Here is a 47382-nt window from a genome sequence, read left to right on the forward strand (position 1 = left end):
ATCCTCCAGGACCAGCACCAATAACCACAAGATCAAATTGTGTATCTGACATGACTATTCCTCCTACACCAAAATTAATGCAGGATTTTCGACAAACTGCTTAAATGCCGATAAGAATTGAGCACCCAACGCACCATCAATGACACGATGATCACAAGACAATGTTGCGGTCACCATTTCACGAACAACAATCTCATCATTTTCAACTACAGCACGTTTCTCTGCTGCACCTAAGGCTAGAATTGCACCTTGAGGCGGGTTAATAATGGCATCAAACTGTTGAATACCAAGCATGCCCAAATTGGAAATACTGAAACTGCCCCCTTGAAACTCATCAGGTGCCAATTTTCCAGTTTTGGCACGTGTCGCCAGATCACGCATATCATTGGAAATTTGCGCCAAAGATTTACGGTTCGCTGCTTTAATAATTGGCGTGATCAGTCCATTTTCGATGGCTACAGCAACCGAAATATCAGCCTGTTCAAACTGTAAAATCTGCTGATTCTCTTCATCAAACTGAACATTAACTTGTGGAACTTTAATCAGTGCAGCAGCAGCAGCTTTAATCAGCATATCGTTAATGGATAGTTTGACTTGCGGTACAGTACTGTTAATTTGCTGACGCAAAGCCTGAACCGACTCAACATTTAAGTCTATCGTTAAGCGAAAATGTGGTGCATTGCGTTTTGCCGCTTGTAGCCGTGCAGCGATTGCTTTACGCATACCATTCATAGCTACGGTGGTGAATTTTGCTGACTCTGTTGGATGCGCATACTCAGTATGTTGAGCTTGTACAGGATTTTCCCGTTGATATACAGCTTCAACATCTTCCTTACAGACTCGTCCACGTGAACCCGATGCACGACAATCATGCAAATTAATGCCCCATTGTTTTGCCAAACGGCGGGCAACAGGTGTCGCTAGAACATAACTGTCATCTGCTTTAGATTTCGCGGCTTTCGTACTAGCTTGATGACGTACATCTGGCCAAGAACCACCAGCAGCTTGAACTGCGGCCTGAATATCTTGAACACTGATACGGCCTTCACGTCCAGAACCCGTAATCTGAGCCAAGTTTACATTATACTTTTCAGCCAATTTCAAGGCATGTGGCGTTGCAAAAATATCATCACTTTGTTGGTAGCCTTGTAACTCATCAGGAATAGAATATCCGCCCTGAGTCACCGCTTTTGATCCATTACCAACACTGTTCTGTTTAGGAGCAGCTTGTACTTTAGTTTCAACTTGAGCCACATCGACTTTTTCAGGAACCGCTGCTACCGCTTTATTTCCAGTTACAGCAGGTGTTCCACCTAAAGACTGTGCAAATGCTTCAACTTCTGCATCGGAAACTTGGGCGTCTGCACAAATTGCAATGATTCCACCTACGACCAGTGTGTCACCATCGTTAGCAATAATTTTTCGTAGCAGGCCATCAAAAGGTGCCTCCAATACATTGACGATTTTTGTGGTTTCAATTTCACAAATTTCCTGTCCTTTACTAAATTGGGTACCTTCCTGAATCAGCCATTGGGCAATCGTACCCTCTTCCATGGACAAACCCCATTTTGGGATTTCTAAAGTTTTAATTTCGCTCATCCTAAGCCTCCAACGTCTTGCGTACAGCCTGTTCGATGCGTTCTACACTAGGTAGCCATTCTTTTTCTAGTACTGGTGAAAATGGTACGGGTGAGTGTGGTGGAGTGACTAATTCGATTGGTGCTTTAAGATAATGAAAGCCTTTCTGGGCAATAAGCGCAGCCACATCATGTCCGAAACCACAACGTGCTGCTGATTCATCTACAATCACCACACGACCTGTTGAAGCTACTGACTCTAAAATGCCATCTTCGTCTAATGGTGAAATGGTTCTAGGGTCAACCACTTCAACCGAAATGCCTTCTTTTGCGAGCTTATCAGCGACTTCATTGGCACGATGCACCATCAAACTTAAGGCAATAATGGTGATATCTGTGCCTTCACGGGTATAATTTGCAACACCAAAAGGAATAGTGTAGGACTCATCTGGCACTTCGCCCTTAATGTCGTACAACAACTTGTGTTCACAAAAGACTACTGGGTCGTCATCTCGAATGGCTTGAATCAACAACCCTTTTACATCATAGGCACTTGAAGGCACCACCACTTTTAAACCAGGCACTGAGGCAAACACGTTATATGGCGACTGAGAATGCTGCGCTGCTGCGGAAAAACCTGCACCAATCATGCCACGTACAACGAGTGGCGCTTTGGCTTTGCCGCCAAACATGTAGCGAAATTTAGCTGCTTGGTTATACAGCATGTCATAACACACGCCGTAAAAATCCATAAACATTAAATCTGCCACAGGTCTTAAACCCGTTGCAGCAGCACCTGCCGCCATACCAATAATCGCTGATTCTGTAATTGGAGTATCAATGACTCGTTCAGAACCAAATTCAGTCCATAAGCCTTTGGTTACACCAAGTACACCGCCAAAACCTTCCAGCTTATTATCATCGGTATTTTTACCACCATGTCCACCACGAACATCTTCACCGACCACAATGACACTTGGGTCTCGGCGCATTTCTAATTCAATTGCTTCTTTAATCGCGTTTCGATAACTTTTATTTGGCATTTTTCTACTATTCCTTTAGTAAGAGACGTATACATCGGTAAGTAACTGAGAAACTTCTGGGTACTTAGCTGCACGTGCCTTTGCAACGGCATCGTCTACATTGGCTTTAGACTGAGCGTCAATCGCATCGAGCTTGGCTTCGTCAATTTTGTCTTTGACTTTTTCGCGGAATATTTTCAATGGATCTTTATGTTCTTTGACATAATCCAGTTCTTCTTTAGAACGGATAAGCCCTGGATCACCTTCAAAATGTCCATAAAATCGGTTGGTTACCGTTTCAATCACACTCGGACCTTCACCACGGCGGGCACGTTCAATGGCTTTTTGTGCAACTTCATACACAGCAAAAAAGTCTGTTCCATCTACTTTTTCAGCAGGTAAGCCAAAACCTGCCGCTCGACCTGCAATGTCTTTACTGCCTACGGCATAGTCATGTGCAGTACCTTCACCAAAACCGTTATTTTCAAAAACAAAAATGACAGGGAGCTTTAACACGACAGCCATATTAATGGCTTCAAAAGTTAAGCCCTGATTTGAACCGCCATCACCGGTAAAAGATAGACCAATCCCACCATTTTTGAGTGTTTTAGCACTTAAAGCTGCCCCAATAGCCAAAGGTGGACCACCACCCACAATACCGTTTGCACCGAGCATGCCTTTATCTAAGTCCGCAATGTGCATTGAGCCGCCCTTACCACGACACAAACCATCATCTTTGCCAAAAATTTCTAGCATCATGGCGTGAATGTCACAGCCCTTTGCAATACAATGTCCGTGACCACGATGTGTTGAGGTAATGAAGTCCTTATCTGTTAAATTTTCACAGATCCCTACGGCAACAGCTTCCTCACCGCTATAAAGATGGATGAAACCTGGGATATCACCTGTATTGTTTTCATCGTGAAGTCGATCCTCAAATTCACGAATGTCGCGCATTCTTTTGTATGCTGCTAGCAATTGCTCTTCCGTTAATTGCATATATTTATTCCTTATTAACTACGCTTAAAAGAAAATCCCAAATTGAATAACTGGATTTTTAAATCGTATATTTATATAAGAATATTTTTATTTAATTTCATATTAGACTAAAAAAATATAATGCATAAAAACATAAGATAAACATTAAAAACAATGGTTTATAAAATTAAGAAATTTGTAAATTTTTTAATATTATTCAGCTACATACAAAAACAAACCTTTAACCAACCTTTGTTTTATATGATAAGTTTTTTGCCCTGTTTTAATATTATTAATGCATTTAAAGCAGCTTATTTAATATCAGGCTCAATATTAATTATTTTAAACGACGGAGTGTTTGAAATGGATTTAAATAACCCAGTATTAACTGGAAAGAAGCTACGTGGCGCTAAAAAAATGGCGCGTATTCCAATTAAAGTTGTTCCAACGGAAACGATACCGAAAAAGCCAGAATGGATCCGGACTAAAATTAGTCGACCTGAGGAAGTCCAAATCATTAAGGATTTATTAAGACAACAAAAACTACATACCGTTTGCGAAGAAGCAGCTTGTCCTAACTTGCCGCAATGTTTCGGTAGTGGAACAGCAACATTCATGATTATGGGAGATATCTGTACTCGACGCTGTCCATTCTGTGATGTCTCGCATGGCCGTCCTAATGCCTTAGATATTAACGAGCCACTGCATTTGGCTGAAACAGTGAAGAATTTAAACTTAAAGTATGTTGTGATTACTTCCGTTGACCGAGATGATTTAAAAGATGGCGGTGCACAGCATTTTGCAGATTGCATTCGAGAAATTCGTCAAACTAGTCCAGACACTTTGATTGAAGTTTTGGTTCCTGATTTTCGTGGTCGCGCAGATATTGCACTTAAAATTCTGAGCAAAAATCCACCTGATGTCTTTAATCACAATATTGAAACCGTGCCACGCCTGTATAAAGCCATGCGACCAAGCGCTGACTATCAGCATTCATTGAATTTACTTAAGAAATTTAAACACTACTGCCCTGATATCCCAACGAAATGTGGTTTGATGGTGGGTTTAGGAGAGATTGAAGCTGAGGTTATTGCGTTATTAAATGATTTGAAAGATTATCAAATTGATTATGTCACAATCGGCCAATACCTACAGCCATCCAAATCACATGCGCCAATTCATCGTTTTGTTACATTGCAAGAGTTTAAACATTATCAAACTCATGGAGAGCACTTAGAGTTTAAGAATATTTGGAGTGCACCATTAGTGCGATCGAGTTATTTTGCTGACCGCCAGTATTATGGTGAGGCTGTACCTGTGCCCTACGTGCGTGAATGACATTTTCATCATTTAAAGGATCCTATTTATCAACATAATGGTTACTTTTATTAACACTTCAGATAAAAATAGTCATTTCCAGTCCATAACAACACTTTTAAAGTAGCTAAAAGGCTGGTAAAACCCAAAAAAGGTTATTTAACGAATCCAAGAAAAAATGATTTGGTACACGTAAGAAAAGATTGAATGAGTATAGATCTGGAAATTGATTTCTGAAGTTTAAAGATATTACAGTCTAATCATAAAGGAATATGATATGAACCTGTTCAATACAGCACCAGCAAAAAAGCTGCAAACAACCCATTTAATTAATCAAACTACTGTGCATGCTGCCCCTGTTTTAGCATTGCCTCAAGAAGATCAAACGTCTTTATTCCGCCGCTCTATTCAACATAATTATGCTGACTTACTCAAAATAGCGGATGATTCAGATATGGCGATTGGTCTTACAGATCATCACGGGACTCTCTTATGGACATGGAGTAGTTCAGCCATGCTTTCTTCTGCTGAACAGGTACATTTTATTGAAGGTGGCCATTGGTCAACGCAGGCGGTTGGGACCAATGCGATTGGTATGACATTAAATAGTCAAACATCAAGTTGTGTATATTCTCATGAAAACCAAATGGACAGCGTTCGTGATTGGGTTTGTTATGCAGCACCTATCTGGGATCCGACTTCAGGTCAATTTCATGGCATTATCAATCTTTCCACAAAATATAAAAAACATACCCCTCTAGGCATTCTTGCTGTGGAACGCTGTGCAGACTTAATACAGCGAGCAATAAAATTTGAACAGAAAAATTTTTTATACATTAAAGCGCTAGGTTCGCCTTGGGTTCAATTTAATGGGCATACTTTGAACTTGACTCACCGTCAAATTGAAATACTTTGCATTTTAGCTTTGTATCCGTACGGGATTGGTTTAGAAGAGTTACACTATGCCCTTTATGGTGAGCGTAATGTCAGTCTAAAAACCCTAAAGGCTGAGCTTTCACAACTTCGTAGCCTATTACCTCATTCAATTGAGGCTCGGATTTATAGGCTTAGCTGTGAAGTCCAATGTGATTTTTTACGTGCTGAACAATCATTAAATGCAAATCTTATTTCGAGTACATTCTCGCTATATAAAGGTAGCTTTTTATCTAAATCAGAAAGCCCTTTACTCAGTACTTGGAGACATTGTTTTGATGCCCGTTTAAGCCAGTTGATTTATCAAATAAAGGATACCGATCAATTATTACGGATTATTGGGCAAACACATGATCGAATTGATGCAATACAACGCTTATTAGAACTCTTACCACAAGATAGCGCCCACCGTAATTATTTTTCAAACCTAATTTAAATATTATTTTTGGCTTCAACTCTAAAGTTTTATTGTGTAGAAGATTGAAAAGGAAGTATGACTTTCATACTTCCTTTAATAAAATTTAAAATTGAGAACTAACTACAGTGAAGTCTAGTAATTCACTTACCTAGCTTTGACACCCAGTTTGTCGCTGGATGGTGTACCCATGCCATTACTACAGCTTTAATAGTTAAAGCCACCAAATCTTCTAAGTCTAAGTTATGTAAGTGTGACTTACCATATGCGCACGTCTATGCCGTGATGGTGACGATAAATATTTAAGAATGCTGACAAGCTTCATCCACCGTTGGTGATATAGAGGATCGGCATCCCCTTTCTTAAAGGGGTTTCAATGAGGTGTGAATAGCCCCCACTCTTCTAGACAAATTTAGTCTATTCTTAAGACCTTTTTAGTAGGAAAATATCTATTCATAGCTAGGTTCATGAACCAAATATTTTACAAGTTATAACTTTAGTACTCTAAGTAATTAAATTTGTTGTTTATTAAACATAAATTTAATTGTGAACTATATTATAGGTGAACATAAGTTAAATAGAATATCCAAGACTCTGGCCTACACAACGCATCCGTTGCCACAGCTCGACATCGTGAATCTGTAAAATTATCATTCACGATGCCGAGTACGCTAATGAACATAATATACGTTATGCCGAAATCAGAATCTTATCAATTGGCGAATCTGACGTTCCTGATGTTTAAATTCAAACCCTCTCATTTTTTCAACTCGCTCAGGTTATAATAATGGTCTCCCAAAATATGATTGATCTAATATGAGCACCTCCAATGACCCTTTACACGGCAAAAAACTTGCTGACATCTTGGATGAATTATTGGATTACTACGGTGGTTTTGAAGGCTTAAGCCGTAAAATTGAAATTAGATGTTTTTGCATAGATCCAAGCGTTAAATCCTCACTGCGATTCTTACGTACTACACCTTGGGCACGTGAAAAAGTAGAAAATTTATATTTGTATGTCTTACGCCAAAAAGCCAAACAAAAAGCGTAACGATTAATACCTAAGCTCGAATAATCTTGTATAGCAGTTTATGTTTTAAGATAAAATAAAACTGTGAATCCTTGTAGCTATTCCTTGCACGCAGTATCTTCGCCTCAGATTTAATTTGATCCCTATTTATGAGCAATCCTTTTTCCCAGTATCCTCAAATTGGTGTAGTCACTACATTTTCTGAATTGATTCATCGTCATTTTGAAGGTCAAATGAATGCGTTTTGCTGGCAACGTAGCTTACAAGGCGACTTTAAAGAAATAGTCGAAAAACTCGAACTGATTGAAAATATAACCGAAATTTCCATAGATGATCTGAAGGAATTAAAGCTTTCAGCGCAAGGTCATTTAGCTAGAGAAATCATTTTAAATGACATGCAACAATTAACAGCATTTGGTGCATCACCCTCGCTGAATTTGCTTAAATGTTATGAACGCGATGATGAATTCGATTTCATCTCAACCGATGTTTATTCTTTTCATGTTGATCGATCACCCATCGCTACCGATACCTTTTTATGTACATATTATGGTGCTTCCAGTGATATTGTGCCAAATGATCAAGTGACACAAAGAATCTTAATTCCTAAAATACGAGAACAACTTAAAGATTTGTACGATGGCCCTACCTCAGAATTTGATGATTTTTTAGCGGAATATTTTTTTGATTTACATTATCAGCTCAAAGAAAATGCTGTGCCTGTAAATCTAGGCAATGGTCATCTTTGGCGTTTAGCGGTGGATCATCCTACACAGCAAGTTTTGCCTTGTGTACACCGCGCACCTGTAGAAAATGTAGGTGAATATCGGCTTATACTGATTTGCTGATTTTAGCTGTGTTTAAATATTGATAAATCGTAAGTCCATACGATCCATTCTGTCTAATGAATGAACCGTATGGGTTAATGCAATATCGTTTTAATCAAAATTGCTTAGTCTAGATTATTGAGATCGAGCTGTATTAAGCCAGCGGTAAAGCATAGGCAATAGCACCAAGGTCAGCAAGGTGGAAGAAAGAATACCGCCAATCACCACAGTCGCTAAAGGCCGTTGTACTTCGGCACCTGTACCTGTTGCTAAAGCCATTGGCACAAACCCTAAAGAGGCAACACAGGCGGTCATGAGTACTGGGCGTAATCGAAGTACAGCACCCTGCCATACGGCTTCATGTAATGGATATTTGTCTCTCAGCTCTTTAATAAAGGTCAGCATGACCAGCCCATTCAGCACAGCAACGCCTGAGAGCGCAATAAAGCCAATACCTGCCGACATCGAAAGTGGAATATCCCTAAACCAAAGAAACAGTACACCGCCCGTTAAGGCAAAGGGTACGCCAGTAAAGACCAGCAGGCTTTCTTTCACATTATGAAATACTGCCATTAATAAAATAAAGATGGTTAGTAGTGCTAAAGGGATGACAATTTGCATTCTTGCTTTGGCAGATGCCAGGTTTTCAAATTGACCGCCATATTCAATCCAATAACCGCTTGGTAATGCATATTGTTTCAGCTGAGTCTGCATATCCGCCACAAAAGAACCTAAATCACGGCCTTCAACATTGGCAGTCACTACAATACGGCGTTTACCATTTTCACGGCTGACTTGATTGATCCCATCTACATTAGACACTGTGGCAACATTTGAGAGTACAATACTGCCACCATTTGGCAACTTTAACGGTAGTTGTGAAATCGTGCTTACATTACGGTCTTGATCATTTAAACGAATAACAAAGTCAAAACGGCGATCGCCTTCTAAAATCTCCCCTACACTTTGTCCACCGACACTGGCTGCCACAGTATCCTGTATAGATTTAACGCTTAAACCATATTGCGCAGCCAAAGCCTTATCTATTTCAATATTTAATAAAGGCAAACCTGAGGTTTGTTCAACTTTTACGGCGCTACTCCCCGCAACTTGCTGCATAATTTTGGCAATTTTAGTGGCTTCTGTGTTAAGCACTTGCATATCATCGCCAAATATTTTAACGCCCACATCACTACGCACACCTGAGATCAGCTCATTAAAGCGCAGTTCAATAGGTTGGGAAAACTCACTGTTATTGCCAGGAATCGTAGCCACATAAGCCACCATACGGCCACGCAGTTCATCCACACTTTCTTTAGGGTTCGGCCATTCATTACGTGGTTTGAGCATAATATAACCATCGGAAATGTTCGGAGGCATTACATCGGTTGCCACTTCTGCTGTACCTGTACGAGCAAATACAGCCTGAATCTCTGGAAATTTTTTCAGCAGCAATTTCTCAGCGTTCTCCTGCATTTTTAATGATTCTTCTAGGCCTGTGCTTGGTGAGCGCATCAACTGAACTGCAAAATCACCCTCACTCAGCTGTGGTGCAAACTCACTGCCAATTTTGGTGCTTAAAAGCCCAGTAATGAGCAGTAAACACAGTGCAAAAGTCATCACTACAGCCTTGTAATGAAAGGCTTTATTTAAAATTTGAAGATACTGCTTTTTCAGCCAATTCATCCAACGGCTTTCTGTTTCTTTAATTTCACCTTTCACCCAAAGCGCTACAGCAGCAGGTACAAATGTAATAGACAGAATGATCGCCGCCACAAGTGCCAATACCACAGTTAATGCCATCGGATGGAACATTTTTGCTTCTACACCACTTAAAGCAAAAATTGGCAAATAAACCACTAAAATAATTAACTGACCGAATATCAGCGGACGGCGCGCCTGACGTGCAGCCAAAAAGACTTCTTTAAAACGTTCATTTTGCGTTAATGGACGCTTTAATGTTTGCTGTGCATGCGCCAAGCGGCGGATACAGTTTTCAACAATGACCACAGCACCATCAACAATAATCCCGAAATCCAGCGCACCTAAGCTCATCAAATTCGCGCTGATATTCTTTTGTGCCATGCCGGTTAAGGTAAACAGCATTGACAGCGGAATAACACAGGCCGTAATGAGTGCTGCACGGATATTGCCTAAAAAGATAAATAAAATGATGATGACTAGAATTGCGCCTTCAACCAAGTTCTTTTGAACGGTTTTAATCGCTTTCTCCACCAATGTGGTACGGTCATACACTGTTTCAATTTTTACCCCTTTGGGTAAGCTGGCTTGAATGTCTTTAATTTTGGAATCTACAGCTTTCGAGACAGTTCGGCTATTTTGTCCCATAGCCATCATGGCAATACCTAAAACCGTTTCTTCTCCGTTATAGGTTGCACCACCTGTGCGCAAATCATGCCCAATGGAGACTTGCGCAATATCACCCACCCGAATTGGACTGCCATTTGGGCTGTCAATCATGGTGTTTTCAATATCTGAAATGGTGTTTAAGGTTCCCGGCACTCGAACTGTTAACTGCTGACCATTTTCCTCAATAAATCCTGCACCACGGTTTTCATTATTTTCTGTAAGCGCTTGCTGTAATTGTTCTAATGACAGGTTCAGCTGTTGCATGCGGTTTAAATCAGGTGAAACCACGTAGGTTTTATTAAAACCACCAATACTGTTGACCTCGGCAACACCTTGTACACGCTGTAATTGCGGACGCACAATCCAGTCCTGAATTTCACGCAAATCCATCGCGCTATATGCCGTACCATCTGCTTTTTTTGCATTGGGTTCTGCTTTCAGCACCCATTGATAAATCTCGCCCAAACCTGTCGAAACGGGCGACATCGTCGGAGAAACCTGAGCTGGCAATGACGACTGAACTTCCTGTACCCGCTGATTAATTTGCTGACGTGCCCAGTAAATATCCGTACCGTCTTTAAAGACAATCGTGACTTGTGACAGGCCATAACGGGAAATAGAACGGGTCAACTCCAAATCTGGAATACCTGCCATCGCATTTTCAATCGGATAAGTAATCCGCTGTTCAACTTCTAACGCTGTAAAGCCATTGGCCTGCGTATTAATTTGCACTTGGGTGTTGGTAATATCAGGTACTGCATCAATCGGCAGTTTTTGATAACTGTAAATCCCGACGGCAATCCATGTGCAGACAAACAGCATCACCCAAATTGCATTTTGAATTGAAAACTGAATAATGCGTTCGAATAGACCTGCTGGCTTTGGCAAATTAATGTTCGTGTTCTCTGAATTAGTGTTCATGGCCAGCCTCATCTTTTTCCAGTTCAGATTTCAGTAAAAAACTGCCTTGGGAAATATACTTTTGCCCTGCCTCAAGACCCGAAATCACTTCTAGCCATTGCCCATCACTGGATGCTTGTCCAAGTTTTAGCGCTTGTGCTTTTAAATGCACTTGGCCTTTTAGCTCAGATTCAACAATAAAAATACTGTCTTTACTCTCTATGCTTTGTACGGCGGACTTTTGCACCCGTAATGCTTTTTTAGTATCTGAATCAGCCAATAGCACGTTGACCATCACATTCGGGCGAAGTTCAGCAGATTGTTGTTTTAATTTGGCACGTACCACCAAGCGTCCCGTTTGCACATCTGCCTTTGACGTCAGGCTTTGTACCTCTGCGCTATAGAGCTGATCTGAGCCATTGATTTTGAAAGAGACGTTTTGACCCGTTTGTAATTGTGCGGAATATTGATGAGTTAAGTTAAATTCTAGCCACAAATCTTTTAGCTGTTCAATGGTGAACAATTGATCTGCCAATTGCACATTTTCACCTACAACAATATCTTTTTGACTGATTACACCTGCAATAGGCGCACGAATGATAAATCGTCCATTTTGACCGCTATTCGCGCCCAAAGCTTGCAAGCGCGATTGTGTCGACTGTACGCTAATTTGAGCCTGACGATAGGCATTTTCAGCACGCTGAAAGTCCTGTTTGGCAGAAATCCCTTGAGACCATAGCTTTTGCTCACGCTGATAATCTTGGCGAGACAAATCTAAATTGGCTTCTGCCATACGCAAATTAGCTTGCTGATCAATTAATTCAGGCACAGAAAGCACAGCTAGAGTTTGCCCTTTTTGTACGGTTTGACCGAGTGCCACACTGACTTGCTCGACATGTCCGCTAAAATTTGGGGAAATATGTGCCTGCTGATCTGTATTGACGGCCAATTTACCCGGCAATTGAATAATATTTTCGACCAGACCATTTTCCGCAGTCGCAATTTTAATTCCTTGTTCTATCATTTGCTGAGCACTAAGCTGAAGTTCACCTTCTTCTGCGTGTTCTGCTTCAGCATCACTATCATTAGCCTCGTTATGCTCTCCCTCACTCTCAGTTTTATCTGCATCGGATTTGTTTGTACTTAACCAAATAGCAGTACACAGCATCAGCGTTAAGCCAATCAAAACTGCAATCATCAAAAGCTGTGAAATTTTTCCATCTTGTTTAATTTTCATGTGATTAACTGCCTTATTGTGCTGATGCGCTGTTGATGAGGGTTTGGGATGCTTCAATGGCTTTTTTATTTAGTTGGCTATAAGCATCTGAACGGCTGATTTCTTCATAACTAGTGCCAATACTTAGGGCTTCAGCACTGAGTGCGCTCTGCCAAGCCTGTGCCAAAATTTGTATTTGGCTAAGTCGAAGGTCTTGGAGTTGTTTTGTGGTTTGCTGTACATCTGTAATGGCAAATTTCCCTGCCTGAAAACCTTGCAAAGTTCGGTTTTGAACCTTTTCAGCCAAGCCAATCTGACTGCCTGTGGCATCAAACTGCGTACGTAGACCTTTAAGCTGGTGAATGCTGTTGGCGATGTCCAAAACTTGCTGTTTTAACTCGCGCTGTTGCTGATGATTTAATAAAATTTGCTGTTTTTGCGCCATTGGAATGGCATATTGCTGGCGGTTAAAAATATTTAGCGGAATATCCACACCAAGTACCAAGACCGTATCATTGGTATCTGTTGGAGACTTGGTACGTGACATGCCCATATTTAGGGTTGGGTTTGGACGTGCCTGTACTTTTAAATGTTCAATTTGCTGATTTGCCTGCTGAACATTCAAGGCATACAATTTTTGTAGCCAACCTTCCGATAAATTACGTTCAACTAAACTTTGGCTCTGTTCAGGCCAAGGTGTAACGCTGTTATTCAGTCCGATTTGCGACGTGGTTTCCCCCCATAAATTAGAAAGCTGACGCGCCACAGTTTGCTGTTTTAAAAACGCCTGTTGGTATAGACGTTGTATTTCCAATGCTTCAATTTGAGCGCGCTCCACATCCACCAAAGCGATACTGCCTGCCTGATAACGTTTTTGCGCACTGTCCAAATTAGATTTACTGAGTTTGAGCTGTGTAGCGTAAATCGATTGCTCATTTTGAGCGATGGCTAGCTGTGACCATGCATACTTCACAATCAGCTGACTTTGCGCGTTCCAAATCTGCTGTTGCAACTGAATTTGCTGTGCTGAGGTACTCGCGAGTGCTTGATTGATTTTACGCTGACCGAATACATCCAGTGGCTGGCTGATTGCGATACTGAGCTCTTGATCTTGATTTTTACCAAAACCATTTTGTTCAATCGATAGACTTGGGTTTTGCCATAGCTTGCTTTGACGCAGATTAAAATCAGAGATTTGCTGTTGTTGTTGCCAAATATCAGTTTGGGCTTGGTAGTTTTGTACTTTGGCAAATGCAGATTCAAAACTACTGACATTTTCCGCAAAAGTACTTTGTAAGGCCGTCGAAATACCGGCAGCTAAGCCTAGACGTATAAACGCCATAAAATATAAAGACATGATTTTTCCCACTCATTTATTAAAAAAAGTGGCGGGAATTTTTTAGGCTACCCCGCCATTAGCGGGGCATAAACAGGAGGAGGTGTTTGCAGTAATAAATCAGGGGCTTGATAAAGATTCTTCCAAACAAATTTTGGCGAATATTCAAAGCTCTGATGTGCAATAAAAAGAATCGATTGTTGATTTTGCACAATCAAATGCGTCATAGACGGCAAATGGTCTTGATGATCTTCACCGAGTTGTAGATCGTTAGCGATATTTTTGACTGGTTTGCTACTAGATTCATCAGATGCTTGATGCAACGAATGCTGTGGATAGGTTTCATTGCTAACGCATAAGATATTTTGATGATGACCAAAATGATAGCTTTGAACAACTTGAGTTTGCTCTTCATGCACACAGAAAGCGGCTGCCACGTTCCAAAGGCTTTGGAACATGAACAATCCAACTAAGACTGTTATCCATGTCGCAGAACGCATATTGCATCAATCAAGAAAATTTTAATGATTATAAAGCTTGGAGTTGGTCGAAGGTCAAGTGAATCTTTGAATTTGTTTAAACATGGCGTGCATTAGGGATCTAAAGTAATGCATTCGCTTTTATCCCCCTTGTATAACACGCTCTAAAGACAAACCATTGGTTCATGATTACGATTTTTATCGGTGAAACCTTTTTTAATTTAGTTCTGAATCATTCTTCAACTTGGCTTTTCTTGTCACAACTAAGCCGCAGAGAACCACCAATGTCGTGACACCTAAGGACAATGAAGTCTCATAACTGTAGGCTGGAGATAAAAACATATAGATCAGCACACTTAAGATCACCAAAATGACTGCCCATGTGAGCCATGGAAATAGCCACATTTTAAACGCAACCTCAGTTCCATTTTTTTCGATTTGTGTTCTCAATCTAAGCTGTGAAAATGCAATCACTAAATAAACCAATAAGGCAATTGAACCTGTGGTTGAAAGTAAAAATCCGAATACTTGGCCTGGAAATAAATAATTGACTGCACAGCAAATTAAGCCCACTACAGACGATGCAAATACAGCAATAGCAGGTACACCAGAGGCATTAATAGATGTGACCCATTGAGGTGCTTCTTTGCGTGTCCCCAATGAAAATAGCATCCTTGATGAACTATAAAGTGCGGCATTCATACAACTTGCAACCGCAATAAAGACTACACTATCAATAATCAATTTTGATTGAGGGACATTTAAACTGACCAAGACATATTGGAAGGTGCCTAATTGTTGTAATTGCGGTGAACGCCAATCTACCAGTGCAACCGTTATAAAAATTGAAACCACAAAAAATAAGATGACCCGATACAATACTAAATTGGTTGCACGTTTAATTTTTTGTTCAGGATCTTTTGATTCTGCTGCAGCGATCGATAGTATTTCTACACCAAAGAATGAAAATGCTGAAATCAATATTGCTGAAAGTACACCACCCAGGCCATTTGGCATAAATCCATCATTTTTGAACAGATTTTCTACACCACTCACGTCAGGTGCTAAGGGCCAAAATCCAAATATTGCGGTGAGTCCAATGGCGATAAAAATCACAATAGCCAAGACTTTTATCAGAGAAAACCAAAATTCAAACTCACCAAAACTTCGAGTACTAAAAAAGTTGGCTAAACTGAGAAGCACAATGAAGAATGTTGCAAATACAGCACTGGATATTGATGGGAACCATGCATGCAAAATTTCTGCACCGGCAATTGCTTCAATAGGAATAACTAAAACCCAAAACCACCAATATAACCATCCGATAGTAAAGCCAGCCCATGGCCCTATGGCTTTTCTCGCATAGGTTGAAAATGAGCCTGTGTCAGGTTGAGCTACTGCCATCTCCCCCAACATTCGCATGACTAAAAAAACCAATATACTGGTAATAATATAAGCAAGAACAGCGGCAGGCCCAGCTTTTGCGATAGCAGCAGATGATCCAACAAACAGTCCAGCACCAATTACACCACCGATACTGATCATTGTAATATGCCGATTAGATAGCCCTGCACCCAGTTTTGCAGTTGAATTATGTGTGGCTAAGCTATCATCATGCATCGATTAGATTCCCTGTCTGCACGGTCAGTCGTACAAATCATTATTTCCAAGATCATTAGGAATAAAAAAGGGAAAACGCTGTGTTCTCCCTTGTTTTGTAACAATTTAATCTAGAAAATGAGTTTTTCATAGTTCTAATCAAAACTTTAAGATGCAGCTTAATACCATTTTTTTATCTAATTCACTGTTATTACTTATATAATTTATATTTATTTAAAAACTTATTTGACCATTTTCTAGATACAAAATATGGGCTTTTAAATAATCTAACTCATCGCCATGATGCGTAACATATATCATCGGCAGCGCCAACTGTTCTTTCACCGTGTTTAAAAATGGCAATATTTGATCTTTCAGCCTGCGGTCCAGTCCTGTCAGCGGTTCATCTAACAGCAGTAAGTCAGGCTGTGACAGCAATGCGCGTCCTATGGAAACGCGCTGCGCCTCACCGCCAGAAAGTTCATGCGCCCGCCGTTTGAGCAGTGGCTGTAACTCAAGCAGATTAGTCACTTGCTCAAATTTAAATTTCGCATTTTCCTGAGCGCCTAAGTTCTCCGCATATTGCAGATTTTGCTGCACATTCATATGCGGAAAAATCCATGCTTTTTGAAAAATCAGCGCAATACTGCGTTGATGCATCGGCACGTTAATCTTCTGCGCCGTATCGAACACATCACGCTGATTCAGCGATATATAACCTTGCTGCGGCTGCAGCAAACCAACCAAATTTTTCAGCAGCGTAGACTTGCCGCTGCCTGATGGCCCCATAATGCCAAGCAGCTGTTCTTGCATCTGCAGCCGAGCCTGCAATTGAAAATCTGCATATTGAAACTGAAAATCACACTGAAGCATGGCCGGCTCCGAGTTTTCGCTGATAGCGCTGTAAAATATAATAATTGGCAATCAATGCGCCAAAAGCCGCCAGCAGTGAAAGGATCACTAAACGCATTGCGGATTCTTCGCCATTGGGCTGCTGTATCAGTGAATAGATAGCAATTGGAATGGTTCGGGTTTCATCAGGAATATTACCCACAAAGGTAATGGTTGCGCCAAATTCGCCTAAACTTCGGCTAAATCCTAAAATGCTCCCGATTAAAATGCCCGGCAATGCCAGCGGCAGGCTAATTGATGCAAATACCCGTAACGGATGCGCGCCTAGTGAGCCTGCAACCTGCTCCAGCTGCTGATTAATCATTTGAAAAGACAAACGGATCGGCTGCACAATCAGCGGAAATGACACAATCATGGATGCTAAAACGGCGCCTTTCCAATTAAAAGCCAGTTGAATGCCCCATTCATTGAGCAGCTTGCCGATCCAGCCATTTGAACCAAACAGCACCAATAGCAGATAACCTAAAACCACCGGCGGCAGCACCATCGGCATTTGTAACAGCGCTTCGACTAAAAATTTCAAATGAAACTCATAGCGCGCCAGCACCCAAGCCAGCCCAATAGCAAATGGCAAGCAAAATACAGTGGCGCAAACGGCAACCTTAGCCGACAGAAACAAGGCGCTCCACTCTTCTGGGCTGAGCATGCTTTAGCCTTTCACACCAAAGCCATAATGCTTAAAAAGCATTTTGCTTTGCGCATGGTCTTTAAGATAACGGTAAAACTTCACGGCCTCAGGTTTAGCTGCGCCTTGATGTGTTAAAGCCAATGGATAAATGATCGGTTGATGAGTATGATTTGGAAAAATCCCGGCTATTTTAACTTTAGAACTGATCAGCGCATCGGTACGGTAAACAATCCCCGCTTGGCACTCACCGCGTTCAACAAAAGCCAAAGCCGATCGTACATCATCTGTCCCGACAATCCTTCCATTCAAACTTGATAGCCAGCCCAACTTGGTTAGGCTTTGTTTGGCATATTTTCCAGCAGGTACAGACTCCATTTGCCCTGTACATAAGTGACCTTTGAATGCCTTGGCAAAATTAAACTGCGGCACGGCTTTAAATTGCATATTCACCGCTTTAGGCGTAATCAGCACCAAATCATTGCTTAGCATGTTGAATACTTGCTTTGCAGGTATTTTCTGTTTTTGCACCAAATAATTCATCCAGTCCACATCTGCTGAAAAATACAAATCACTTGGCGTACCGGCTTCAATCTGTTTGGCTAAAGCAGATGACGCGCCAAATACTGGTACAATTTTGATGTCTGGATTCTGTGCCTGATATTGCTTTGCAATATCGCTGATAGCATTGCTTAAACTGGCTGCAGCATAAATTTTGACTGTTTCCGCCTGAGATGCGCCAGCAATGAAGCTCAGTCCTAGTGCTAAAATAAATTTGAATCGCATAGCAAACTCCTAATGCTGAATAAATACGCCTTGAAGAATTTGTCCTGCTTGCACAGACTGCCCTGCAGGAATCCGAACAATGCAATTAGCTTGCATTAAATTGCTCAACATATGCGACTGCTGTTTAGACAGGCTGGTTAGTTGAAGTTTACCTTGCTTATCAAACTGAGCCGACATTCTTAAAAACCGCTCACGTGCATCTGCTTTTAGGTCATGTGTCATGACTGCGCTGAACCAGTCCAGCGCAGGTGTTTGACCTTGCAAAGCTTTCAATAATGTATCTGTATAAATTTGCATGCCGACATAAACAGCAGCGGGATTGCCTGGCAGTCCGAGTAAATAACAGCAGGTGCTGTCTGGACGTGAGTATTGTGCAAACAGCATCGGTTTACCGGGTTTTTGTTTTACTTTCCAGAAAATTTGCTGAAAACCGATGTCCAAGGCCGCCGGCCGAACAAAATCATAATCACCGACAGATATGCCGCCAGTCGTTAAAATTAAATCAAAGCTGTCTTTTAAACGGTTGAATAAATCTAAAACCGCCTGTTTTTCATCTGCAATATGAATCACTTCAACTTGGACGTGCTGCGACTGAAACCATGCTGAAATCAGCGGCGCATTGGCATCAAATATTTTACCTGCACGGTAATCTTCTATATTTTGCGCAACTTCATCACCTGTAATTACGACCGCAATTTTCGGATAGGCAAAAACTTCGCAGTGTGAAATACCAGCCATACTGAGTGCTGCAATTGATCCAACCGTCAGCTTTTGACCACGCGCTGCTAAACATTGTCCAACTGAAATTTCCTCACCTGCATCTCGAATATCTGCATGCGGGCTTAAGGCTGCAGTCAGTTCAATCTGCGGTGTATCCGCCTTTACAATTTCTTGCCGCGCCACAGTTGCTGTGCCTTCAGGAATTGGCGCGCCAGTAAATATACGGACAGCTTGCCCTGCTTTTAGGCTTATTTCAGCCGTTTGCCCTGCACGGATTTCTCCAATGAGCTCAAATTGAGTGCCTGCTTTAATTTCACCCGCTGCACAAATGGCATAGCCATCCACTGCGCTTTGTGCAAATAAAGGCAGCTGAATTGGTGAATGTACATCTGCTGCCAAATAATGGCCTAAAGCGTGCTGAAGCACCAAAGTTTCATGCGCCAAATTTTGCGTATGTGTCTGAATCAGCGCAAGTGCTTCGTCCACCGAAATCAGTCCTGCTTCAGCACCGCAGCCTGTATGCAATACGGCTTGGTTCATTGGTAGCCTCCTGTATGGGGAATATTTTTCTGCACATCAAAGAGATGTACCAAGGCAGGTAAAATGGCAACCAGTGATTCTTTTGCGCCTTGTCTGCTGCCCGGCAGTGTAATCACCAAACTGTCATCAATATAACCAGCAACACCGCGGCTGAGGGCTGCATAAGGCGTGCGTTTCTGCCCAAAACTGCGGGATGCTTCCATTAGCCCCGGAATTTCTCGTTTTAACAGTGGCTGAATGGTTTCTACGGTTAAATCTTTCGGGCCAAGACCTGTACCGCCCACGGTCAATATCAGCGGATATAGCGTCTTATGCTGTTCAATAAGAGCCAAAAGCTGTACAGGACTGTCCGGTATCACTTGATAGCTGATGTTGCTGAAATTCGCTTCTTCTAAAATTTCGAGGATATTTTGCCCAGCGGTATCCGGTTTTTTACCGGCAGCAACCGTATCTGAAAGCACAATAATCGATGCCGATAAGCTTTCTTTCAATACACGGGTAAAATGTGATTTTCCGCCTTTTTTCTTTTGCAGTTTCACTTGATCTAGGCATAAATCTTCAGGCTCACAGTGCGGTTTCAGCATGTCATACAGCGTTAAACCGGCAAGACTGACAGCAGTTAAAGCTTCCATTTCCACACCTGTCGGGCCAATGGTTTCAACCACTGCACTGATTTCGACATGCGCCTCAAATAATTCATACTCCACATCTGCACGGTAGATCGGCAGCGGATGACAGAGCGGAATGAGTTCATCTGTACGCTTTGCGCCTAATATGCCTGCAATACGTGCGGTTTTCAGCGCGTCGCCTTTTTCAGTATTGCCATTACGCAGCAGTTCAATGCAATGTGGCGGCGCATGCAGTATTCCAGTTGCAATGGCTGTACGGTAACTTTCCGCTTTCATGCCCACATTTTTCATTGCTTTGTCCTTATCTTATTCATTTGCATTTGCAGTATTAAATTTGGGGTTTTATAGATGCCATTGGTAAATATTGGCGTTCAAATGCATGGTCTGATGGCTGTTTTGATGTGCATATTCACATGATTCGCCATGAATATGAGCATGCTGCGCTGCATGAGCTGTCGCCTCAGGCGCATGATCCTTACGAATACAGCAACCCTCTACATATTGGCTGCTGCCGTCCATATAAAACTCTTCTTTCCACACCGGCACTTCATGCTTCACCCGCTCTACGGCCTCTTCACAGGCCGCAAAAGCCTCACGTCGGTGCGGCGCATAGGCCATGGCGATAATGGCAGTATCACCGACCTGCAGCGCACCAATACGGTGTACAACCCGTACATATGACACGCCGTATTTGGCTTGAATTTCCTGCTCAATTTGCCGGATCATTTTTTCAGCCACAGGCGCATAAGCGGTATATTTCAAAGCTTTTACCGCTTTGCCTTCATGGTGATTACGCACCGCGCCTATAAATACGCCGATACCGCCACATTCAGGAAACGCCTCAATACTGTCAAAATCGGCTTGGCTGAATACCGTGTCTTGTATGCGTGGAATATGCTTGAGCTCCATATTCAGCCTCCCGCCACAGGTGACAGCAGCACAACGGTACTGTCCTGCATCAATGCGGTTTGTCTTGGCACAATGTCTTCCCCAATGGCACAGGCGCAGCGCTCAAGCATGCTGAATGATTCTGGAAATTGATTTGCAACTTGCTGCAAAACCTCTGCAATTGACTGCTGTGCCAAGCAAGTCAGACTCAAATGCGCTGGCAATAGACGCTCAATAGCGCCAAAAGATTCAATTTTGATGGTGATTTGAGTCATCATTAACCTCCAATCATATGCATGCTGATTTTTCTGGTATTGCTAGTACTAGACGCTGTAATCGTGTGAAAGCCCTGTTCTTTTTGCCAAATATAGCTGCCAAGTTTGTTTTGCATGTTCAACGTATCCAGCGGATTTTCATTTTCAGCCAGTGTGCTTTTAAGTGAGCGTATGTCCTTGCTCAGGTCTAAGCCTTTTTTTGCAAATAAACAGTTAAAAAACTCACCTTGAGCATTCAGTCTTAAACGGTCACAGCTACCGCAAAATGAATTACTGATGGTTGAGATAATCCCAATCGGTAAACCGTTTACTTCATAGCTGCGGGCTGGCGATGCACCTTGCCCACACAAGATGTTCACCTCAAAAACGGTTTTCAATGTCGTTAATATTTCTTGTTCAGTGACAACGGAATCTTTAGTCCAGTTTTGATCACCGTCTAAAGGCATGAACTCAATGAAGCGCAGCTCAAAATGCTGCTGCTGTGCCCAATAAGTTAAAGGAATAATCTGCTGATCATTCAGACCTCTAATCAAAACTGTATTAATCTTAATGTCAAAGCCCGCTTGCTTAGCCGCTTCAATCCCTTCTAATACTGGCTGTAATTGTTTTTGCGTCAGCTGAAAAAATTGCGCTTCATCCAAACTGTCTAAACTGATATTTATGCCATCTAAGCCAGCTTGTTTTAGGGCCTGTGCATATTGTTTCAGATAATGTCCATTGGTGGTCATGGATATACGTTTAAGGCCTAGCTTTCTCAGCTGTTGCAGCTGTTCAATAAAATGCACAACGCCTTGACGTATGAGAGGTTCGCCGCCCGTGATCCGGATCTGATCAATCCCGCGCAGCACCATAAACTCACAAAAATTGTAAAGTGATTCAAAGCTGAGAAGATTATGCTTTTTCATCCATTCAGGGTGTTCAGGCATACAATAGACACATTTAAAATTACAGCGGTCTGTCACTGAAATGCGCAACTTGCGTTTTTCACGGCCAAACTGATCCTTAAAAATGGTCACTGGCTGTAATTGTGTCATGCTGTTCATGTTTATCTTCCATGGCGTTGTCATTTGCCCTGACTTTGCACAGTACAAATTTTGCGCCCTCTTTTCTTGCAGTAAAAATTGCAAGAAGTGTTCCAACTTTGCGCTTTTTTGAATATTTTTACAGGTTCTTTGGTTTTTATGTTTTAATCAACAATATCAATAATTTATGTTCATTTGATCAACATCAAAAACACAAATTGACGTTAAGACACCGATCAGTAGGACAAAAGCAGGTAGCTTTATCGCTAAATAAATTAGCAACGATCTTTTTTATTGACTCAAAACAGTACATCAAATTCATCAATTCAAATGAAAGCTCATCAAAAGGTACAGCTTTTAGAGAAAATTCAGCTGACGGTACTGCTGCAGCTCATCCAAAGAATTAATACTGTGAAAAAAGAGTGCATGGTTCTGAAAACGTGCAATTTGCATGTGCATTTCGGCAAAACAGCCTTTTAAACTGCGCTGTTTTTGATCAAGATGCGCCTGCAATGTTGCGAGACTGCTTCGTTTCAGCAAGCAAAATGGATACAGTGCTTTACCATTAATTTCCACAACAGCCACTTCACACATGGGATGCCGCTGCATGGCCTGATGCAATCTAGAAAGCACTTTCTTCGGGATATAGGTCACATCGCACGGGACAAACAAAACATAATCAGACTGTACATGTGACCACGCGCTTTTAATGCCCATCAACGGACCTAAAAAACCTGCTTCATCATCTTTATACAATTTTATTGAAGGAATCATGCATTCATAGATTGAATGGTCACGATGGCTGTTGATCCAGACATTTTCAACCCGTGATTTCAACTGCTGATGGATCTTAATCAGCTGAATTTCATTATCAAATTTTTGCAGCACTTTATTCATTCCGTTCATTCTGCGGGCCTGACCGCCCGCCAAAATGACTAAGTCTGTTTCTGGATAGCCTACTGATTTGGTGATTTTCTTCATCATTCTGCGTACTCCGTCTGACAGGCTTTAATCAAACCCCGTATTTCTGCTAAGCACGAACCGCAATTACCGCCGGCTTTTAAACATGCTGTGACTTGTTTTTCATGGCTAATATTCTTTTCTTTAATGGTTTCGATAATGGTATTTTTGCCGACTTTAAAGCAGCTGCACACCAGCGGACCTGCACTGTTGGTCATATTCATTGGCTGACCTGCCAGCAGCGCTTTGCGGTGCATTGCGCTCAGCCGTTCACGCTTAAACATGCCTGCAATCCAATCACGATCAGGCAGCAATGCTCTAGGCGCAATATACAAGCTTGCAATCAGATGACCGTCTTGCAGAACCACAGAATGGCTTAAATGTGCCGTTTGATCCTCTAAATTCAGCCATTCAAATGATTCGTCAGTAAATGGCAGCAAGTTTTTCAGCTGCTGCGCTGTAGTGCTGAATTTTTGACGGTTTGCAAGTTCATAGCGAGTAGCTTTTGCTGTGGTGACTTTAGTCCACCACACCGTGTTTTGAATGGTATTTTGCACCATTTGCTCAAAGCCGTCACGTACATACAGTACACCTTGCCACTGTGTATAAAACGGCTGTACAAATACAGGTGTATGTTTAAATTCAGGCTCACCAGATAGTGAATCGACCACAGGATTCACCACTTTGCCTATACGCGCATCCGATGCGACTTGGTCATTCCAATGAATTGGCGCAAAGATTTGACCGCGTCGAATTTTACTGCTGACCTGTGCACGTAAAATACATAAGCCCCAGTTAGATTTCACCTCAACCAGTTCACCATCTTTAACACCAAACTTCAGTGCATCTTGCGGGTGTATTTCACAAAATGGTTCGGCGATATGTGTACTCAAATTTGCAGATAAACCCGTACGGCTCATGGTGTGCCATTGATCACGGATACGGCCAGTATTTAAAACCAGCGGATATTCGCCGCAAATCTTGTTCAAAGGGTCAATAGCGGTTGTTGCGACAAACTTAGCTTTGGTATCGGCATGGCTGAATTGGCCTGCTGCAAACAAACGGCCGACTGCATCAGCGCTCTGATCTAACTGCCAAACTGGCCATTGCACGGGCTTTAATTCAGCATAATCTTGTGCAGATAACTTACTTAAACCCTGCAAGTTAAAGTAGCGAAAAGACTCAGTTGTATCACGTTGATCTAAAGGCGCATTTTGATAAGCAGATAATTTTGCATGTTCAATAAATATGTCATAGCTGCTGCTGTAGTCAAAACCTGAAAACCCCATTTTTTTCGCAATTTGCGCTATCGCCCACCAGTCTGCTCTGGCTTCACCCGGCGCATCTAAAAATGCAGTTTGACGTGAAATACGGCGTTCAGAATTGGTAACGGTTCCGTCTTTTTCACCCCAGCCCAATGCAGGTAAAAGCACATCTGCATATATTGCTGTGTCTGTGTCTTTGCAAATATCCGACACCACTACAAACTCGCATTGCTCTAAGGCGCGTTTGACTTGATCTGCATCTGGCAAGCTCACAACAGGATTGGTGGCCATAATCCAAATGGCTTTGATTTTCCCGCTTTCTACAGCCTGAAACAGATCAACTGCTTTTAATCCCGCTTTATTGGCAATAAATGGACTTTGCCAAAACGCTTGTACTAATGCCTGATGCGCCGAGTTATCGACATCTAAGTGCGCTGCCAGCATATTGGCTAAACCGCCAACTTCACGCCCACCCATTGCATTGGGCTGACCTGTCATTGAAAACGGCGCCGCGCCTAATTTGCCAATTTTGCCAGTCAGCAAATGGCAGTTAATAATACTGTTGGCTTTGTCTACACCGCGCGAAGACTGATTAACCCCCATCGAAAATAGCGACATAACTTTGTCAGTTTGCGCAAATTTTTCAAAAAATAGCTGTAATTTTTCTAAAGAAATACCTGTACGCTCAGCAACTGCTGTCATAGAAGCTTCTGTTTTACTTTGCTCCAGCGTTTGCGCCAAACCTTGAGTATGTTTGGTGATAAAATCTACATCACTATGATTATTTTGTACTAAATACTGCAGCAAACCGTTGAACAGTGCGACATCTTGCCCCGGTAAAATTGGCAAATGCAAATCTGCAGCCTCACAGGTACTGGTAAAGCGCGGATCAATGACCACCACGAACAAATCACGTTCTTCTTTGGCTTTCATAATGCGCTGATACAGCACGGGATGGCACCATGCTGTATTGGATCCGACCAGCACCACCATATCTGTATGCTCAAAGTCTTCATAGCTTGCTGGTACAAGGTCTTCACCAAATGCACGCTTATGTGCCGCCACAGCCGATGACATACAAAGCCGTGAATTGGTGTCAATATTTGCAGTACCTAAATAGCCTTTGACAAATTTGTTAACGGCATAGTAATCCTCCGTCAGCAGTTGGCCCGACACATAAAAAGCGATGCTTTCACGTCCGTAAAGATCTATACATTGCTGAAATTTTTCGGCAATCAGTGCTGTTGCTGTGTTCCAATCTGTAGCCTGACGAGTATGAAATGGTGATGTTTGACGCCCAAGCATCGGCTGTAAAACACGTGTTTCTAATCCAATCGTATCGGCTAAGTTACTGCCTTTAATGCACAGCTTGCCATAGTTTGATGGATGGTTCGTATCGCCAGTCACACTGACTTTTTGCCCTAAAGCAGTCTGTTCAACTGTTGCGCTCACGCCGCAGCCGACACCACAATATGGACAGGTGGTTTGCGTTGTTTTAATTTTATTTTCTGTGGAGCTATGCAGTTCCACGATCGGGATGCTATTCACTTCTGCCGGCTCCTTTTTCCAAACTCAATTAATTGAGTGTTACGACCAATTTCAAAAGATGACTAAATTATTTAAATTTAAGTTAAAACTAACTATCGTGTGGTGGCATGGATGCCACCGTTGGGCGGGGTATAGGATGTACCCTTCGCCCAACAAAGGATTTTTGTCACTTTTGATCCTTCAAAAGTGAGGCAACACCTACGCAAATACAAATTTCTTAAAAATGAAATTGCGCGGTCGTGACTATATTCTTTGATTAATAATGAATCACCCTGCTTTCTTTAATGCAAAATCCTTACCAAACAGCAATTTGTTTCGGATACTTGAAATTGGAGTTTGATCTGAAATCAATTCTGCATACCACGCACCGTCTTCTGTATCACCAAACAGCACAGCGCCAATCACTCTATCTTTTTGAATAATAATGCGTTTATAAATTTGACGCTTTTCATCATTCAAAATGATGTCTTCAAAATCATCCTGCGGTTCAAAGTTTCCTGCTGAAAATACGTCACAGCCGCTGACTTTTAACTGCGTCGGAACCATAGGCGCTTTGAAGGTTAAGCTGCCATGTTCGGCCAAATGCGATGCACAAATGAATGCCTGTCCCCAAAGCGGTTCAACTAAACCGAAAGTTTGGCTTCGGTGTTCAATACATTCACCCACCGCATAAATACTCGGATCAAAAGTTTGCATGGTGTCATTCACCATGACACCGCGGCCGCAGCGCAGTCCTGCACTTTGCGCAAGCTCAATATTCGGACGAATACCCACCGCAAAAACCACAAGATCTGCATCTAAAACAGTACCGTCTTGCAAACGCAGCTGCTTCACATGGCCATCTTCACCCATCAACTCTTGGGTATTTGCTGCGGTCATGATTTTTATACCTTTTTGTTCAATCGCATGATTGAGCATTAAGCTGGCTTTTTCATCTAACTGACGGTCCATAATACGATCCATCAAATGCAGTACTGTGACATTCATGCCACGCTGTTTCAGGCCATACGCAGCCTCTAGGCCAAGTAAACCGCCGCCAATCACCACTGCATTTTGCTTAGATTTACAGTAATCCAGCATGCGGTTTACATCATAAATATCACGGAAGCTGAGAACACCTTTTAAGTCAGTTCCCGGTATAGGCGGAATAAATGGCTTAGAACCTGTCGCTAAAATCAGACGGTCATAATCGATGACCAAGCCTTTTTCTGTGTATACCTGCTTGCGCGGACGGTCTATGCGTACCGCCGCATCACCTGCTACAAAACGGATATTTTTGTCTTTATACCAAGCATGTGAATGCAGCATGATATCTTCAATGGTTTTATCACCTGAAAGCACAGGGGAAAGCATAATTCGGTTGTAATTACCCCAAGGTTCTTCACCAATGACCGTAATTTCATAACGCTCTGGCGCCATATCCAGCAGATCTTCTAAGCAACGCATACCTGCTAAGCCATTGCCGACCAAAACAAGTTTCATCAACTCAGACGATGGCGCGTTATTGGTAATATAGGTTTTTTGAGCAGTTGGACTAATCAGCACACGGCCATTTTCAATTTTGCTTGGAAAAACCAGGAGTTTTTGGTCTTTATCTTCTAAGCAGCGTCCAGTAGCAAGGCTGAAATGCTGTTTATAAATGGGTGATGCCACAACACGCTCACCCTGCAAGTCACCAATAATACCGCGGGACATAACATAGGCTTGACTAAACGGATCTTGATTGCTCAGTGCATAAACCCGCTTTTCTTCACCGACACGGAATATCGCAATTTGCTGATTTTCAATCAGTGCGCCCACACCTGTATTTGGCGTAATATCTTCTAATGCACAAACATCAAACCAGTCTAAATCATTCATTTCTTTTAAAATTGTCATATTCTTGATCCTTTTTAAACTTCTTTTAGTTCACCATCTTTCGTTTCCGCTTTAACGAGAAACCGAATAAGGATGTAAATCAAATAAAAGAAGTTTTAAATTCGTTATTCTCTTAAGCTTCAACCACTGGAATGCGTGACGAATCGCGTTCAGCTTCTGTTTTGGGTCTGATTTGACCGCGAACGGATGCAAACTGAATATGCGGATCATTTTGCTGTTCTGCTTTTGCATTCACGAAAGTCACAAAGCGTTTACGTACGTCAGGATCTTCTACAGCAGTACGCCATTCATCTTGATATGTACCCACAACATGGCTCATACGGCGTTCAAGTTCACCCGCTACGCCAAGCGAATCATTCACAACGACATCTTTCAGGTAATCTAAACCGCCTTCCATGTTGTCGCGCCACACAGAAGTACGCTGCAAACGGTCTGCTGTTTGAATGTAGAACATAAAGAAACGGTCAATGTATTTGATCAATGTTTGCGTATCTAAGTCTGATGCCAAAAGCTCTGCGTGACGCGGCTTCATACCGCCGTTGCCGCATACATAAAGGTTCCAGCCTTTTTCAGTCGCAATCACGCCAACATCTTTACTTTGCGCTTCAGCACATTCACGGGTACAGCCTGATACTGCCATTTTCAATTTATGCGGTGAACGCAGGCCTTTGTAGCGGTTTTCTAGGAAAATCGCCAAACCCACAGAGTCGTCTACGCCATAGCGGCACCAAGTACTGCCGACACATGATTTCACTGTACGCAATGATTTACCGTATGCATGGCCAGACTCAAAACCAGCAGCAATCAATTTTTCCCAGATTTCAGGCAGTTGATGCACTTGTGCACCAAACATATCAACACGCTGACCGCCTGTAAGTTTGGTATATAGACCATATTCTTTAGCAATTTGACCCACGGCAATTAATCCGTCCGGAGTAACTTCACCGCCAGCCATACGCGGTACTACTGAATATGAACCATCTTTTTGGATATTGCCGAGGTAGTAGTCATTACTGTCTTGCAAGCCTGCATGGCTTGGTTTAAGTACAAAATCATTCCAGCAAGACGCTAAAATATTGGCAACTGTCGGTTTACAGATATCACAGCCTAAACCATGGCCATGCTGTTGAATCAGGTCATCAAAGGTTTTGATTTCGTTCACACGTACCAAGTGATAGAGCTCTTGGCGTGAATAAGCAAAGTGTTCACATAAATGGTTATTTACAGTTACACCTTGACGCTGAAGCTCCGATTTAAGTACTTGAGTGACTAATGGCGCACAGCCGCCGCAAGCTGTTGCAGCTTTAGTACATTTTTTCAATGCGCCTAAAGAAGTCGATCCGTCAGCAATGGCTGAACAAATATCTGCTTTAGAGACGTTGTTACATGAACAAATCGTTGCGCTGTCTGGCAGCAGATCGACACCGCTTCCGCCCGATTTACCTGCAGATTGTGCATAGCCAGGCATGATTAGGCTTTCTGGGCTTTCAGGAACGTCTAAGCCATTCAGCATCATTTGCAGCAGGTCATTGTATTCTTTAGCACAGCCCACCAATACTGCACCTAGCAGCTTAGTTTTCTCTGCATTCACGACAATTTTTTTATAAACCTGAGCTGCTTCATCTGCATAGAAATAGCTTAAAGAATTTGGTGTCATTGCATGCGCATCGCCTACAGATGCAACATCAACTCCCATCAGTTTCAGCTTGGTGCTCATATCTGCACCAGCGAAAAGCGTGCAGTTTTGTTCCATCACATGCTTTGCTGCAATACGCGCCATGTCATAGCCCGGCGCAACCAGGCCATAAATTTTATTTTGCCAAAGCGCACATTCACCAATGGCATAAATGTCAGGGTTTGAAGTTTGGCAATAGTCATTAATCGCAATTCCGCCACGCTCACCAATGGCTAAACCGCTTTGGCGCGCTAATTCATCGCGTGGGCGGATACCTGCAGAGAATAAGATGATGTCGGTTTCCAGTTCAGAACCATCACCAAACTTCATTACATGCTTCGTATTTGCACCGTCTTCAATGCAAGATGTTGCTTTTTGCGTATGGACTTTAACACCTAGATTTTCAATTTTTGAGCGTAAAACTTTACCGCCTAGATCATCAATCTGAACTGCCATTAAGCGTGGTGCAAATTCAACAACATGGGTTTCTAAGTTTAAATCACGCAGCGCTTTTGCTGCTTCTAAACCCAATAAGCCACCGCCGATCACCACGCCCGTTTTAGCATTTAGGCTTGCGGCACGGATGGCATCCAAGTCTTCAATGGTACGGTACACAAAGCAGTTTTCACGTTCATTGCCTGGAATTGGTGGCACAAAAGCGTATGAACCTGTTGCGAGCACTAGCTTGTCAAAAGAAAGAATATCACCGTGATTGGTTGTGACCGTTTTATTGCGCTGATCAATTTCAACCGCTTTGGTGCTAAGGCGTAAATCTATACCGTATGCATCGGCAAAGTCGCTGCGGCATAGGGTTAAATCTTTAGCCGATTTACCGCTGAAATATTCAGTTAAATGCACACGGTCATAGGCTAAACGCGGCTCTTCAGCCAAAATGGTTAATTCAACATCATCACCTGCGTGTTCCAGTACAGATTCGATAAATTTATGGCCAACCATGCCATGTCCAATCATGATGATTTTCATATTCTTTCTCCGCAAGATTTTTTTATTTGCCCCTAAATCGCGATGTTTAGAGGCAACTTTTCAGTATTAGTTTTGAGCTTCAGCTAAATTTCGTTCATTTACAGCTTGTTCAAATAGGCGCTGTTCTTTTTCTTTATGCTCTACAGAGAAGCGGATCATCAGCACACAGCTTGCAGCGATAACCACTAGACCGCCCAACACCATAAGCGTGGTTTGAATATCCAGCATGCCTTTAAGCAAGAAGCCTGCAGCCACTGCACCTACGTTACCGCCTGCACCGATAATGCCTGCAACACCGCCTAAAGCATCACGGTCAATGAATGGCACCAGCGCATAGGTAGCACCGCAAGCCATATGTGTGAAGAGCGCAAAGACTGTCATTGCAAGGATTGCAAGCACTGCAGTATTCATTTGTGAGAAGACAATCAGGAATAAGCCTTCTAGCAGAATCATGGCAAATAACACTTTGGTACGGCCATCTAAGCCTTTTTTAGTCGCTACTTTGTCCGAAACAATGCCGCCAAGCGCACGAGCAAACAATGCAAGCAAACCAAAGATACCTGCTGCCATACCCGCCTCTTTTAATCCAAAGCTGAAATGGTCGACGTAGTACATTGCTACAATGTTGTGAATAAAGATTTCAATACCGAAACAAGCTGCGTAAGCGCCAAATAGAATCCATACACGGTAATTGCGTGCTGCATGCATTAGAATTGCCAAGCCGCCTTTTTTGTCACTGCCAACACTGATGCCTTGTTCGCGAAGTTCTTTAAAGTTGCCTTGCGGACAGTCTTGTGTGAACTTCCAGTAAAGCGCACCAACAATCAGCATCATCACACCGGGTACAATCAGCGCAATACGCCAGCCCATCGCTTGCTCTACACCAAACATAACGAGTGCGCCAAGCAGTAAAGGCATAAGGGCTTGAGTTGCACCGCCGCCTGCATTGCCCCAACCTGCTGTTGCAGCATTGGCTGTACCCACAACATTAGGCGCAAACATAATGCTTGTATGGTATTGAGTGATGACGAAGCTTGCGCCAATCGCGCCGATCAGCAAGCGGAAGAAAAGAAAGGATTCATAGCTGCTCGCAGAAGCGACACCAAAGACTGGAATACTGCCGATGATTAATAAAGCTGTATAGGTTTTACGCGGGCCATATTTATCACATAAAGGACCAACGATCAGACGGACTAAAATCGTGATCGCAACAGCGGCAATATTAATATTGGCAATTTGATCTTTCGTGAGGTGAAATTCGCCAGCAATCACTGGCATCAACGGTGCACAGGCAAACCATGCAAAGAAGCAAACAAAGAATGCGAGCCAACTCATGTGGAAGGCCCGCATTGCTGCTGAAGAAAAATTAAATAGACTTATTTTTGTGGCTTTTTTGGCATTTAAATTTGAAGACATAACCTTCTCCTGACTGAACTGAACGCATGAATTACTCGGTTATGTCGCTAACACATAACAGAGTCGATCAGAACGGACGTCGTTGGCCGTCTAACAAATTTTTAGAGTCTTCTTTGACTCAATAAGTATTAAGCACGATACGTGCCAAGTTTTTATTTCAATCGTAAATTTCATCTCTATATTTAAGCATTGAGCGCCGATCTATCCGAAAATAAGCGAATTAAGGTAAATAGATAGTCAATATGCCTATAGAGATGCGGCTGAATGTTCAAACGTGGTTCAGCCCTGCACAAGATCAGTGCACGGAAATGGTTCAATTTTAAAATGTGCATATAACCAAGCTAAAATTTAGAAGCAGATTTATATTTTGTATTGTCTTAAAATTTGGCATTTAAATTGCTTAGAAAACTCAATACGTATTTGTTTGGCTCTGTCTGAGCGTTTGCATGCCAAAACTAAAAATAGCCCTAATTGATGATGATCAAGAACGCGCTGAATTTATTCAAGCCTCATTAATTCAACATGACTTTGATGTGGTCGCCAGTTTCATGATTGATCATTTAAATATGTCATATCTGCAAAATATTCAGGCAGATGTGATTTTATTGGATATGGATCATCCACATCGCGATGTCATTGAAAGCTGTGTCAGCCAATTTGACTTACCGACTGTTCTGTTCACTAAAAATTCGAGTCTTGAAATCATCCGAAGCGCGATTGATGCGGGTGTCACGGCATATATTGTCGATGGTATTGACCCTGCACGTTTGAATAGCATTTTAGAAATTTCGATTGAACAATATAAAAAGCATAAAAAACTGCTGAATGATTTGGCTGAAACCAAGTGCAAATTGGCCGATCGAAAAGATATTGAAAAAGCCAAAGTGCTTTTAATACAAATGCATGGTTTAACCGAAGATCAAGCATTTAATTTGCTGAGAAAAAATGCCATGAGTCACCGTATGACGATGGGTGAAATGGCGCGCCGACTGCTTGATGCGCAAGCGCTGTTACAGTCTCAATTTAAGGAATAAACCATGCAAAAGCTTGAAAAAACTGATATTCAATTGGGCTATATTCCTTTACTTGACTGTGTTGCTTTGCTCTGGGCAGAACATCAAGGGTATTTTAAGGAACAAGGGTTGAATGTCTCACTGACTCAAGAACCATCTTGGGCAAGTTTACGCGACCGTCTGGCTTTTGGTTTTTTAGATGCAGCACACTGTTTATCGGCCATGCTGCCTGCGTCTGTGACGGGCAAAGACCATCTCGGCATCCCCTTACAAACCTCACTAACGCTCAGTACCAATTGCGCTTATATTAGTCTGAGTCAAAAGCTCTACTATGAATTAAAGATCCATGCATTAGATCTACCAATTAATTCAGCAGAGAAAATCGTATCTGCGATAAAGCAGAATCAAAAGATTCAGTTGGCGCATGTTTTTCAGCATTCGATTCATCATTATATTTTAAGAGAATGGTTGGCACTTGCCGACACAGAACTCGCTCAAACGCAGACCTTTTCAACTCTACCACCGCCTTATATGGTGGAAGCAATATCAACGCAACGAATTGATGGATTCTGTGTCGGAGAGCCGTGGAATACGCAATCTGAAATACAAGGCTATAGTCGTATCATCGTCAATAGCCAAGATATTATTGAGCCTATACCAGATAAGGTTTTGGCTTTTACTCATGATTGGGCAGAAAAACATCCCAATACCTTAAAGGCGATCAATCTTGCCATCCAAAAAGCACAAAACGATCTACTTCAACAAACACATTTCTCAGAAATATTTTCTTTGTTAAAGCAATATCACATCATCCGTTTTGATTGTTCTGAGCAGATTCACGTCGAGGCTTTTCATCGGATCAAAAGCATCATTCAAAATTTTGGCAAGACCCAAGCGCCACAAACTTCAGACTTTGAATGGATGATTCAAAAAATGCAGCAATACGATCAATTAAATATTGAAGATGAAAAGGTTTTTGAAATAGCACAATCTTGTATTTATCAGGATGCTTTGGGCTAAATTTGTTGATGTTCCATAAGACTCTATCATTGAACAGCGGATCTTATGCAGCATTGATCATGAAACCTTAATTTAGTTATGCATCTGCATCGATAGCGCGTAAGTCGATATTTTCTTCAACGAAGACTTCACGAATGCAATCCAGTATCTTTGGAATGTAATTACTATGATCCATATTGCGTACCGACAAAGAGATTGGACTATAGGCTTCCAAATCTAAGATTGGGATGTACATCAAATTTTTCATGCCAATATCACTGGCACTTTCAGGAATCAAGGAAATGCCCTCTCCCGACGCCACTAAGCCCAAAGCCATATGAATTTCACGCACTTCGGTTAAAAGTTTAGGTACAAGTCCTAATTCGGTAAATATCGATTGAATGAGCGTGGAAAAATTCGGTTTCGGTGTCGTTGGATAGGCAAAAATGGGTTCATCTAAAATTTGAGAAAGATAAATGCCTTTGTCTTTAAATTCAGCCAAATGATGATTTTTATGAATAGCTAAACGTAGCGCTTCTTTTCTTAATAAAATACGTTTAATGGACGGATCAGTTAATCGAAGTCGTCCAAAACCAATATCAATTCGACCGGTTTTTAAGGCTTCAATCTGGTCGCGTGTGCCACATTCTATGAGTTCAACATGAATATCTGGGTTACGTTGTCGAAATAAATAAATAATTTGCGGCAATAATGCGTATAAAAGCGAACTGACATAACCAATGCGGACAGTTTTATCGACGGCATTAATTCGCTGTGCCATGGTTGTGGCCTGGGCGGTATGCGTCAATATTTGCACAGCATGCTCATAAAAAAACATACCTGCTTCTGTGGTTTTCACGGGTCTAGAACCACGCTCAAACAACGTAATCCCCAGCTCTTCTTCAAGTTTTTGAATTTGGCGGCTCAAAGGTGGCTGAGCAATACATAATTTTTCTGCTGCCTTGGTAATACTTTGCTCTTCAACCACGGTGACAAAGTAACGTAAGTGCCTTAATTCCATTTATATACCTTTTAAGTATCTAAAAATACCAAAATCGCTCTAGTTAAAGATATTACATTAAATTAGGGTATATAAATAGTTGGATAGATAAGAAATACGCAAGATGTATAAGTCGATTGAAACCCTGCTCGTGGAAATCCCAACAATCCGTCCGCACAAGATGGCTGTTGCAACCATGCAAACGCAAACCCTTGTTTTGATTAAAATCACCACCGAAGATGGTTATATCGGTTGGGGTGAAGCGACGACGATTGGCGGTCTAGGCTATGGTGAAGAAAGCCCTGAAAGCATTCGTACCAATATTGAAACTTATTTTAGTCCTTTACTGAAAACCCTCACTGGTTTGAATGTTGCTCAAACCATGCAAGCCATTAAACGTAATATTAACGGCAATCGCTTTGCTAAATGTGCCATTCAAACGGCGCTACTCGATATTTTGGCGCAGCGTTTAAATCTGCCTTTAAGCGAAGTATTGGGCGGGCGCTTACGTGACAGCTTACCTGTTCTTTGGGTACTTGCGTCTGGCAATACAGAAAAAGACATTGCCGAAGCACAAAAAATGATTGCGGCAAAACGACATAATATTTTCAAACTTAAAATCGGTTCACGCCCCGTTGAAGCTGATGTTGAGCATGTATTAGCCATAAAAAAAGCGTTAGGTTCGGACATTTCTATTCGTGTGGATGTCAACCGTGCATGGTCTGAACTAGATGCCATTAAAGGCATTCAATTGTTACAAGATGGTGGTGTTGATCTGATTGAGCAGCCTTGTGCGATCGATAACATTGACGCGATGCGCCGTTTAACTCGTCGTTTTGATATTGCCATTATGGCAGATGAATCACTGATGGGGCCGCAAACGGCATATCAACTTGCGCGGCAGAATTCTGCCTCTGTTTTTGCAGTCAAAGTTGCACAGTCTGGCGGTTTAATCGAAGGCTGTGAGGTTTCTAAAATCGCCAAACTTGCGGGTATCGATTTATATGGTGGAACCATGCTTGAAGGCCCTGTGGGCACTATTGCATCGGCACATGCATTTTCTACATTTGACAATTTAGCTTATGGCACAGAGCTTTTTGGTCCATTGCTGCTAACTGAAGAAATTTTAAAAACCCCACTTCAATATCAAGATTTCGAACTCAAGATTCCGACCACAGCGGGTTTAGGGATTGAAATTGATGAAAACAAAATTGATGACTTACGTCGCAAATAACATTTAGCTAGGAGTGAGAAATGCTTTTCCAAGTACGCATGGATGTCAATATTCCATTAGATATGCCAGTCGAAAAAGCCAATGAAATTAAAGCTGTAGAAAAGGCTTATTCACAAGATCTACAACGTCAAGGCAAATGGCGTCATATCTGGCGCATTACTGGTCAATATTCAAATATCAGTATTTTTGATGTTGAAAGCAATGAAGAGCTACACAACATTTTACAAGGATTGCCCCTTTACCCGTATATGAATATTGAAGTCATGGCTTTAAATCGTCATCCCTCTTCTATTCGTAGTGATGACAGCTGATGTGATTGGATTCCAATTGTGTAACACATGATTGAAATCCATTTATCTGCTTTTTAAGTTAGTAAACATTTGAAATAAAAGATTATCTGCCTTGTATAGCTGAAGTGGTTAGTCAGGTAAATAGTTTTATCGTTCTTGATGAAGGATCGTAGCATGATTGATAAAAGTACCGCTTCCTTAACAGAAGCACTGTCTCAAATTAAGGATGGATCAACCATTATGATCGGCGGCTTCGGTACGGCTGGTCAGCCTGCTGAACTGATTGATGGACTGATAGAACTTGGGATCAAAGACCTAATCATCGTCAATAACAATGCAGGTAATGGTGACTATGGACTGGCTAAATTACTCAAAGCTGGTGCTGTCCGTAAAATGATCTGTTCTTTCCCTCGCCAATCGGACTCTTGGGTGTTCGATGAATTATACCGTGCAGGAAAGATAGAACTTGAGCTTGTACCACAAGGTAACTTGGCTTGCCGTATTCAAGCGGCAGGTATGGGTCTGGGTCCAATTTATACACCAACAGGTTTCGGTACATTGTTGGCAGAAGGCAAACCTACCCTCAATTATGAAGGTAAAGATTTTGTTCTCGAAAATCCAATTAAGGCCGATTTTGCTTTAATCAAAGCACATCAGGGCGACCGCTGGGGGAACTTGGTTTACAACAAATCAGCGCGTAACTTTGGCCCCATTATGGCCATGGCGGCAGATGTGACAATTGCACAAGTTTCTGAAGTTGTTGAACTTGGTGCATTGGACCCAGAGCACATTATTACCCCTGGCATTTTTGTACAACATGTTGTGGCTGTTCAACCTGCACAGCTTGAGCAATCTGCATAAATCACGTGAGGAAAGAACCATGAGCTATACCAAATTAACCCGTGATCAAATTGCAGAACGTGTTGCACAAGATATTCCAGATGGCGCTTATGTCAATTTAGGCATTGGCTTACCCACCAAAATTTCAAATTATTTACCAACGGACAAAGATGTTTTTCTACATTCAGAAAATGGCCTTTTGGCTTTTGGTCCTCCTCCGGCTAAAGGCGAAGAAGACCCTGAATTAATTAATGCAGGAAAAGAGTTTGTCACTATGCAGACGGGTGGCTGCTTTTTTCACCATGGAGACTCTTTTGCCATGATGCGTGGCGGTCATTTAGATATTGCAGTACTAGGCGCTTTTCAGATTGCCCAAAATGGTGACTTAGCAAATTGGCATACTGGCGCGCCTGATGCGATTCCTGCTGTAGGTGGCGCAATGGATTTGGCTGTTGGGGCGAAAAAAGTCTTTATTACTACAGACCATGTGACCAAAAAAGGTGAACCGAAAATTGTCGCTGAATTGTCATACCCTGCGACAGGCCTGCAATGTGTCGATCGTATTTACACAGATCTGTGCGTCATTGATGTGACGGTTGAAGGTTTGAAAGTGATTGAAAAAGTCGAGGGCTTGAGCTTTGACGAATTACAGTCAATGACCGGTGCAAAGCTGATAGATACGACAGCATAAAGCAAAAAGTCCCTCCTTGATTAAAGGAGGGATTTAGGGAGGATTAATTTAAAAAATTAACTTCCTGTAAATCCCTCCCAACCTCCCGTTAAAAGGGAGGAGCTGAGTTTTTTAGGATTTATAAAATGAAAAATGCCTATATTATTGATGCAATCCGTACCCCTTTCGGTCGCTATGCGGGCGGTTTAGCAGCAGTACGTACCGATGACCTAGGTGCCTTACCTATCAAGGCACTGATGCAGCGAAATCCAAGTATTGCTTGGGAGTCTGTTGATGACGTGATTTACGGCTGTGCGAACCAAGCCGGTGAAGATAACCGTAATGTTGCACGAATGTCGTCGCTACTCGCAGGTGTACCTTTTCAAGTTCCTGCTACAACTGTGAACCGACTTTGTGGTTCATCACTTGATGCAATTGCGATGGCAGCCCGTGCAATTAAAGCAAATGAAGCAGACTTAATTATTGCTGGCGGTGTTGAAAGTATGTCCCGTGCGCCCTTTGTTATGGGTAAATCGGAAAGTGCTTATGGACGCAGCCAAAAGATTGAAGACACCACCATGGGCTGGCGTTTTATCAATCCAATACTCAAACAAATGTATGGCGTGGAAACCATGCCTCAAACCGCTGAAAATGTGGCAGAACAATTCAATATTAACCGTGCTGATCAAGATGCTTTTGCCTTAGAAAGTCAGCGCCGTACAGCCGCTGCACAGGCCAATGGTTTTTTTGAGAAAGAAATCATCCCTGTCGTCATTCCACAGCGTAAAGGCGACCCACTGATAGTCGATACAGATGAGCATCCACGTGCATCGACGACAGCAGAAGGCTTAGCAAAACTCAAACCTGTGGTGAAAGCAGATGGGACGGTAACTGCGGGCAATGCTTCAGGGATCAATGATGGTGCAGCTGCACTACTGATTGCTTCAGATAATGCTGTTAACAAATTTAAGTTAAAGCCACGGGCCAAAATTATTGCGGCAACGGTGGTGGGTGTTGAACCCAAAATCATGGGCTTTGGTCCTGCGCCTGCCATCAAAAAGCTATTAGCTCAAACAGGTCTAAGCCTTGAACAAATGGATGTGATCGAGCTGAATGAAGCTTTTGCGGCTCAAGCCTTAGCGGTTACCCGTGAACTAGGTTTAGAAGATGGCGCTAAACATGTCAATCCAAACGGTGGCGCTATTGCTTTGGGGCATCCTTTAGGTGCATCTGGAGCCCGTTTAGTGACGACTGCGTTAAATCAACTTGAGGCAATTTCAGGTCAATATGCCCTCTGTTCGATGTGCATTGGTGTCGGTCAAGGCATCGCTTTGATTATTGAACGTGTTTAATCCTCAATAAAAGTCCTCCTTCTCATAGGGGGATTTAGGGGGGATTTTTAAAATTAAGGATTCAAAACATGCCTACATTCATATCCAATGATGCAACGATTAATTACGCAACTTTTGGTGATACCAACAAACCTACGATTGTGTTTTCTAATTCTTTAGGCACAAAGTTCAACATGTGGCAGCCTCAGATAGAGGCGCTGCAGCAGGATTATTTTGTCATTTGTTATGATACACGTGGTCATGGTGCATCTTCTGCCCCTCAAGGGCCTTATAGCCTTGATCAATTGGGTACAGATGTCATCCATTTATTGGATCATTTAAATATTCAACAGGCCTCATTTTGTGGAATATCGATGGGTGGTTTAACAGGTCAATGGCTTGCAATACATCATCCTGAACGCTTTAACCATGTCATTGTATGCAATACCGCTGCAAAAATTGGGCAAGAATCAGCTTGGAATGAACGTGCGCAATTAGTCCGTCAACAAGGTCTGGAACCAATTGCAGAAACGGCAGCATCACGATGGTTTACAGAACCCTTTATCCAAAGTAACACAGCAACTGTACAATCTTTGAGTAACGACCTCGGAGCTGGCAGCCCAGAAGGTTATGCAAGTTGTTGTGAAGCTTTGGCTAAAGCGGATTTGCGCAATGAAATCTCGTCTATTCGCATACCGGTATTGATTATTGCAGGTCAACAAGACCCTGTAACTACAGTTGTAGATGGTCAATTCATGCAAGAACGCATCGCAAATAGCCAATTATTTGAAATTAATGCATCGCATATTTCAAACATTGAACAGCCTGATGCATTTAATCAGGCTTTGCAGAATTTTATACAGCAATAATAAGCAGCTGAACAAATTCAATGTAATGTTATTAAAATAGAGCCTTGCCATTGTGCAGGGCTTTATTTCGTTTGAAGGCTTTGATTTAATGTCCGTTCTTAAAATAAATGGACAATTAGAAGAATGATTCATCTATATAAAAAACGGATCAATATTGCTTTCTAGTTTAATCATTGGCTTTAGTTCTACGATTTCTAATGCAGATGTTACAACTCAGCGTATTAAGGATATAAAGACTTATACTCTCGCCAATGGAGGTGGTATCGAGATCTTTCTGTGCAATTACTAGATATCAAAAATTGGTATATAAATGATTATTGCGTGCAGCATTGCGGAAATTGGGTTGTGTATAATCCAGAATTTGAAAGTTATAGCTTAAAGAAAAAATATCAAGGCACAAAAGTATGGACATCTCTTTCATACGAAAAAAAAAGACCGTATTGCAGGCCCAAGCTTTGGTTAAAAATTATACTTCATCAAGAAGGTTAATATTAAAAATATTCCATAGATGAATATCCAAATTGAAAAAAGACCGAAGTATTGGAGTCCTTCGGTCTAAACTTTTAACTTCACTCATTCCTCATAGGTGTTTACGACCAGATATTGACGAATAGTTTGAAGAATAATCTCTGGGAATTTTAAGCTGCAGGATGATTGAGTTGATCAATGATGCCTTGTGCAGCCAATTCATTTAATTCAGCTTCAGTTTTAAATTGGGACAAAATTTCGATTGTGTGCTGCCCTAACTGTGGTGGTGCATGACGGTATTCTACAGGCGTATCAGATAATTTCATCGGTGATCCAATCACTTTAAAATCATGATTTAAAGCATGTGGAATATTCACAACCATTTGACGATGTTGAATTTGCGGTTCATTTAATGCATCTTCTACAGAGTTGATTACACCCACTGGCACTTTTACCGCATGAATCGCATCGACCCAAACTTGAGCATCTTGAGTCAGAAAATAAGCACTCAATAATGGAATTAATTCTTCACGGTGCTTCACTCGATCTTGATTACGTAAATAGTTCGGCTGATCTAGCAGTTCTTTATAGCCAATCGCAATACACAAATCTTTAAATTGTTTGTCGTTACCACAGGCAATAATAAATTCTTTATCTTTGGCTTTAAAAGTTTGATACGGCACAATATTCGGGTGATTATTTCCCATACGCTTGGGTGCTTTACCTGAGGTCAAATAGTTCATACCTTGATTGGCTAAAGCTGCCACCTGTACATCGAGTAATGACATATCGATATATTGACCGCGTCCAGTATGCTGTCGCGCCAACAATGCCGCCTGAATGGCAATCGTTGAGTACAGTCCGGTCTGAATATCGACCACAGCGACCCCCACCTTTTGTGCTCCGCCACCGATTACATCATCAGATTCACCAGTAATACTCATCAGACCTGACATGCCTTGAATAATAAAGTCATAGCCCGGTTCTTCCGCACGTGGACCATCCTGACCAAAACCTGTAATTGAGCAATATACGATATTGGGATTTAGTGCACTGAGCGATGCATAATCCAAACCATATTTTGCAAGTGAACCTGCTTTGTAGTTTTCAATCACGACATCTGCAGTTTGGGCAATTTCACGGACTAGGGTTTGCCCTTCTTCACTAGCAATATCAATGGCTACAGAATATTTATTGCGGTTCGCACATTGGTAATAGCCTGATTCTTTCGTCGCTTGACCTTGCTGATTTGGCATCCAAGGTGGTCCCCACATACGGGTATCATCCCCGACTTTAGGACGCTCAATTTTGATTACCTCTGCACCTAAATCAGCCAATATTTGACCGCACCAAGGACCTGCCAAAACACGGCTTAAGTCCAATACACGAATTCCTTTTAATGCACCCATAGTTCACTCCAGATGTGCCATAGTATTGAGCTATGGCACAGATCTTTTAATTATTTTACTGTTGCAGTTTTTGCAGACGCTTTTTGCTCTGCATCAGCTACATGTATATCTAAACTGGCCAGTTTTTCTTTTTCCGCATCTGAAGAAAGTGATGCTTGCTGGGGATCATATTGACGTTCACGAATGAACAAGCCCGGAATAACACCTGCAATAAAGTACGCAGTACCCATTACAATAAAGGCCATGGTGAACGATCCGCCAGCAGCAATCATACCAATGGTTGCTGGTGCTATGGCTGCGCCCAAACGTCCCATATTGTAAGCACCGCCAATAGCCGTACCACGTACATCCGTAGAGAAACTTTCTGCCATATACGTTGCATTTACACCGTATGGAATACCGTATAAGAAACCGAAAGTTACGAGTAAATAGGCGATGTTGGTTGGTGTGTTATAGAAAATGATGATCGGTAAGAATGCTGCCGTAGCTACCGTACCAAACACAAAGGTAATACGACGTCCGAACTTGTCAGCGGCATAGCCTGCTAAAATTTTACCCAGAATCATGGCGGTATATGCGCCTACCATATAGCCTGTCATGGCTTTAAAGTTCATGCTGAGTTCGGTTTCTAGATACGTTGGCATCCAGTTGTTAACACCGTAATAACCGAATTGTAGAAATGCAGCGGTCGACATCCAAAAGAAGAACATTTTGCGATGATTGGTATGTCCAAAAATACGTTTATAAATGCTTTCAGAAGGTGCATTTTGATTGACTGCAGCTTGCTGCTGTACAGGTTCAAGTTTTAATTCACGGCGTTTTAGCTGCTCAATTTTTGCTTCCTGCCAAGATTTTGGTTCAGGAACAAAACGCATAAAGATAAGGGCAAAAGCAGCAGGAATAATCGTGACATAAAATAGCATGCGCCAGCCGTGATCTGGAATAATGGCACCCGCCATCAGCGTTGCAACGATATACCCCACGGTTTGACCCGTTTGCAAAGTCCCAAGTACCGTTGTGCGGTATTTGGTTGGTACATATTCTGCCATGAGCGTATTACACGCCATATAAAGTGAACCCAAACCAAAAGCGCCAATAAAACGTAAAATTAAAAATTGTTCATAGCTTTGGGTAAAGCCTAAAATACAGGTCATGATTGAGAAAAATACTACTGACCAAGCAATAGTTTTCACACGACCAAATTTATCGCACGCCCATCCACCAGAAATACCACCTAGCGCCATCCCTGCTAAAGAAGAGCTACCAAGCATTCCTGCTTGAAATGTACTTAAACCAAACTCAGCCTTTAAACTGGTGAGGCTGAATGACAGCAACATAATGTCTACACCATCAATCACCAATGAAATAAAGGCAAAAATAAAGGCCATTTTCCAAGTGTTGCTGGTAATACGATGCATCGTGCCCACGTTAGAAGGCAATTTGAGCGTTCCTGCTCCGTTTTGCATTTCGTTATTCATTTCCTTGTTCCTCATTTTCCCAAATGAGTCATCGGCATTCCTATGTCTGCACATTTGCCTTTTTTATTCTTTTTATTTCATCACTGCTCAGGCTATTGCACAGAGTTACAAGAGTGTTTCACGATGAATCCTTTATTGATTAAGTTTATTTTTGCATAAAAAGTCTCTAAGGCACTCTATGTAGAGCACCTTATTAATATTGAATTCAATTAGTTACCAAAAGCCGCGATGCCTGTTTGCGCACGACCTAGAATCAGTGCATGTACATCATGTGTGCCTTCATAAGTGTTGACGACTTCGAGGTTGACCAAATGGCGGGCAACACCAAACTCATCAGAAATGCCATTTCCACCCATCATGTCACGCGCTACACGGGCAATATCTAAAGCCTTGCCACAGTTATTACGTTTAATCAGTGATGTGCCTTCTACAGCAGCTAAACCTTCGTCTTTCATACGTCCAAAGCGAAGCGCAACTTGTAGACCCAAGGCAATCTCAGTTTGCATATCCGCCAGTTTCTTTTGAATCAGCTGATTCGCAGCTAAAGGTCGGCCAAACTGTTTACGGTCCATGGTGTATTGATGTGCTGTATGCCAGCAGAACTCAGCAGCACCCATTGCGCCCCAAGCGATACCATAACGTGCACTGTTTAGACAGGTAAATGGACCTTTTAAACCACGTACTTCTGGAAAAGCGTTCTCTTCAGGGACAAAGACATTGTCCATGACAATTTCACCAGTAATCGAGGCGCGTAAGCCAACTTTACCGTGAATCGCTGGTGCTGATAGCCCTTCCCAGCCTTTTTCCAAAATAAAACCACGAATGTCACCCACATTGCCTTCAGCCGAAACCTCTTTCGCCCAAACTACAAAAACATCGGCAATTGGGCTGTTGGTAATCCACATTTTTGCGCCCGTTAGACGGTAACCACCATCCACTTTTTTTGCACGAGTAATCATGCTACCCGGGTCAGAGCCATGATCAGGCTCAGTCAGGCCGAAACAGCCAATGTACTCGCCTGTTGCCAACTTTGGCAGGTATTTCTGTTTTTGCTCTTCAGAGCCAAATTCATTAATTGGCACCATCACCAAAGAACTTTGCACGCTGGCCATAGAGCGGTAGCCAGAATCTACATATTCAATTTCACGTGCAACTAATCCATAGCTAACATAGTTTAGACCTGCGCCGCCGTATTGCACTGGAATCGTTGGGCCAAGTAAGCCAAGTTCGCCCATTTCTCGGAAAATAGATGCATCGGTTTTTTCATGGCGAAATTGTTCGAGTACACGTGGCTGTAAACGCTCTTGGCAGTAAGCATGTGCAGTATCACGGATCATGCGTTCTTCTTCAGTTAATTGCTGTTCCAAAAGAAACGGGTCTTGCCAGTTAAATTGTACTTTTGCTTTTTTTACATTGACCATTTGATTCATCGCATCCTCTGCTTTTTCAAGTTTTCGTTGTTTTATTCGATGCTATGTGTGAAAAGTGATTCATTCAAACGATTAATTTGCATGTAGATATGCGCCTTTCGCATACCTAAGCTTGGCTCACAGCGTGTTAAGCACTTTAGCCACCGATTTGAACTGCGGATTGCTTTATTTATAGACTATAGTGGTATATGAAAATCATTCTTATATGCCATTTTGTGATACCTATCGATAAAAAGGACTTTATCTATGCGGCGCAATATTCCGTCATTGCAAAGCTTAATCTGCTTTGAATCTGCTGCGAAACACGCAAGTTATACGCATGCTTCTCAAGAGTTATTTATTACGCAAAGTGCCGTGTCGCGCCAAATTCAACAGCTTGAAGAATATTTAGGGGTCATGCTATTTAGCCGTACACGTCACGGTGTAGACCTCACAGAAGCTGGCAAGCAATATGCAAAAAGTATTAAACCATTTTTGCAAGGCATCGAAAAAAGCACTTCAGATATCATGACGCACAAAGGATTGGGCGGTACTTTAAAGCTTGGTGTTGTGCCAACCTTTGCCACACGTTGGCTGTTGCCAAAATTACATAAATTAAATGCGCAGCATCCTGAAATTACCGTGCATTTAGAAACCAGTACCAAACCTTTTTTGTTTAATGAAAATGTCTTTGACGCGGCGATTTTTGCAGGAACTCAGCAGCAAATTGAGCATTGGCCGGGCATTCAAGCGCATTATTTAATGGATGAAGAAGTGGTTCCCGTTTGTTCCCCCAAATTGATTAAAAGCAACTTTCCCCATGCGGAAATGACCGGTGATCACAGTTTTAATTTAAGCGATGAAGAATTGCTTCAATTGCCCTTATTACAGCAAACCACCCGTCCAAGTATTTGGCAAGAATGGTTTCAAGCCCATCAGCTTCAGCATCCCAAACCATTTGATGGTCAGCGACATGAATTATTTTCCATGCTTTCTGTGGCAGCCAGTCATGGCATGGGTATGGCACTTATTCCACAAATGCTGATTGAAGCTGAACTGAGAAAAAAAGAATTGGTGATTGCATCAAATAAAAAACTGCACGGTAGCCGAAAATATTATTTAGTCCACTCGAGCCAAGACAGCTCACCACAAATACAAAAATTTGTCGATTGGGTGCTACAAGAATTGCATCAACTAAGTTGAAGTAATCGCTATATTTTGAGTACAGTAAATTCGCTGAATCATCCATTCAATACATGCAACCGTACGCATTGGACTCATCAATTAAAATATAAGGCTAAATATCTATGCAAAAAATTGTGGTGTTTTCAGGTGCTGGCATGAGCGCAGAAAGCGGCATCAATACCTTCCGTGACAGTGATGGTCTTTGGGAACAGCATCGTATTGAAGATGTGGCCACACCTGAAGCTTGGGCACGCGATCCCGCTTTAGTACAGCGTTTTTATAATGAACGCCGTAAACATATTTTAGCCGCAGAGCCAAATGCAGCGCATAAATTAATTGCTGAACTCGATGATTTTTTTGATGTACAAGTCATTACTCAAAATATTGATGATCTACATGAACGTGCAGGCAGTCAAAATGTACTACATCTGCATGGAAATATTCGTTACGCAAAAAGCTCTGGCCCTCAGGCGCAATATACGCAGGAATTGTTTCCCATTGAAGGTGCAGATTTAAACTTAGACACCGACAAATGCCCTGAGGGATATCCTTTACGGCCACATGTGGTCTGGTTTGGCGAAGCAGTTCCTGCCTATGAAGATGCCAGTGTGAGTGTGCAAACGGCAGATATTTTTATTGTGATTGGCACGAGTCTGGCTGTCTATCCTGTGGCTAGATTGATTCACGAAATCCCTGCCAACTGCCGTGCATTTTATATCGATCCGAAAGCAGATTATCAACGTGTACCTGAGCAATATCAATTGATTAAAGCAGGCGCCAGTGAAGGCATGAAAATGCTTTTTCAGCAATTGATTGCGCCATAAAAGCACATTTTAGCATCAGTATTGATCAAAAAAACTAGGGTGTGTTGACATTTACAGCCGATAAATTGAGCTAAAGAGGCAACCATATAAATATACAAGCTAAAGCAACAGTGCTTTGATAGTTACGTTTTAGCTTATCGTATCTTGTGGCAATTCCTCTAAATTGTTTTAATCTACAAAATGCATTTTCAACTAAATGTCTGATTTTATACATATACCAGTCCATATCATCATTGCTA

The 47382-nt window shown here is 42.0% G+C and carries 41 protein-coding genes and 1 pseudogene (1 of these 42 cut by a window edge); 15 read left to right on the top strand and 27 right to left on the bottom strand.

The features are described from left to right. The 4 genes in view from lpdA to FTT76_RS13295 are tightly spaced (at most 15 nt apart) and all read right to left on the bottom strand, a layout consistent with a single transcriptional unit that may run on beyond the window. Nucleotides 1–52 carry the 5' end (the start) of a dihydrolipoyl dehydrogenase gene (gene lpdA / locus FTT76_RS13280; RefSeq protein WP_180008154.1) on the bottom strand. Its footprint begins 1349 nt before the window's first position, so 52 of the gene's 1401 nt are visible here — the first part of the coding sequence; its start codon is at nucleotides 50–52; its stop codon lies beyond the left edge, outside the window. An 11-nt stretch (nucleotides 53–63) separates the two neighbouring features. Next, nucleotides 64–1599 carry a 2-oxo acid dehydrogenase subunit E2 gene (locus FTT76_RS13285; RefSeq protein WP_180008155.1) on the bottom strand — a complete coding sequence of 512 codons (1536 nt, stop codon included), beginning with the start codon at nucleotides 1597–1599 and terminating at the stop codon, nucleotides 64–66. A gap of 1 nt (nucleotide 1600) precedes the next feature. Beyond that, nucleotides 1601–2620, bottom strand: a complete 1020-nt coding sequence (locus FTT76_RS13290; protein WP_048881927.1) for an alpha-ketoacid dehydrogenase subunit beta — start codon at nucleotides 2618–2620, stop codon at nucleotides 1601–1603. Between the two features lie 15 nt (nucleotides 2621–2635). After that, a complete protein-coding gene (locus FTT76_RS13295; RefSeq protein WP_075166713.1) occupies nucleotides 2636–3598 on the bottom strand; it encodes a thiamine pyrophosphate-dependent dehydrogenase E1 component subunit alpha in 963 nt (320 codons plus the stop codon). A 342-nt stretch (nucleotides 3599–3940) separates the two neighbouring features. Between FTT76_RS13295 and lipA the strand changes: the two genes are divergently transcribed. The 4 genes from lipA to FTT76_RS13315 all read left to right on the top strand — a co-directional run bounded on the left by lipA (nucleotide 3941) and on the right by FTT76_RS13315 (nucleotide 8122). Next, nucleotides 3941–4915: a lipoyl synthase gene (gene lipA, locus FTT76_RS13300; protein ID WP_180008156.1), complete on the top strand. Its 975-nt coding sequence runs from the start codon at nucleotides 3941–3943 to the stop codon at nucleotides 4913–4915. Nucleotides 4916–5171: 256 nt separating this feature from the next. Next, complete coding sequence (locus tag FTT76_RS13305) at nucleotides 5172–6263, top strand: transcriptional regulator (RefSeq protein WP_180008157.1); 1092 nt, start codon at nucleotides 5172–5174, stop codon at nucleotides 6261–6263. A gap of 795 nt (nucleotides 6264–7058) precedes the next feature. Further along, nucleotides 7059–7295 (top strand): VF530 family DNA-binding protein, encoded by a 237-nt coding sequence (locus FTT76_RS13310; RefSeq protein WP_180008158.1) that lies wholly within the window; start codon nucleotides 7059–7061, stop codon nucleotides 7293–7295. Nucleotides 7296–7423: 128 nt separating this feature from the next. Next, nucleotides 7424–8122 carry a DUF1826 domain-containing protein gene (locus FTT76_RS13315; RefSeq protein ID WP_180008159.1) on the top strand — a complete coding sequence of 233 codons (699 nt, stop codon included), beginning with the start codon at nucleotides 7424–7426 and terminating at the stop codon, nucleotides 8120–8122. Between the two features lie 114 nt (nucleotides 8123–8236). Here FTT76_RS13315 and FTT76_RS13320 read toward each other — a convergent pair whose 3' ends face one another. The 13 genes from FTT76_RS13320 to moaA form a co-directional block, all read right to left on the bottom strand. Next, entirely contained in the window at nucleotides 8237–11392 is a 3156-nt protein-coding gene (locus FTT76_RS13320) for an efflux RND transporter permease subunit (RefSeq protein ID WP_180008160.1), read from the bottom strand. Beyond that, nucleotides 11382–12608 (bottom strand): efflux RND transporter periplasmic adaptor subunit, encoded by a 1227-nt coding sequence (locus FTT76_RS13325; protein WP_180008161.1) that lies wholly within the window; start codon nucleotides 12606–12608, stop codon nucleotides 11382–11384. The genes FTT76_RS13320 and FTT76_RS13325 overlap by 11 nt, the downstream gene beginning before the upstream one ends. Before the next feature lie 13 nt (nucleotides 12609–12621). Beyond that, on the bottom strand, nucleotides 12622–13944 hold the full coding sequence (locus tag FTT76_RS13330; RefSeq protein ID WP_180008162.1) for a TolC family protein: 1323 nt from the start codon (nucleotides 13942–13944) through the stop codon (nucleotides 12622–12624). Nucleotides 13945–13991: 47 nt separating this feature from the next. Further along, the gene (locus tag FTT76_RS13335) at nucleotides 13992–14423 is read right to left on the bottom strand and encodes a cation efflux protein, CzcI-like (protein ID WP_218948484.1); all 432 of its coding nucleotides are present in this window, start codon (nucleotides 14421–14423) and stop codon (nucleotides 13992–13994) included. A gap of 195 nt (nucleotides 14424–14618) precedes the next feature. After that, nucleotides 14619–16022, bottom strand: coding sequence for an amino acid permease (locus FTT76_RS13340; protein WP_180008163.1), 1404 nt, complete (start codon nucleotides 16020–16022; stop codon nucleotides 14619–14621). 213 nt (nucleotides 16023–16235) lie between these two features. Continuing rightward, nucleotides 16236–16874, bottom strand: a complete 639-nt coding sequence (locus tag FTT76_RS13345; protein WP_180009450.1) for an ATP-binding cassette domain-containing protein — start codon at nucleotides 16872–16874, stop codon at nucleotides 16236–16238. Then, the gene (gene modB / locus FTT76_RS13350; protein ID WP_180009449.1) at nucleotides 16861–17559 is read right to left on the bottom strand and encodes a molybdate ABC transporter permease subunit; all 699 of its coding nucleotides are present in this window, start codon (nucleotides 17557–17559) and stop codon (nucleotides 16861–16863) included. The genes FTT76_RS13345 and modB overlap by 14 nt, the downstream gene beginning before the upstream one ends. Before the next feature lie 3 nt (nucleotides 17560–17562). Next, the gene (gene modA / locus FTT76_RS13355; protein ID WP_180009448.1) at nucleotides 17563–18324 is read right to left on the bottom strand and encodes a molybdate ABC transporter substrate-binding protein; all 762 of its coding nucleotides are present in this window, start codon (nucleotides 18322–18324) and stop codon (nucleotides 17563–17565) included. Nucleotides 18325–18333: 9 nt separating this feature from the next. Next, nucleotides 18334–19584 carry a molybdopterin molybdotransferase MoeA gene (locus tag FTT76_RS13360; protein WP_180009447.1) on the bottom strand — a complete coding sequence of 417 codons (1251 nt, stop codon included), beginning with the start codon at nucleotides 19582–19584 and terminating at the stop codon, nucleotides 18334–18336. Further along, nucleotides 19581–20504 carry a bifunctional molybdenum cofactor biosynthesis protein MoaC/MoaB gene (gene moaCB, locus FTT76_RS13365; RefSeq protein ID WP_180009446.1) on the bottom strand — a complete coding sequence of 308 codons (924 nt, stop codon included), beginning with the start codon at nucleotides 20502–20504 and terminating at the stop codon, nucleotides 19581–19583. The genes FTT76_RS13360 and moaCB overlap by 4 nt, the downstream gene beginning before the upstream one ends. 51 nt (nucleotides 20505–20555) lie before the next feature. Next, complete coding sequence (locus FTT76_RS13370) at nucleotides 20556–21122, bottom strand: molybdenum cofactor biosynthesis protein MoaE (protein ID WP_180009445.1); 567 nt, start codon at nucleotides 21120–21122, stop codon at nucleotides 20556–20558. 2 nt (nucleotides 21123–21124) lie between these two features. Then, nucleotides 21125–21376, bottom strand: a complete 252-nt coding sequence (locus FTT76_RS13375; protein ID WP_180004419.1) for a MoaD/ThiS family protein — start codon at nucleotides 21374–21376, stop codon at nucleotides 21125–21127. 2 nt (nucleotides 21377–21378) lie between these two features. Next, on the bottom strand, nucleotides 21379–22419 hold the full coding sequence (gene moaA, locus FTT76_RS13380) for a GTP 3',8-cyclase MoaA (protein WP_180009444.1): 1041 nt from the start codon (nucleotides 22417–22419) through the stop codon (nucleotides 21379–21381). Nucleotides 22420–22430: 11 nt separating this feature from the next. Here moaA and FTT76_RS13385 point away from each other — a divergent pair, with 11 nt between their 5' ends. Next, nucleotides 22431–22805: a hypothetical protein gene (locus FTT76_RS13385; RefSeq protein WP_180009443.1), complete on the top strand. Its 375-nt coding sequence runs from the start codon at nucleotides 22431–22433 to the stop codon at nucleotides 22803–22805. Here the strand turns inward: FTT76_RS13385 and FTT76_RS13390 are convergent. From FTT76_RS13390 to FTT76_RS13410, 5 genes are all read right to left on the bottom strand, one after another. Continuing rightward, nucleotides 22756–23379 carry an NTP transferase domain-containing protein gene (locus FTT76_RS13390; protein ID WP_373686555.1) on the bottom strand — a complete coding sequence of 208 codons (624 nt, stop codon included), beginning with the start codon at nucleotides 23377–23379 and terminating at the stop codon, nucleotides 22756–22758. The genes FTT76_RS13385 and FTT76_RS13390 overlap by 50 nt on opposite strands. Beyond that, nucleotides 23379–26171 carry a nitrate reductase gene (locus tag FTT76_RS13395; protein WP_180009441.1) on the bottom strand — a complete coding sequence of 931 codons (2793 nt, stop codon included), beginning with the start codon at nucleotides 26169–26171 and terminating at the stop codon, nucleotides 23379–23381. The genes FTT76_RS13390 and FTT76_RS13395 overlap by 1 nt, the downstream gene beginning before the upstream one ends. A gap of 267 nt (nucleotides 26172–26438) precedes the next feature. Then, complete coding sequence (nirD, locus tag FTT76_RS13400) at nucleotides 26439–28049, bottom strand: nitrite reductase small subunit NirD (protein WP_180009440.1); 1611 nt, start codon at nucleotides 28047–28049, stop codon at nucleotides 26439–26441. Nucleotides 28050–28161: 112 nt separating this feature from the next. Further along, on the bottom strand, nucleotides 28162–30708 hold the full coding sequence (gene nirB, locus FTT76_RS13405) for a nitrite reductase large subunit NirB (protein WP_218955905.1): 2547 nt from the start codon (nucleotides 30706–30708) through the stop codon (nucleotides 28162–28164). A gap of 66 nt (nucleotides 30709–30774) precedes the next feature. Then, nucleotides 30775–32124, bottom strand: coding sequence for an MFS transporter (locus tag FTT76_RS13410; RefSeq protein WP_180009439.1), 1350 nt, complete (start codon nucleotides 32122–32124; stop codon nucleotides 30775–30777). Nucleotides 32125–32570: 446 nt separating this feature from the next. Between FTT76_RS13410 and FTT76_RS13415 the strand changes: the two genes are divergently transcribed. After that, a complete protein-coding gene (locus FTT76_RS13415) occupies nucleotides 32571–33158 on the top strand; it encodes an ANTAR domain-containing response regulator (RefSeq protein WP_078190882.1) in 588 nt (195 codons plus the stop codon). A 3-nt stretch (nucleotides 33159–33161) separates the two neighbouring features. Beyond that, a complete protein-coding gene (locus FTT76_RS13420) occupies nucleotides 33162–34157 on the top strand; it encodes an ABC transporter substrate-binding protein (protein ID WP_180190572.1) in 996 nt (331 codons plus the stop codon). 76 nt (nucleotides 34158–34233) lie between these two features. Here the strand turns inward: FTT76_RS13420 and catM are convergent, their stop codons facing one another. Further along, the gene (catM, locus tag FTT76_RS13425) at nucleotides 34234–35157 is read right to left on the bottom strand and encodes a cis,cis-muconate-binding transcription regulator CatM (RefSeq protein ID WP_180190573.1); all 924 of its coding nucleotides are present in this window, start codon (nucleotides 35155–35157) and stop codon (nucleotides 34234–34236) included. Nucleotides 35158–35260: 103 nt separating this feature from the next. Between catM and FTT76_RS13430 the strand changes: the two genes are divergently transcribed. From FTT76_RS13430 to pcaD, 6 genes are all read left to right on the top strand, one after another. Beyond that, nucleotides 35261–36370, top strand: coding sequence for a muconate/chloromuconate family cycloisomerase (locus FTT76_RS13430; protein WP_180009436.1), 1110 nt, complete (start codon nucleotides 35261–35263; stop codon nucleotides 36368–36370). Nucleotides 36371–36390: 20 nt separating this feature from the next. Further along, complete coding sequence (gene catC, locus FTT76_RS13435) at nucleotides 36391–36681, top strand: muconolactone Delta-isomerase (protein ID WP_180009435.1); 291 nt, start codon at nucleotides 36391–36393, stop codon at nucleotides 36679–36681. A gap of 153 nt (nucleotides 36682–36834) precedes the next feature. After that, nucleotides 36835–37521 carry a 3-oxoacid CoA-transferase subunit A gene (locus FTT76_RS13440; protein ID WP_078193765.1) on the top strand — a complete coding sequence of 229 codons (687 nt, stop codon included), beginning with the start codon at nucleotides 36835–36837 and terminating at the stop codon, nucleotides 37519–37521. 19 nt (nucleotides 37522–37540) lie between these two features. Continuing rightward, the gene (locus tag FTT76_RS13445) at nucleotides 37541–38191 is read left to right on the top strand and encodes a 3-oxoacid CoA-transferase subunit B (RefSeq protein WP_180009434.1); all 651 of its coding nucleotides are present in this window, start codon (nucleotides 37541–37543) and stop codon (nucleotides 38189–38191) included. A 125-nt stretch (nucleotides 38192–38316) separates the two neighbouring features. Then, a complete protein-coding gene (pcaF, locus tag FTT76_RS13450) occupies nucleotides 38317–39522 on the top strand; it encodes a 3-oxoadipyl-CoA thiolase (RefSeq protein ID WP_180009433.1) in 1206 nt (401 codons plus the stop codon). Between the two features lie 68 nt (nucleotides 39523–39590). After that, nucleotides 39591–40370 (top strand): 3-oxoadipate enol-lactonase, encoded by a 780-nt coding sequence (pcaD, locus tag FTT76_RS13455; protein WP_180009432.1) that lies wholly within the window; start codon nucleotides 39591–39593, stop codon nucleotides 40368–40370. Between the two features lie 638 nt (nucleotides 40371–41008). On the opposite strand, the gene FTT76_RS13460 is transcribed toward pcaD, so the two are convergent. From FTT76_RS13460 to FTT76_RS13470, 3 genes are all read right to left on the bottom strand, one after another. After that, on the bottom strand, nucleotides 41009–42247 hold the full coding sequence (locus tag FTT76_RS13460) for a CaiB/BaiF CoA-transferase family protein (protein ID WP_180009431.1): 1239 nt from the start codon (nucleotides 42245–42247) through the stop codon (nucleotides 41009–41011). Nucleotides 42248–42297: 50 nt separating this feature from the next. After that, nucleotides 42298–43725 (bottom strand): MFS transporter, encoded by a 1428-nt coding sequence (locus FTT76_RS13465; protein ID WP_180009430.1) that lies wholly within the window; start codon nucleotides 43723–43725, stop codon nucleotides 42298–42300. A gap of 209 nt (nucleotides 43726–43934) precedes the next feature. Next, nucleotides 43935–45155 carry an acyl-CoA dehydrogenase gene (locus tag FTT76_RS13470; RefSeq protein WP_180009429.1) on the bottom strand — a complete coding sequence of 407 codons (1221 nt, stop codon included), beginning with the start codon at nucleotides 45153–45155 and terminating at the stop codon, nucleotides 43935–43937. A 246-nt stretch (nucleotides 45156–45401) separates the two neighbouring features. Here FTT76_RS13470 and FTT76_RS13475 point away from each other — a divergent pair, with 246 nt between their 5' ends. Then, on the top strand, nucleotides 45402–46337 hold the full coding sequence (locus FTT76_RS13475; RefSeq protein ID WP_180009428.1) for a LysR substrate-binding domain-containing protein: 936 nt from the start codon (nucleotides 45402–45404) through the stop codon (nucleotides 46335–46337). Between the two features lie 104 nt (nucleotides 46338–46441). Further along, nucleotides 46442–47143, top strand: coding sequence for an NAD-dependent deacylase (locus FTT76_RS13480; protein WP_180004398.1), 702 nt, complete (start codon nucleotides 46442–46444; stop codon nucleotides 47141–47143). Nucleotides 47144–47213: 70 nt separating this feature from the next. On the opposite strand, the pseudogene FTT76_RS13485 reads toward FTT76_RS13480, so the two are convergent. Next, a pseudogene (locus FTT76_RS13485) lies at nucleotides 47214–47382 on the bottom strand (IS5/IS1182 family transposase); the annotation flags it as partial.

This window comes from Acinetobacter sp. YH01009 (assembly GCF_013420765.1).
GTDB classification, from domain to species: domain Bacteria; phylum Pseudomonadota; class Gammaproteobacteria; order Pseudomonadales; family Moraxellaceae; genus Acinetobacter; species Acinetobacter amyesii.

Bases quoted from the DNA above. Each gene is read 5' to 3' on its own strand.
- FTT76_RS13285 (WP_180008155.1), bottom strand. From the start codon at position 1,599: ATGAGCGAAATTAAAACTTTAGAAATCCCAAAATGGGGTTTGTCCATG.
- FTT76_RS13290 (WP_048881927.1), bottom strand. From the start codon at position 2,620: ATGCCAAATAAAAGTTATCGAAACGCGATTAAAGAAGCAATTGAATTA.
- FTT76_RS13295 (WP_075166713.1), bottom strand. From the start codon at position 3,598: ATGCAATTAACGGAAGAGCAATTGCTAGCAGCATACAAAAGAATGCGC.
- lipA (WP_180008156.1), top strand. From the start codon at position 3,941: ATGGATTTAAATAACCCAGTATTAACTGGAAAGAAGCTACGTGGCGCT.
- FTT76_RS13305 (WP_180008157.1), top strand. From the start codon at position 5,172: ATGAACCTGTTCAATACAGCACCAGCAAAAAAGCTGCAAACAACCCAT.
- FTT76_RS13310 (WP_180008158.1), top strand. From the start codon at position 7,059: ATGAGCACCTCCAATGACCCTTTACACGGCAAAAAACTTGCTGACATC.
- FTT76_RS13315 (WP_180008159.1), top strand. From the start codon at position 7,424: ATGAGCAATCCTTTTTCCCAGTATCCTCAAATTGGTGTAGTCACTACA.
- FTT76_RS13320 (WP_180008160.1), bottom strand. From the start codon at position 11,392: ATGAACACTAATTCAGAGAACACGAACATTAATTTGCCAAAGCCAGCA.
- FTT76_RS13325 (WP_180008161.1), bottom strand. From the start codon at position 12,608: ATGAAAATTAAACAAGATGGAAAAATTTCACAGCTTTTGATGATTGCA.
- FTT76_RS13330 (WP_180008162.1), bottom strand. From the start codon at position 13,944: ATGTCTTTATATTTTATGGCGTTTATACGTCTAGGCTTAGCTGCCGGT.
- FTT76_RS13335 (WP_218948484.1), bottom strand. From the start codon at position 14,423: ATGCGTTCTGCGACATGGATAACAGTCTTAGTTGGATTGTTCATGTTC.
- FTT76_RS13340 (WP_180008163.1), bottom strand. From the start codon at position 16,022: ATGCATGATGATAGCTTAGCCACACATAATTCAACTGCAAAACTGGGT.
- FTT76_RS13345 (WP_180009450.1), bottom strand. From the start codon at position 16,874: ATGCTTCAGTGTGATTTTCAGTTTCAATATGCAGATTTTCAATTGCAG.
- modB (WP_180009449.1), bottom strand. From the start codon at position 17,559: ATGCTCAGCCCAGAAGAGTGGAGCGCCTTGTTTCTGTCGGCTAAGGTT.
- modA (WP_180009448.1), bottom strand. From the start codon at position 18,324: ATGCGATTCAAATTTATTTTAGCACTAGGACTGAGCTTCATTGCTGGC.
- FTT76_RS13360 (WP_180009447.1), bottom strand. From the start codon at position 19,584: ATGAACCAAGCCGTATTGCATACAGGCTGCGGTGCTGAAGCAGGACTG.
- moaCB (WP_180009446.1), bottom strand. From the start codon at position 20,504: ATGAAAAATGTGGGCATGAAAGCGGAAAGTTACCGTACAGCCATTGCA.
- FTT76_RS13370 (WP_180009445.1), bottom strand. From the start codon at position 21,122: ATGGAGCTCAAGCATATTCCACGCATACAAGACACGGTATTCAGCCAA.
- FTT76_RS13375 (WP_180004419.1), bottom strand. From the start codon at position 21,376: ATGACTCAAATCACCATCAAAATTGAATCTTTTGGCGCTATTGAGCGT.
- moaA (WP_180009444.1), bottom strand. From the start codon at position 22,419: ATGAACAGCATGACACAATTACAGCCAGTGACCATTTTTAAGGATCAG.
- FTT76_RS13385 (WP_180009443.1), top strand. From the start codon at position 22,431: ATGGCGTTGTCATTTGCCCTGACTTTGCACAGTACAAATTTTGCGCCC.
- FTT76_RS13390 (WP_373686555.1), bottom strand. From the start codon at position 23,379: ATGAAGAAAATCACCAAATCAGTAGGCTATCCAGAAACAGACTTAGTC.
- nirD (WP_180009440.1), bottom strand. From the start codon at position 28,049: ATGACAATTTTAAAAGAAATGAATGATTTAGACTGGTTTGATGTTTGT.
- nirB (WP_218955905.1), bottom strand. From the start codon at position 30,708: ATGAAAATCATCATGATTGGACATGGCATGGTTGGCCATAAATTTATC.
- FTT76_RS13410 (WP_180009439.1), bottom strand. From the start codon at position 32,124: ATGTCTTCAAATTTAAATGCCAAAAAAGCCACAAAAATAAGTCTATTT.
- FTT76_RS13415 (WP_078190882.1), top strand. From the start codon at position 32,571: ATGCCAAAACTAAAAATAGCCCTAATTGATGATGATCAAGAACGCGCT.
- FTT76_RS13420 (WP_180190572.1), top strand. From the start codon at position 33,162: ATGCAAAAGCTTGAAAAAACTGATATTCAATTGGGCTATATTCCTTTA.
- catM (WP_180190573.1), bottom strand. From the start codon at position 35,157: ATGGAATTAAGGCACTTACGTTACTTTGTCACCGTGGTTGAAGAGCAA.
- FTT76_RS13430 (WP_180009436.1), top strand. From the start codon at position 35,261: ATGTATAAGTCGATTGAAACCCTGCTCGTGGAAATCCCAACAATCCGT.
- catC (WP_180009435.1), top strand. From the start codon at position 36,391: ATGCTTTTCCAAGTACGCATGGATGTCAATATTCCATTAGATATGCCA.
- FTT76_RS13440 (WP_078193765.1), top strand. From the start codon at position 36,835: ATGATTGATAAAAGTACCGCTTCCTTAACAGAAGCACTGTCTCAAATT.
- FTT76_RS13445 (WP_180009434.1), top strand. From the start codon at position 37,541: ATGAGCTATACCAAATTAACCCGTGATCAAATTGCAGAACGTGTTGCA.
- pcaF (WP_180009433.1), top strand. From the start codon at position 38,317: ATGAAAAATGCCTATATTATTGATGCAATCCGTACCCCTTTCGGTCGC.
- pcaD (WP_180009432.1), top strand. From the start codon at position 39,591: ATGCCTACATTCATATCCAATGATGCAACGATTAATTACGCAACTTTT.
- FTT76_RS13460 (WP_180009431.1), bottom strand. From the start codon at position 42,247: ATGGGTGCATTAAAAGGAATTCGTGTATTGGACTTAAGCCGTGTTTTG.
- FTT76_RS13465 (WP_180009430.1), bottom strand. From the start codon at position 43,725: ATGAATAACGAAATGCAAAACGGAGCAGGAACGCTCAAATTGCCTTCT.
- FTT76_RS13470 (WP_180009429.1), bottom strand. From the start codon at position 45,155: ATGAATCAAATGGTCAATGTAAAAAAAGCAAAAGTACAATTTAACTGG.
- FTT76_RS13475 (WP_180009428.1), top strand. From the start codon at position 45,402: ATGCGGCGCAATATTCCGTCATTGCAAAGCTTAATCTGCTTTGAATCT.
- FTT76_RS13480 (WP_180004398.1), top strand. From the start codon at position 46,442: ATGCAAAAAATTGTGGTGTTTTCAGGTGCTGGCATGAGCGCAGAAAGC.